General features: G+C 60.7%; 54 protein-coding genes and 1 other annotated feature (1 of these 55 only partly in view). Of the genes, 26 read left to right on the top strand and 28 right to left on the bottom strand.

Features of this window, described 5'->3' with window-relative positions; genetic code table 11:
* Positions 1–26: 26 nt before the first annotated feature.
* From V0R37_RS05895 to V0R37_RS05875, 5 genes are all read left to right on the top strand, one after another.
* Positions 27–620 carry a phosphoheptose isomerase gene (locus tag V0R37_RS05895; RefSeq protein ID WP_420373610.1) on the top strand — a complete coding sequence of 198 codons (594 nt, stop codon included), beginning with the start codon at positions 27–29 and terminating at the stop codon, positions 618–620.
* Positions 620–1,324, top strand: a complete 705-nt coding sequence (locus V0R37_RS05890) for a BON domain-containing protein (protein ID WP_420373609.1) — start codon at positions 620–622, stop codon at positions 1,322–1,324. The genes V0R37_RS05895 and V0R37_RS05890 overlap by 1 nt, the downstream gene beginning before the upstream one ends.
* Positions 1,321–1,815, top strand: a complete 495-nt coding sequence (locus V0R37_RS05885) for a peroxiredoxin family protein (protein ID WP_420373608.1) — start codon at positions 1,321–1,323, stop codon at positions 1,813–1,815. Before V0R37_RS05890 ends, V0R37_RS05885 begins: the two co-directional genes overlap by 4 nt.
* A 3-nt stretch (positions 1,816–1,818) precedes the next feature.
* Positions 1,819–2,718 carry an acetylglutamate kinase gene (argB, locus tag V0R37_RS05880; RefSeq protein WP_420373607.1) on the top strand — a complete coding sequence of 300 codons (900 nt, stop codon included), beginning with the start codon at positions 1,819–1,821 and terminating at the stop codon, positions 2,716–2,718.
* A 65-nt stretch (positions 2,719–2,783) separates the two neighbouring features.
* On the top strand, positions 2,784–3,491 hold the full coding sequence (locus tag V0R37_RS05875; protein WP_420373652.1) for a pyrimidine 5'-nucleotidase: 708 nt from the start codon (positions 2,784–2,786) through the stop codon (positions 3,489–3,491).
* Here V0R37_RS05875 and V0R37_RS05870 read toward each other — a convergent pair.
* From V0R37_RS05870 to gpmA, 4 genes are all read right to left on the bottom strand, one after another.
* Positions 3,421–4,200, bottom strand: coding sequence for a HesA/MoeB/ThiF family protein (locus V0R37_RS05870; RefSeq protein ID WP_420373606.1), 780 nt, complete (start codon positions 4,198–4,200; stop codon positions 3,421–3,423). The two genes, V0R37_RS05875 and V0R37_RS05870, sit on opposite strands and share 71 nt — an antisense overlap.
* Entirely contained in the window at positions 4,197–5,747 is a 1,551-nt protein-coding gene (locus tag V0R37_RS05865) for a S41 family peptidase (protein WP_420373605.1), read from the bottom strand. The genes V0R37_RS05870 and V0R37_RS05865 overlap by 4 nt, the downstream gene beginning before the upstream one ends.
* A 62-nt stretch (positions 5,748–5,809) precedes the next feature.
* Positions 5,810–7,261 carry a murein hydrolase activator EnvC family protein gene (locus V0R37_RS05860; protein WP_420373604.1) on the bottom strand — a complete coding sequence of 484 codons (1,452 nt, stop codon included), beginning with the start codon at positions 7,259–7,261 and terminating at the stop codon, positions 5,810–5,812.
* Positions 7,262–7,263: 2 nt separating this feature from the next.
* The gene (gpmA, locus tag V0R37_RS05855; protein WP_420373603.1) at positions 7,264–8,013 is read right to left on the bottom strand and encodes a 2,3-diphosphoglycerate-dependent phosphoglycerate mutase; all 750 of its coding nucleotides are present in this window, start codon (positions 8,011–8,013) and stop codon (positions 7,264–7,266) included.
* 89 nt (positions 8,014–8,102) lie between these two features.
* Between gpmA and V0R37_RS05850 the strand changes: the two genes are divergently transcribed.
* From V0R37_RS05850 to V0R37_RS05830, 5 genes are read left to right on the top strand one after another with little or no spacing between them, the layout of a single operon-like run.
* Complete coding sequence (locus tag V0R37_RS05850; RefSeq protein ID WP_420373602.1) at positions 8,103–8,513, top strand: rhodanese-like domain-containing protein; 411 nt, start codon at positions 8,103–8,105, stop codon at positions 8,511–8,513.
* 30 nt (positions 8,514–8,543) lie between these two features.
* On the top strand, positions 8,544–8,801 hold the full coding sequence (grxC, locus tag V0R37_RS05845) for a glutaredoxin 3 (protein WP_420373601.1): 258 nt from the start codon (positions 8,544–8,546) through the stop codon (positions 8,799–8,801).
* A 46-nt stretch (positions 8,802–8,847) separates the two neighbouring features.
* The gene (gene secB / locus V0R37_RS05840; protein ID WP_420373600.1) at positions 8,848–9,366 is read left to right on the top strand and encodes a protein-export chaperone SecB; all 519 of its coding nucleotides are present in this window, start codon (positions 8,848–8,850) and stop codon (positions 9,364–9,366) included.
* Positions 9,367–9,373: 7 nt separating this feature from the next.
* A complete protein-coding gene (locus V0R37_RS05835) occupies positions 9,374–10,441 on the top strand; it encodes an NAD(P)H-dependent glycerol-3-phosphate dehydrogenase (RefSeq protein ID WP_420373599.1) in 1,068 nt (355 codons plus the stop codon).
* A gap of 24 nt (positions 10,442–10,465) precedes the next feature.
* Positions 10,466–11,464 (top strand): Bug family tripartite tricarboxylate transporter substrate binding protein, encoded by a 999-nt coding sequence (locus tag V0R37_RS05830; RefSeq protein WP_420373598.1) that lies wholly within the window; start codon positions 10,466–10,468, stop codon positions 11,462–11,464.
* A gap of 87 nt (positions 11,465–11,551) precedes the next feature.
* Here V0R37_RS05830 and V0R37_RS05825 read toward each other — a convergent pair whose 3' ends face one another.
* Entirely contained in the window at positions 11,552–12,022 is a 471-nt protein-coding gene (locus V0R37_RS05825) for a tRNA (cytidine(34)-2'-O)-methyltransferase (RefSeq protein WP_420373597.1), read from the bottom strand.
* Between the two features lie 50 nt (positions 12,023–12,072).
* Entirely contained in the window at positions 12,073–12,852 is a 780-nt protein-coding gene (locus tag V0R37_RS05820; RefSeq protein WP_420373596.1) for a ComF family protein, read from the bottom strand.
* 94 nt (positions 12,853–12,946) lie between these two features.
* On the opposite strand from V0R37_RS05820, the gene V0R37_RS05815 reads away from it, so the two are divergent.
* Positions 12,947–13,900 carry a methyltransferase domain-containing protein gene (locus V0R37_RS05815; protein WP_420373595.1) on the top strand — a complete coding sequence of 318 codons (954 nt, stop codon included), beginning with the start codon at positions 12,947–12,949 and terminating at the stop codon, positions 13,898–13,900.
* A gap of 13 nt (positions 13,901–13,913) precedes the next feature.
* On the opposite strand, the gene V0R37_RS05810 is transcribed toward V0R37_RS05815, so the two are convergent.
* The 5 genes from V0R37_RS05810 to rsmB all read right to left on the bottom strand — a co-directional run bounded on the left by V0R37_RS05810 (position 13,914) and on the right by rsmB (position 20,207).
* Entirely contained in the window at positions 13,914–15,032 is a 1,119-nt protein-coding gene (locus V0R37_RS05810) for an NADH:flavin oxidoreductase/NADH oxidase (protein ID WP_420373594.1), read from the bottom strand.
* Positions 15,033–15,147: 115 nt separating this feature from the next.
* Entirely contained in the window at positions 15,148–15,837 is a 690-nt protein-coding gene (locus V0R37_RS05805; protein WP_420373593.1) for a response regulator, read from the bottom strand.
* A 10-nt stretch (positions 15,838–15,847) separates the two neighbouring features.
* The gene (locus V0R37_RS05800) at positions 15,848–18,187 is read right to left on the bottom strand and encodes a sensor histidine kinase (protein WP_420373651.1); all 2,340 of its coding nucleotides are present in this window, start codon (positions 18,185–18,187) and stop codon (positions 15,848–15,850) included.
* On the bottom strand, positions 18,187–18,762 hold the full coding sequence (locus V0R37_RS05795; protein ID WP_420373592.1) for a DUF4390 domain-containing protein: 576 nt from the start codon (positions 18,760–18,762) through the stop codon (positions 18,187–18,189). Before V0R37_RS05795 ends, V0R37_RS05800 begins: the two co-directional genes overlap by 1 nt.
* Before the next feature lie 53 nt (positions 18,763–18,815).
* A complete protein-coding gene (gene rsmB / locus V0R37_RS05790; RefSeq protein WP_420373591.1) occupies positions 18,816–20,207 on the bottom strand; it encodes a 16S rRNA (cytosine(967)-C(5))-methyltransferase RsmB in 1,392 nt (463 codons plus the stop codon).
* A gap of 70 nt (positions 20,208–20,277) precedes the next feature.
* Between rsmB and rimO the strand changes: the two genes are divergently transcribed.
* Positions 20,278–21,594, top strand: coding sequence for a 30S ribosomal protein S12 methylthiotransferase RimO (rimO, locus tag V0R37_RS05785; RefSeq protein WP_420373590.1), 1,317 nt, complete (start codon positions 20,278–20,280; stop codon positions 21,592–21,594).
* 27 nt (positions 21,595–21,621) lie between these two features.
* On the opposite strand, the gene V0R37_RS05780 is transcribed toward rimO, so the two are convergent.
* Positions 21,622–22,338, bottom strand: coding sequence for a GntR family transcriptional regulator (locus V0R37_RS05780; RefSeq protein WP_420373589.1), 717 nt, complete (start codon positions 22,336–22,338; stop codon positions 21,622–21,624).
* A 191-nt stretch (positions 22,339–22,529) separates the two neighbouring features.
* Between V0R37_RS05780 and eno the strand changes: the two genes are divergently transcribed.
* From eno to V0R37_RS05765, 3 genes are read left to right on the top strand one after another with little or no spacing between them, the layout of a single operon-like run.
* On the top strand, positions 22,530–23,822 hold the full coding sequence (eno, locus tag V0R37_RS05775) for a phosphopyruvate hydratase (protein ID WP_420373588.1): 1,293 nt from the start codon (positions 22,530–22,532) through the stop codon (positions 23,820–23,822).
* Positions 23,819–24,856, top strand: coding sequence for a phosphotransferase family protein (locus V0R37_RS05770; RefSeq protein ID WP_420373587.1), 1,038 nt, complete (start codon positions 23,819–23,821; stop codon positions 24,854–24,856). Before eno ends, V0R37_RS05770 begins: the two co-directional genes overlap by 4 nt.
* Before the next feature lie 28 nt (positions 24,857–24,884).
* Complete coding sequence (locus V0R37_RS05765; RefSeq protein WP_420373586.1) at positions 24,885–25,898, top strand: LacI family DNA-binding transcriptional regulator; 1,014 nt, start codon at positions 24,885–24,887, stop codon at positions 25,896–25,898.
* Positions 25,899–25,905: 7 nt separating this feature from the next.
* Here V0R37_RS05765 and V0R37_RS05760 read toward each other — a convergent pair whose 3' ends face one another.
* From V0R37_RS05760 to def, 9 genes are all read right to left on the bottom strand, one after another.
* The gene (locus V0R37_RS05760) at positions 25,906–27,492 is read right to left on the bottom strand and encodes a CoA-transferase (RefSeq protein WP_420373585.1); all 1,587 of its coding nucleotides are present in this window, start codon (positions 27,490–27,492) and stop codon (positions 25,906–25,908) included.
* Complete coding sequence (locus tag V0R37_RS05755; RefSeq protein WP_420373584.1) at positions 27,489–28,232, bottom strand: enoyl-CoA hydratase/isomerase family protein; 744 nt, start codon at positions 28,230–28,232, stop codon at positions 27,489–27,491. The genes V0R37_RS05760 and V0R37_RS05755 overlap by 4 nt, the downstream gene beginning before the upstream one ends.
* 4 nt (positions 28,233–28,236) lie before the next feature.
* Positions 28,237–29,604, bottom strand: coding sequence for an FAD-dependent oxidoreductase (locus V0R37_RS05750; protein ID WP_420373583.1), 1,368 nt, complete (start codon positions 29,602–29,604; stop codon positions 28,237–28,239).
* A gap of 7 nt (positions 29,605–29,611) precedes the next feature.
* Entirely contained in the window at positions 29,612–30,931 is a 1,320-nt protein-coding gene (locus tag V0R37_RS05745; RefSeq protein WP_420373582.1) for a TRAP transporter large permease, read from the bottom strand.
* Positions 30,932–30,965: 34 nt separating this feature from the next.
* On the bottom strand, positions 30,966–31,454 hold the full coding sequence (locus tag V0R37_RS05740) for a TRAP transporter small permease subunit (RefSeq protein WP_420373581.1): 489 nt from the start codon (positions 31,452–31,454) through the stop codon (positions 30,966–30,968).
* A gap of 5 nt (positions 31,455–31,459) precedes the next feature.
* Positions 31,460–32,497: a TRAP transporter substrate-binding protein gene (locus V0R37_RS05735; protein ID WP_420373580.1), complete on the bottom strand. Its 1,038-nt coding sequence runs from the start codon at positions 32,495–32,497 to the stop codon at positions 31,460–31,462.
* A gap of 203 nt (positions 32,498–32,700) precedes the next feature.
* Positions 32,701–33,327, bottom strand: coding sequence for a class I SAM-dependent methyltransferase (locus V0R37_RS05730; protein WP_420373579.1), 627 nt, complete (start codon positions 33,325–33,327; stop codon positions 32,701–32,703).
* 26 nt (positions 33,328–33,353) lie between these two features.
* Positions 33,354–34,307 (bottom strand): methionyl-tRNA formyltransferase, encoded by a 954-nt coding sequence (gene fmt, locus V0R37_RS05725; RefSeq protein WP_420373578.1) that lies wholly within the window; start codon positions 34,305–34,307, stop codon positions 33,354–33,356.
* Between the two features lie 78 nt (positions 34,308–34,385).
* Positions 34,386–34,898 (bottom strand): peptide deformylase, encoded by a 513-nt coding sequence (gene def / locus V0R37_RS05720; protein ID WP_420373577.1) that lies wholly within the window; start codon positions 34,896–34,898, stop codon positions 34,386–34,388.
* A gap of 125 nt (positions 34,899–35,023) precedes the next feature.
* Here def and dprA point away from each other — a divergent pair, with 125 nt between their 5' ends.
* The 4 genes from dprA (at position 35,024) to V0R37_RS05700 (ending at position 39,352) form a co-directional block, all read left to right on the top strand.
* Positions 35,024–36,166 (top strand): DNA-processing protein DprA, encoded by a 1,143-nt coding sequence (gene dprA / locus V0R37_RS05715; RefSeq protein ID WP_420373576.1) that lies wholly within the window; start codon positions 35,024–35,026, stop codon positions 36,164–36,166.
* A gap of 80 nt (positions 36,167–36,246) precedes the next feature.
* Entirely contained in the window at positions 36,247–37,155 is a 909-nt protein-coding gene (locus tag V0R37_RS05710) for a hydroxymethylglutaryl-CoA lyase (RefSeq protein ID WP_420373575.1), read from the top strand.
* Complete coding sequence (locus tag V0R37_RS05705) at positions 37,152–37,634, top strand: hypothetical protein (protein ID WP_420373650.1); 483 nt, start codon at positions 37,152–37,154, stop codon at positions 37,632–37,634. The genes V0R37_RS05710 and V0R37_RS05705 overlap by 4 nt, the downstream gene beginning before the upstream one ends.
* 123 nt (positions 37,635–37,757) lie before the next feature.
* Positions 37,758–37,811: a sequence feature (sul1 is cis-regulatory element that is thought to sense ions involved in sulfur or methionine metabolism; They are found in Alphaproteobacteria), on the top strand.
* Between the two features lie 89 nt (positions 37,812–37,900).
* Entirely contained in the window at positions 37,901–39,352 is a 1,452-nt protein-coding gene (locus tag V0R37_RS05700; protein WP_420373574.1) for a SulP family inorganic anion transporter, read from the top strand.
* Here V0R37_RS05700 and V0R37_RS05695 read toward each other — a convergent pair.
* On the bottom strand, positions 39,349–39,891 hold the full coding sequence (locus tag V0R37_RS05695; protein ID WP_420373573.1) for a DUF4256 domain-containing protein: 543 nt from the start codon (positions 39,889–39,891) through the stop codon (positions 39,349–39,351). The genes V0R37_RS05700 and V0R37_RS05695 overlap by 4 nt on opposite strands.
* A 68-nt stretch (positions 39,892–39,959) precedes the next feature.
* Positions 39,960–40,871, bottom strand: coding sequence for a LysR family transcriptional regulator (locus tag V0R37_RS05690; RefSeq protein WP_420373572.1), 912 nt, complete (start codon positions 40,869–40,871; stop codon positions 39,960–39,962).
* 113 nt (positions 40,872–40,984) lie between these two features.
* On the opposite strand from V0R37_RS05690, the gene V0R37_RS05685 reads away from it, so the two are divergent.
* From V0R37_RS05685 to V0R37_RS05675, 3 genes are all read left to right on the top strand, one after another.
* Complete coding sequence (locus V0R37_RS05685; protein WP_420373571.1) at positions 40,985–41,956, top strand: Bug family tripartite tricarboxylate transporter substrate binding protein; 972 nt, start codon at positions 40,985–40,987, stop codon at positions 41,954–41,956.
* A 26-nt stretch (positions 41,957–41,982) separates the two neighbouring features.
* Complete coding sequence (locus tag V0R37_RS05680; protein ID WP_420373570.1) at positions 41,983–43,140, top strand: M24 family metallopeptidase; 1,158 nt, start codon at positions 41,983–41,985, stop codon at positions 43,138–43,140.
* A gap of 443 nt (positions 43,141–43,583) precedes the next feature.
* On the top strand, positions 43,584–44,483 hold the full coding sequence (locus V0R37_RS05675) for a LysR family transcriptional regulator (RefSeq protein ID WP_420373569.1): 900 nt from the start codon (positions 43,584–43,586) through the stop codon (positions 44,481–44,483).
* Between the two features lie 90 nt (positions 44,484–44,573).
* On the opposite strand, the gene V0R37_RS05670 is transcribed toward V0R37_RS05675, so the two are convergent.
* A complete protein-coding gene (locus V0R37_RS05670; protein ID WP_420373568.1) occupies positions 44,574–45,737 on the bottom strand; it encodes an acyl-CoA dehydrogenase family protein in 1,164 nt (387 codons plus the stop codon).
* A 47-nt stretch (positions 45,738–45,784) separates the two neighbouring features.
* Positions 45,785–47,215 carry an NAD-dependent succinate-semialdehyde dehydrogenase gene (locus V0R37_RS05665; RefSeq protein ID WP_420373567.1) on the bottom strand — a complete coding sequence of 477 codons (1,431 nt, stop codon included), beginning with the start codon at positions 47,213–47,215 and terminating at the stop codon, positions 45,785–45,787.
* Positions 47,216–47,399: 184 nt separating this feature from the next.
* Here V0R37_RS05665 and V0R37_RS05660 point away from each other — a divergent pair, with 184 nt between their 5' ends.
* Positions 47,400–48,353, top strand: a complete 954-nt coding sequence (locus V0R37_RS05660) for an NAD(P)-dependent oxidoreductase (RefSeq protein WP_420373566.1) — start codon at positions 47,400–47,402, stop codon at positions 48,351–48,353.
* Between the two features lie 93 nt (positions 48,354–48,446).
* On the opposite strand, the gene V0R37_RS05655 is transcribed toward V0R37_RS05660, so the two are convergent.
* The 3 genes from V0R37_RS05655 to V0R37_RS05645 form a co-directional block, all read right to left on the bottom strand.
* The gene (locus V0R37_RS05655) at positions 48,447–50,150 is read right to left on the bottom strand and encodes an FAD-dependent oxidoreductase (RefSeq protein WP_420373565.1); all 1,704 of its coding nucleotides are present in this window, start codon (positions 50,148–50,150) and stop codon (positions 48,447–48,449) included.
* Between the two features lie 93 nt (positions 50,151–50,243).
* Positions 50,244–50,861 (bottom strand): TetR/AcrR family transcriptional regulator, encoded by a 618-nt coding sequence (locus V0R37_RS05650; protein WP_420373564.1) that lies wholly within the window; start codon positions 50,859–50,861, stop codon positions 50,244–50,246.
* Between the two features lie 78 nt (positions 50,862–50,939).
* Positions 50,940–52,310 (bottom strand): MmgE/PrpD family protein, encoded by a 1,371-nt coding sequence (locus tag V0R37_RS05645; RefSeq protein WP_420373649.1) that lies wholly within the window; start codon positions 52,308–52,310, stop codon positions 50,940–50,942.
* A gap of 313 nt (positions 52,311–52,623) precedes the next feature.
* On the opposite strand from V0R37_RS05645, the gene V0R37_RS05640 reads away from it, so the two are divergent.
* The 3 genes from V0R37_RS05640 to V0R37_RS05630 form a co-directional block, all read left to right on the top strand.
* Positions 52,624–53,613: a Bug family tripartite tricarboxylate transporter substrate binding protein gene (locus tag V0R37_RS05640; RefSeq protein ID WP_420373563.1), complete on the top strand. Its 990-nt coding sequence runs from the start codon at positions 52,624–52,626 to the stop codon at positions 53,611–53,613.
* A gap of 108 nt (positions 53,614–53,721) precedes the next feature.
* On the top strand, positions 53,722–54,183 hold the full coding sequence (locus V0R37_RS05635; RefSeq protein WP_420373562.1) for a DUF3237 domain-containing protein: 462 nt from the start codon (positions 53,722–53,724) through the stop codon (positions 54,181–54,183).
* Positions 54,184–54,274: 91 nt separating this feature from the next.
* Positions 54,275–55,823 carry the 5' portion of a flavin-containing monooxygenase gene (locus V0R37_RS05630; RefSeq protein ID WP_420373561.1) on the top strand. 236 nt of this gene lie beyond the right edge of the window, so 1,549 of the gene's 1,785 nt are visible here — the first part of the coding sequence; its start codon is at positions 54,275–54,277; the stop codon falls past the right edge of the window.

Genomic DNA, 55,823 nt, shown 5'->3' with positions numbered 1-55,823 from the left:
CATTCGAACATGAGATAATGCCGGGTATGGACATGACATCCCACATGACATCGCATTTCAACGATGCGATCGACGCTTTCAAGGCCAGTTCCCGCGAACTGGCCGAGCCTTTGTCGGCGGCGGTAGACCTGCTGTTCGGCGCCCTGGCCAATGACGGCAAGATCCTGGCCTGCGGCAATGGCGGTTCAGCAGCCGACGCACAGCATTTCATTGCCGAACTTGTGGGGCGATTCGAGCGCGACCGCCTTCCACTGGCCGGCGTCGCGCTCAATACCGACACATCCATCCTGACCGCTGTCGGCAACGACTACGGCTTCGACTCCATCTTCGAACGCCAGGTCAATGCGCTGGGCCGCCCCGGCGATATCCTGGTCGCCATATCCACCAGCGGGAACTCTCCCAACATCATACGGTCCATAGAAGCGGCACATGACCGCGAGATGTCCGTCATAGCGCTTACCGGCAAGGGCGGCGGAACCATCACCGACCTTTTGCACGAAACCGATATCCACCTGTGCGTTCCGCATGAACGAACCATGCGGATCCAGGAAGTCCACATCATGCTGCTGCACGCCTTGTGCGACGGCATCGACGCACTGCTACTGGGAGACACTCTGTAATGCCTACACGCAAAAACGCTCAACGACTCTTGCTGGCCAGCATCGCCTTTTCCAGCCTGGCCGCGCTTGCCGGTTGCGGCCTGCTGGTTGTCGGCGGCACCGCCGCGACGACCGCGGTGGTGGCTACCGACAGGCGCACCGCCGGCGAGCAAGTCGAAGACCAGGCCATCGAGATGAAAGTCGGCTCCGAAATGCGCAGGCTCTTCGAGGACAAGGCCCGCGTCAACGCCACCTCGTATGGCGGATGGGTATTGCTTACCGGCGACGTTCCCACGGCGCAAGACAAGCAGAAAGCCGAAGAGGCCGCCCGCGGTGTGGCCAAGGTCGTCAAGGTGGTCAACGAGCTGCGTGTGGGCGACATCACCCCCGTCAGCGTGCGCACCAACGACACCTGGCTCAGCTCCAAGGTCAAGACCACGCTGATCAACACCAAGGAAGTGCCCAGCCGCACCATCGTCATAACCACCGAGCGCGGCGTCGTCTACCTGATGGGCCGGGTCACCAACGAAGAAGGCGAGCGCGCCGCCAAGGCGACGGCCCAACTGAACGGTATAAATAAGGTAGTAAAATTGTTCCAGATCGTCACGCCGGAAAGCATAGCCCAGCCGTCCAAGCCCGCTCCGGTCGAAGACGCCTCGCCTTCCAGCGCAACCACATCGCCTGACGCGCCCTCCAGCGGCGTTCAGGCTCTGCCAGTGAAATGAAAAAAACACTTATCGGCATCGTTGTCGTGCTGGCCCTGGCCGGGGCCGGCATCTGGCAATTCTCGGGCTCGGCCAAAACAGCGCCCGACGTTACCTTTACCTCGCTGACCGGCCAGAAGATCACCATGCAGGATCTGCGCGGCAAGGTGGTGCTGGTCAAGTTCTGGGCAACTAGCTGCGTCACCTGCATTGCCCAAATGCCGGACACCATCAAGAATTACAACGAGCTGTCGCCCAAGGGCTTCGAAACCATCGCCGTGGCCATGCAGTACGATCCGGCCAACTACGTCAAGAACTACGCCGACACGCGCAAGCTTCCGTTCACGGTGGCCATCGACGCGCAGGGCGAGATCGCCAAGGCCTTCGGCGATGTACAGCTTACGCCCACCGCCTTCCTCATCGACAAGGAAGGCCACATCGTCAAGCGCTATCTTGGCAACTACGACAAAGCCTCCTTCCTAAGCACAGTCAACAAGGCACTGGCCAGCTGAACCATGACCACTACCCAAGACGCCTCCACCCATTCCTCGACCGTCAAAGCCGATGTCCTTTCCGAAGCCCTGCCCTACATACGGCGCTTCCATGGCAAGACGGTCGTCATCAAGTATGGCGGCAACGCCATGACCGAAGAAGAACTGCAGCGCAGCTTCGCCCATGACGTGGTCTTGCTGAAGCTGGTCGGCCTTAATCCCATCGTCGTGCATGGCGGCGGGCCGCAGATCAATGCCGCCCTCAAGCGCATAGGCAAGGAAGGCGCCTTCGTCCAGGGCATGCGTGTGACCGATGCCGAAACCATGGAAGTGGTGGAATGGGTGCTGGGCGGTCAAGTCCAGCAGGACATCGTCATGATGATCAACGAGGCCGGCGGCAAGGCGGTAGGCCTGACCGGCAAGGATGGCTGCCTGATCCAGGCCAAGAAAAAAATGATGGCCGACAAGGAAAAACCCGGGCAATGGCTGGACATCGGCTATGTGGGCGACATTACCCGCATCGAACCCGCGGTGGTCAAGGCCCTGCAGGACGATCAGTTCATTCCTGTGATCTCTTCCATCGGCTACGGCGAAGACGGCACCGCCTACAACATCAATGCCGACGTCGTCGCCGGCAAGATGGCCGAGGTGCTGGGCGCCGAGAAGCTGGTCATGATGACCAACACGCCGGGCGTGCTGGATAAGAACGGCGAGCTTTTGCGCAGCCTGTCGGCGCAGACCATCGACGAACTCTTCGAAGACGGGACGATCTCGGGCGGCATGCTGCCCAAGATATCGTCGGCGCTCGACGCCGCGCGCAACGGCGTCACCTCGGTGCATGTGGTCGACGGACGCGTACCCCATTGCCTGCTGCTGGAAATCCTTACCGACCGCGGCGTCGGCACCATGATCAGCTCGCATTAGGCGCGGGGGCCATGCGACCCTTGCGCCGCGCCCTTGCTCAGCACCGGGCGCGCCACCCCTTCGGCATGCCCGATGAAACCGAGCAAGTGTGGCTGTTCGACCTGGACAACACGCTGCACGACTGTTCCAAAGGCATATTCAAGGCCATAGACGGGGCCATGGCCAACGCCGTGGCCGCCACGCTGGCCCTGGATGCCGAGGCCGCCAACGCATTGCGCACCCAATACTGGAAGCGCTATGGCGCCACCGTCATCGGGATGGTGCGTCATCATGGCGTCGATGCGACCGCCTTTCTCAAGCTCAGCCATGATTTCCAGGTGGCGCCGCTGGTCCATTCCGAAACCGGCCTGGCGCACAAGCTGAAGATGCTCAAGGGACGCAAGATCCTGCTTACCAACGCGCCGCTGGACTACGCCCGTCAGGTCCTCAAGACGCTGGGCATACTGCACCACTTCGAATGCGTCTGGGCCATCGACCACATGAACCTGCAGGGCACCTTGCGGCCCAAGCCCTCGGTCGCCCTGATGCGGCAAATCCTGGCCCGCCTGGGCGTGCCGGCCGGGCGCGTCGTGCTGGTCGAAGACACCTTGCGCAACCTGAAGGGAGCTCGGCAAGTCGGCATGCGCACTGTTCATGTATTCCACCGGGGCACGCCGTTTTCATCCATGCACAGCGGTCGCAGCCTTTACGTGGACGTGAAGATCAAATCGATAGGCCGGCTTCTGGCCGGTAGCCACGGCCTGCGCAGACCAGGCAAGCCGGATCGCGTTTGAAACGTATGGTTTGCCATTGCATGGATAGCGCATCCAGGCAAAGCATGCGCCCCACCATGGGTTCGCCCATGCCCGCCAGCAGCTTGATCGCTTCGGCCGCCTGCATGCTGCCCACCATGCCCACCAAAGGCCCCAGCACGCCCGTGGTGGCGCAGCGCAATTCCTCGACATCGTCCGCTTCGGGAAACAGGCAGTGGTAGCAGGGCGCATCTTCGCGGCGCAGGTCGAAGACGCTGACTTGCCCGGCGAACCGTATCGCGGCGCCCGACACCAAAGGCTTGCCATGCTTTACGCAAGCGCGATTGATGGCATGCCGGGTTGCAAAATTATCGCAGCAATCCAGTATCAGGTCGGCCTGACGCACTTGCTGATCCAGCGCCTCGCCGGTCAGCCGCGCAACTAGCGCATCGACATGGATATCGGGATTCAATTGCAGCAGCGCCAGCTTGCCTGATTCGGCTTTAGCCTGGCCAATGCGGTCGTTCGTATGCAGGATTTGCCGTTGCAAATTGCTGAGCTCGACCTCGTCGTCGTCGGCCAGCACAAGATGGCCGACGCCCGCCGAAGCCAGGTAATAAGCGGCGGGAGACCCCAGGCCTCCGGCTCCCACGATCAGCACCCTTGCGGCCAGCAGCCGCTCCTGCCCTTCTATGCCGAACTCGTCCAGCAGAATATGCCGGGCGTACCGAAGCAACTGCAGGTCGTTCATTGCGCCGCGGGCACTACCCCGCTGGGGGTGATCCGATACCGCTCCGTCCTGGGTTCAGCGGGATTCACTGGAGTTTTTTTTTCCCCCTGGGGCGATTTCGCGGCGTCGGATTTTCCCTTGCCCGCAGGCTTGTCCGCCTTGGCGTCCGCAGGCTTTTCAGCTTTGGCCACCACGACGCTGGGATCGTTTTTCTTGACGCTGCGACCCTCGAGGAAATTGACGGCCTGCTGAAGCTGATAGTCGTCGGCGCCGCCGAACTCGAACATCTTGGGCTCCACCTTGTCGTCCTCGGCCTGAGCCTCGCTGCTGTCCTCTTCGGCCACATTGCCGTTGATCAAATGCCTTTGCAGGTCGACTTCGCGCGGCAGGCGGAAAAGATTGCCCTGGGCGGTATCGTCAACCGTGATATCCGGGTCGACCCCCGTTACCTGAATGGATCGTCCCGCCGGCGTGAAGTAGCGCGCCGTCGTCAGCTTGATGCCGGTGTCTTCGCTGAGCGGCAGAACGCTTTGCACCGAACCCTTGCCGAAGGTGCGATTGCCGATGATCTTGGCGCGCTTATGGTCCTGCAGCGCGCCGGCCACGATCTCGGACGCCGATGCCGACCCCACATTGACCAGCACCACCATGGGCACCGTCTTGGCCCAATCGGCCACGCTGGGGCTGGCCGGCGCGGCGGCGCCGCCGTCCAGGTAATTGCGCATATAGTCGACCGGCTTGGCGAAGTATTCGCGGTTGGACGATGGAATGCGGCCCTTGGTCGAAACGACCAGCACATCGGGCTTCAGGAACGCGGACGATACGCCTATCGCGCTGTCGAGCAGCCCGCCCGGATCGTTGCGCAGATCGAGCACCAGCGCCTTGGGCGCCGACTTGGCGCTTAGCGTGGTCAATTGCTTGGCCAGGTCTTCGACCGTGCGCTCCTGGAACTGGGCGATGCGCACATAGGCGATGTTGTTGTCCAGCATTTTGCTGCGTACGCTGCGCACTTTGATCAGGTCGCGCACGATATGGACGACCAGCGGCTTTTCCTTGCCCTGCCGCTTGATGGTCAGCACGATGGGCGTTTTGGGTTCGCCGCGCATCAGCTTGATGGCGTCGTTCAGCGTCATGCCCTTGGTCGGCTTGCCGTCAATGTGCGTAATGAGGTCGCCCGCCAGAATGCCGGCGCGCGCCGCGGGTGTGTCTTCGATCGGGGAGATGACCTTGGGCATGCCGTCTTCGCTGCCGATCTCGATGCCCAGGCCGCCGAAGCCGCCCTGGGTAATGGCCTCCATTTCCTTGAATGCCTCGGCGTCCAGATAGGTGGAGTGCGGATCCAGGTCGCTGAACATGCCCTTGATGGCATCGCCGATGAGCTTATGATCGGTAACCGGCTCTACGTAGCTGCTTTTGATGGCGGCAAATACATTGGCGAACTGTTGCAGCTCTTTAAGAGGAAGGGGGTCGCCCCGCTGGGCGGCCGCCGTTATGCCCAGGCTGATCAATACCCCCCCGAGCGCGCCTGCGACCACCAAACCGAAACTGCCAAACCTGCGAGTGCTCATGCACGTTCCCGAAGTAATTTCAAAAAGAGGCGCCCAGGGGCGTCAGGCAAATAGTAACGAAATTACCGCCTTAACCAAAGCAGAGGATTCACGGGGGTACCCTGATGCCTGATCTCAAAGTATAGACCCGGTTCAACCTGTCCGCCCGTTGCGCCCACCGTCGCTATCGTATCGCCGGTGCCGACGATGTCGCCGACCCGCTTTTGCAGGCTCTGGTTATAAGCATACACGCTCAGGTACTTCGCGCCATGATCGATAATCATAATGTTGCCGAAGCCGCTCAGCCAATTGGCGTATACGACCCGGCCCGGGGCGATGGCATGTACCGCCGCCCCTTCGGGCGAGCGCAGGACAATGCCGCGCCACAAGCCGCCTTCGGGCCGCTCGGCGCCGAACTTGCCCTGCACCTGGCCTTGCACGGGGTAAGGCGCCCCTTTGTGCAGGCCCTTGAACCCCTCGGCAGGCGCGAGACGCGGCGCGTCGGTTTTTCCCTCTGCAGTGCCCCGGACCACAGCCGCTTCATCGGGCCGGGACGGAACCGGTGGACGCGCCGCGGCTTCTTCGGCGGCCCGGGCCCGGGCCCTTGCCTGTTCCACCTGGATACGCGCTTTTTCCGCCTCCAGTTCATCCCGCTGCCGCTGGGCCCTTTGTTGCGCCTCGCGAGCGGCTTGTTCCGCCTTGCGGGCCTGGGCGCGTTCGCGCTCCAGGGCAAGTCGGGCCTGCTCGGCCTTGCGCGCGGCCTCGGCGCGGCGCTTCTCTTCGGCGATCCTGGCCTCTTCGGCCTGCCGCGCAATGGCTTTTTCCAGGCCTGAAATCAATCCGCCCAGGCGCTTGTCGTTGCGCGCCAGGCGTTCGGCCTGACCACGCTGCTCCTTCAGCTCGGCTTCAATGCGATCCAGAACTTCCTGACGCTGCTCTTTCTGCTTCTCCAGCTCTTGTTTCTGCTCGGTGGTTTCCCGAGCCAGTTGCGCCAGTTCCTTCTTGCCGGCCTCTGTCTTGGCCTGGAGGGCGGCAAGCGCATCGATGGACCGCCGCACCGCCCTGACCGCCTTCGCCTGCTCTTCGGTGATGTAACCCAGATAGCTCAGGTCGCGGCCGACGACCTGTGGATTGTCGCCCGACAGCAAGGCCGTCCAGGGCGACAGCCCGCTGGCATATTGGGCCCTAAGCTGATCGCCAAGTTCGGACTGGCGCAGGCCCAGTTCGCGTTTTTGCTCGGCCGTTTGCGCATCGATGCGCTCCAGCTCTTGCTCCGCCTGCTTCTGGCGCGCCGCCAGTTCAGCCAGGCGGCGGCTGGTGGAGGAAATGGCCGACTCTGACGCTTTCAGGTCGTTGGCGGCGTCGCGCCGCGACGATTCGCGGCTGTCGATTTCTTTTTGCAGGCTTTCTATCCGCCCGCGCAATTGGGCCCGTTCTTCCCGGGCCTGGGCCTGCTTCTGCGCCAGCGTGGGCTCGGCCCCGCAGGCCAGGCCAGCCCAGAAGGCCAGCGCCAGAAAACCAAGCCCAAGACGCATGCTTATTTCCTTGCCTTGCCCTGATTCGCAACGGCAGCCATCGCCGCTTCGATCTCGGCCGGATCGCCAAGATAATAATGGCGCAATGGGCGCAGATCGTCGTCCAGCTCGTAGACCAGGGGCTGCCCGGTGGGAATGTTCAAATGGACGATGTCATCGTCGGAGATGCCGTCCAGATGCTTGATGAGCGCCCGCAGGCTGTTGCCGTGCGCGGCAATCAGCACCCGCCGTCCGGCCCGCATGGCCGGCGCGATGGATTCATTCCAGAAAGGCAGCACGCGCGCCACCGTGTCTTTCAGGCATTCGGTGGCCGGCAGCTTGTCGGCGCCGATCTTGGCATAGCGGCGATCGAAGCGCGGATGCCGCGGGTCGTCCGCATCCAGCGGATTGGGCGCGATCGCGTAGGCGCGGCGCCAGATCAACACTTGTTCTTCGCCGTACTTCTCGGCGGTCTCTGCCTTGTTCAGGCCTTGCAGGGCACCGTAGTGGCGCTCGTTGAGCCGCCAGCTAAGGCCGGTGGGCGTATACATGGCATCCATGGCGTCCAACGCGATCCACAGCGTGCGTATGGCCCGCTTCAGCACGGAAGAATAGGCCAGGTCGAATTCGAACCCTTGTTGTTTCAACAGCTCTCCGGCCTGCCGGGCCTGCTCGCGGCCGGTATCGGTCAGATCCACGTCGGTCCACCCGGTGAAGCGGTTCTCCAGGTTCCACTGGCTCTCGCCGTGGCGCATCAAAACAAGTTTATGCATGATAACTATCGCCTAAAAGTTGAAAATCGCGGACCATTTTATAATCCCCTGCATGTGCCCTGCTTCCCAGGGTGTTTTCGGGATACATCGTGGACTTTTTTCTTGACCAGAACAACCTTATTTTTCTATTCGTCGCCATTGCTTCCGGCGTCATGCTGCTGCTGCCCAACCTCCTGAAAGGCGGCGCCAAGACAGTGGGTGTACAACAGGCTGTGCAACTGGCCAACCAGAGTCAGGGGATTTTCCTGGATATCCGCAGCCATGAATCGTTCAAGGCTGGAAGCATACCCCAGGCACGCAACGTGCCGGAAGCCGACATATCGTCCAAGCTGGGCTCGCTGCCCAAAGACAAGCCTATCATTGTCGTATGCGACCAGGGCCGCGACTCGGCCCGCATTGCGGGTTCGTTGCGCAAGCAGGGCTATGCGCAAGCCTTCAGCCTTGAGGGCGGGCTGCGCGGCTGGCTCCAGGGCGGACTGCCCCTGTCCAAAAAGAATTGATCCCCACGGCCTTACCGTCAAAGGAAACCCATGGCAACCGTAACAATGTACTGCACCGCCGTGTGCCCCTACTGCGTCCGCGCCGAGATGCTGCTCAAGCAGCGCGGTGTCACCCATATCGAGAAAATACGCATAGACCAGGACCCCGCCCAACGCGCCATCATGATGGAACGCACAGGCCGGCGCACCGTTCCCCAAATCTATATCGGCGACACCCATGTGGGCGGCTATGACGACCTGGCGGCGCTGGACCGCGCCGACGGCCTGATGCCGCTGCTTGCCGCATAGACTGGCCCGCTCCTTTACCCTTATCCATATTATTTTAGGAAACCAAATGTCCGAACAGAATCAAAACAATCAGGAAAGCCAGGGCAGCCAGGATCCCAGTTTCAGCCTGCAGCGCACCTACATCAAGGACTTGTCGCTGGAAATGCCCAACGCTCCCCAGATTTTCCTTGAGCAGGAAGGCCCCACGGTGGAAGTGTCCATCAATGTCGGCGGCCAGCGCCTGGCAGACACTGTCTACGAAGCCACCGTTACCGCCACGGTCACCACCCGCATCCAGGACAAAGTGCTTTATCTGGTTGAAGCCACCCAGGCGGGCATCTTCGAAGCCGCCAACATTCCGGCCGAACAGCTCGATCCGCTCATCGGCATCGTCTGCCCCACCATGCTGTATCCCTACCTGCGCGCCAGCGTCGCCGATGCCATCAATCGCACCTCGCTGCCCGCGCTGCATCTGACCGAGGTCAATTTCCAGAGCCTGTACGAGCAGCGACTGGCCCAGATGGCCGAAGAACAGGGCAAGGAAGACTCGGGCCTGATACTGCCTCCGGGCGCCACACGTCAATAAGCACGCCATGACCGCCCCCCCTACGCGCGTCCGCGTCGCGGTCCTGGGCGCCGGAAGCTGGGGAACGGCGCTGGCCGCCCTGGCCAGCGCCCAATCCGACACCCTGCTGTGGGCGCGCAATCCGCAACTGGCGCGCGCCATGGAGCGGGATCATGTCAATGCTCCCTATCTTCCCGACACCCCTCTGCCCCCGGCTTTGCAAATCACCGACAGCCTGCGGGACGCCCTGGACCATGTCGCCCCGGCGGACGGTACGCCGGGGCTCATCATCCTGGGCGTGCCCGTGGCCGGCCTGGCGGGCCTATGCTCCACCCTGGCCGGCCTGCTGGCCGGCAGATCCTGCAGCGCATTAAGCATAGTGTGGACGTGCAAGGGCTTTCTGCCCGACAGCGGCCAGCTCCCCCACGAGATAGCCCAAGCGGCGTTCAGTTCCCTGCCCGGCGTGGGCCTGGGTGTGCTGTCCGGGCCATCGTTCGCCCGCGAGGTCGCCCAGGGCCTGCCTGTGGCGCTGACCATTGCCACCACGCAAACCGGTACCGCCCAGGCGGTGGTATCGGCCTTGCATGGCGCCAACGCCCGCATATACAGCAGCAGCGACGTCATCGGTGTGGAAGTGGGCGGCGCATTGAAAAACGTCATGGCCATCGCCTGCGGCATTTCCGACGGCCTGGGCCTGGGCACCAATGCGCGGGCCGCCCTGATCACCCGGGGCCTGGCCGAGATGCAAAGGCTGGGGCTGGCCATGGGAGGCCTGGCGGAAACTTTTTCCGGCCTGACCGGCCTGGGCGATCTGGTGCTGACGGCAACAGGCGCCCTTTCGCGCAACCGCCAAGTGGGGCTGGCCATAGCCGAAGGAAAGACGCTGGATGCGATCCTCGCGGGCGGCATGACAGCCGAAGGCGTGCGCTGCGCCCGCGCCGCTCTGGCGCTAGGCCGAAAATATCAAATCGATCTGCCCATCACCGAAGCCGTCTGCCATGTCCTGTTCGACGGCCTGGCGCCGGAAGCTGCCGTATCCGGCCTGCTGACCCGCGACGCCAAACCCGAATCGCCCCGACCTCGGCTTGATCTTTAATCTTTTTCCATGCAAGGAATTGCCATGTCTCGAAATTTATTCCTGGGCCGCTGGCTGCACCGGTCGGCACTCGCCATCGCGGGCGCCGGCACATTGGCGCTGGCGCCGTTCGCGCAGGCCGCCTGGCCCGAGCGCCCCATCCAGATGGTGGTTCCTTTCCCGGCAGGCTCCTCGCCCGACGTGCTGGCCCGGGCCATTGCCGAACCGCTGGCCAAGGACCTGGGCCAGGCCGTCGTGGTGGAAAACAAGCCCGGCGCGGGCGGCAACATCGGCACGCGCCACGCCAGCAAGGCCAAGCCCGACGGATACACGATACTGCTGACCATCAATGGTCCCATGGTCACGGCGCCATCCCTGTACAAAAAAACACTGGGCTACGATCCGCTCAAGGACCTGGCACCGATCACCCTGGTCGGCACGAGCCCCAATGTGCTGGTCGTGCCGCAGGATTTTCCCGCGAAGAATGTGCAGGAGTTCGTAAGCCTGGCCAAGGCACGGCCCGGCGAGCTCAATTACGGCACGGTCGGCCCGGGCAGCTCCTCGCATCTGGGAATGGCCATGCTTGAACACCAGGCGGATATCCGCCTGCAGCAGATTCCCTACACCGGCTTTCCCCAGATCATTACATCCATCATCGCCGGCGATGTCCAGGCAGGCTTCATGGTGCCCGGCATTGCCATGACACAGGTAAAAGCCGGCAAGGCCCGCGCACTGGCCATTACCAGCCTGGAACCCAGCGACGTGCTGCCCGGCATACCCACCATGGCGTCACAAGGCTACCCCGGATTCGAGTCGATCTCGTGGGATGCGATATTCGTGCCGGCGGGCACGCCCGGCGATATCGTGGCCAAGCTCAATTCGGCCATAGGCAAGATTCTGGCGCGGGACGACGTCAGACAGAAAATGGCCGCGCTGTATTTCACGCCGGCGCCATCCACGCCCGAAGCATTGACTACCTTGGTGGTGAACGAGAAAAAACGCTGGGAAGAAGTGATAGACCGGCTGGGCCTGTCGCTGGATTAACTGTTCGCATGGCCCGCCATCCGGCGGGCCGGGACCGGCACGGCAAGCCCTCGCACCGCCGAAGCACCGCAGCGGCCCCGAATCCGCCTAGACGCTGCCCGCGTAGCCGGACTGGCGCCAAGCTTCGTAAATCGTGACCGCCACGGCGTTCGACAGATTAAGGCTGCGTTGTTGCGGCAGCATGGGCAAGCGCAGGCGCTGCTCCGGCGGGAATAGATCCATTTGCGCCTGGGACATGCCCGCGGTCTCTCGTCCGAAGACGAACACATCGCCGGGCAATAGCGGCACTTGGCCAATCAGCCTGGCGCCTTTGGTGGTCAATGCGTAGCGGCGGGTCTCGTCGCCGCCTATGCTGGCGAAGGCCGCGGCCAGGTCGTCGTGGACCTGCAATCTGGCCCACTCATGGTAGTCCAGCCCGGCCCGCTTCAGCTTCTTGTCGTCCAGCTCGAACCCCAGCGGCCGCACCAGATGCAGGCTTGCGCCGGAATTGGCGGCCAGGCGTATTACGTTGCCCGTGTTGGGTGGGATTTCGGGCGATACCAGGACGATGTGAAACATGAAAGCAGTAAAAAGAACGCGCTGGCGACACGCCAGGGCCTGCGGCGATTTTACAGGCAATGCTGTTCGGGGCGATAGGGCGTGCGGGCCAGCACCAGGCCGGTAACCGAAGCGGCTCCGGCCGCCTTGAAGGCCCGGGCGATGCTGTTCAGCGTGCTTCCCGTGGTCAATACATCGTCGACCACGGCAATGTGGAGGCCTTCGACCCTTCGAGGGCAATAATAAAGCAGCCGGGCGCTGGACGCGCGTTGAGCCCTGCCAAGATAAGTCTGCTTGACGCCCTCGCGAACGCGCAGCAGAAGCGCGGGCCGGCAGGAAAGCCGCAATTGCGTGGCCAGGCAGCGCGCGATCTCGGCGGCGGGATTGAACCCGCGCCGCAAGATGGCGGATCGGCTGGCGGGCACTGGAACCAGGATGGTTCCCCTGGGCAAGGCCGGCACTGCCGCAGCCGCGGCATCGGCCAGCATCGCGGCAAGCATGCCGGCGCTGGTGAAGCGCCGCGCCACCTTGAACTGATGAATAAGCAGATCGCCGGGCGGCGCATAATCAAAGGCGGCAAGCACGCGATCGAAGGCCGGTGCCAGCCTGCTGCAATCGGGGCATGCGCCCTGCGCATCCAGAACCAGGCAGCACACCGCGCAGCGCGCCATTCCGCCGGCCATGGAGGCGATAGCCGCGTGATGGCAATATACGCAAAGCCGTCCGCCCAGCGATCGCCCCCCGCATAGGCCGCAAGCGGTGGGAATGCGCCGGATGCAGCCACCGAGAACCCCGCGCCATGCATTGAGTACGAAATGCGCCGGTTCGCGCGGAGGATGCGGATAAGCCATAATGGTATTCTTCAAGCCCGGGCTTGGACCTGTGGTCGCCATGCGCCTATCTAAGCACGAAGCCTTCCCCGATACCAGCCAGCCGCACCTATAAATGTCACAGCCACCTACACTGCGCATCGATTCCACTCATGTCGGACTGCAGTTCGCCCGCCGTAGCCCCTTGGACGCCGCGCAGTTCCTGTACGGCGAGGTCGCGCAGCGCATGCTGCAACGATTGAGCTATATCCGGATAGCGCCTGTCGCCGTGCTGGATGCAGGCTGCGGCGCCGGACATGCGCTGGAGCCTTTACGCGCCCGCTACCCGCAATTGGACTATATCGGCCTGGATGCCTGCCAGCGCCTGCTGGACGTGGCGCGCGAGCGCTACGCCACCAAGCCGGGATTCTGGCAAAAACTGCGCAACAAACCCACCCGGCCTGTCCGCTTCCTGCTTGCGGACCTTGCCGACTCGGGGCTTCCGCCGGAAAGCCTTGATCTGGTGTGGTCCAACATGGCGCTGCACTGGCATCCCGAGCCGCACAATGTCCTGAGCGAATGGCGCCGCATACTGAAACCCGGCGCGCTGGTCATGTTTTCATCCCTGGGACCCGGTTCGCTGGCGGAGCTGCGCAGCGCCGTGCTGGATGCCGGCCTTCAGACCGCCACACCGCAATTCGTCGATATGCACGACTTTGGCGACCTGCTTATCCAGCGGGGCTTCGCCGACCCGGTCATGGACCAGGAAATCCTGACGCTCACTTATCGCACACCCGAAAAGCTGCTCGAGGACATGCACATACTGGGCGGCAATCCCAACCAGGATCGCAAGCGCGGCTTGTCGGGGCGCAAATGGCGGCAGCGGCTGCTGGATGCCCTGGAGGCTCAGCGCGATGACGACGGAACCATACACCTGAGCCTTGAAGTGGCCTACGGACATGCATGGCGGGCTGCGGCGCAGCGCGGCGCCTTCGGCGAAACCCGCATCTCGGTGGGCTCGATCGGCCGCGCGGCGAACACCGACGGCACGCGGCCCACGGTGCGGCCGCGCAAGACCGGCGAATCCTAGGCAGGGCGGCGCATCAGCGCATTCCGAAAGTCGTTTTTCCGAACACGGCATTCTTGCCTGCAGGCAGGGAACGCCAGTATTGCGGCGGCCCCTGGACTTGCCCATCCAGTTCCGCCGCCGCATGCCAGGCCCAGCGCGGGTTATACAGCACCGCCCGCCCCAAGGCGACGAGATCGGCCTGCCCGCCGGATACGATATCCTGCGCCTGTTGCGGCTCGGTAATCAAACCGACCGCCACTGTCGGTACGCCGACTGCGCGCTTGACCGCCTGGGCCAGGTGGACTTGATAACCCGGCCCTACCGGTATCTGCTGCCGGGGCGACACGCCCCCGCTGGATACGTCCAGCCAGTCCACTCCCTTGGCCTTCAGGCGGGTGCCGAACTCGATCGTCTGGTCCAGGGTCCAGCTGGACTCGTCATCGACCCAGTCGGTCGCCGAAACGCGCACGCCCACCGGTATGGAATCGGGCACAGCGGCGCGGACGGCATCGAAGACTTCCAAGGGATACCGCATGCGGTTCTCGATGCTGCCGCCATATAGATCGTCGCGCCGGTTGGCAATCGGCGACAGGAACTGATGCAAAAGATAGCCATGGGCCGCATGCAGCTCGATGGCGTCGAAACCCAGGCGGACGGCGCGCGTGGCAGCCTGAACGAAGTCGGCCTTGATCCTGGCCAACTCATCGACAGTCAATGCGCGCGGCGCCGGTTCCTGCGACTTTTGGGGAAGCGCCGATGGCGCCAGGGGCTGCCAGCCTCCCGCATCGGCGGCGATAAGCTGACCGCCATCCCAGGGAGCGGCGCTGGAGGCCTTGCGCCCGGCGTGCCCCAACTGGATGGCAAGCCTGATAGGCGACGCTGCGCGCAGCATCTGGACGACCCCCGCCAACGCCGCTTCGTTTTCGTCGCTCCATAAGCCAAGGCAAGCGGGAGTGATCCGTCCTTCCCGGCTGACCGCCGTGGCCTCCAGGCAAAGCATCCCCGCGCCGCCCAGCGCCAGGCTGCCCAGATGGGCCTTATGCCAGGCGGTGGCGTCACCGTTCGATGCGGAATACTGGCACATGGGCGACACGACAATGCGGTTGGGCAATGTCAGTCCACGCAAAACAAGGGGGTCGAACAGGTGAGCCATCTATGCTCCTTCTGGATTAAGGGGGATGATTGCGGCAGCATGCTGCGGCTGGACATCATAGCAAAGACAGGGGCGGCCTATGCCGCCCCCGGGACATCGTTTTTTTTCGGCCGGCTTACTGGCTGGCGTTCTTCTTGCGCGACGAATCGATACCCAGCTGCTTGAGCTTGCGATACAAGTGCGTGCGTTCCAAGCCGGTTTTTTCGGAGACACGCGTCATGCTGTGATTCTCGCGCCCCAGATGGTATTCGAAGTAGATGCGCTCGAACTCATCGCGAGCGTCGCGCAGCGGCTGGTCCAGGGAAATCCCCCCCAACAAGGAGTGATTCAGCTCGCCGGCGGGTTCCGCCGCGGCGGGAACCGCTGTCGTGGTCAGGGGCTGCGGCTGATCGGCCCGGCGCTCGGGCAGACGCGCCGCGGCAACCAGCGCCGGAGTGACCACCGGCCTGGCGAGGCCGGCCGCAATGGTCTTCAGCAGCTTCTGAAGGGTGATGGGCTTTTCAAGAAAATCGACAGCGCCTATGCGCGTGGCCTCGACCGCCGTATCGACGGTCGCATGGCCGCTCATCATGACGACGGGCATGTCGAGCAGACCTTGCGAGCTCCATTCCTTGAGCAGGCTTACACCGTCGGTATCGGGCATCCATATGTCCAGCAGGACGAGATCGGGTCGCGCCCGCAAGCGCGCGGCACGCGCCTGGGCGGCGTTCTCCGCCAATTCGACAGTGTGCCCTTCGTCGTAAAGAATTTCCGACAAAAGCTCACGGATACCAATTTCGTCGTCAACAACCAGGATTCTGGCCATAAAGCGTCACCTACCTTTTTTCCGCATTATCGTTCCCTTGCGTTGCTTCGTCCAGCACGGACTGCTTTCCCGCAAGGCGCGTCAAGAGGATGGAAATGCGGGCCCCCCCCTCGCGACGGTTTGAAATATCAATTCGGCCGCCGTGTTCTTCGATAATTTTTTTAACTATAGCAAGACCCAGGCCGGTTCCGCTTGCCTTGGTTGTCACATAGGGCTCGAACACGCGATTCAGGACCTGTGGAGCAAAGCCTTGCCCGTTGTCGGACACGGACAGCCTGACGGCGGGGTGCTCCTCGCCATCGTCAATGCGCGACCGGGTCAGCTTGGTCTGCACATGAATATTCGCATCGGCCAACGGCTGATCCTGGGTCGCGGCGTCCCGCGCATTTGCCAGCAGGTTATGTATGACCTGTCGCAATTGAGTCGGATCGCCTTCGATGATGGGCAATTCCGGATCGAACTCGACATCGATCCGCACGCTTCGGCCGTCGTCGCGCACCGCGCCTCCGACGGGATCCCAGCCATAGAGGGACAGCACATCGGCGATCAGGGCATTGATGTCGATCCGCTGCATCTGGGCCGGCGGTGTGCGGGCGTACTCGCGAAAATCGTCGACCATCTGTTTCAGCGAGGCCACCTGATTGACGATGGTATTGGTCGACCGCAGCAACATGGCGGCGTCGCCCTCGTTCAGGCGATCGGCCAGCTTCATGGCCAGGCGTTCGGCGGAAAGCTGTATAGGCGTCAGCGGATTCTTGATCTCGTGCGCCAGCCGGCGCGCAACCTCGCCCCAGGCCACGGTGCGATTGGCGGAAATGACCTCGCTGATATCGTCGAACACGACCAGGTAGCCGTTGCCGCGCCCATCGACGCTAAGGTGCGTACCGCGCGCCAGCAGCGTGATGACATGCTTTTTTTTCTCGTTGTCGCTGGCCGCTTCCAGTTCCAGTTCGAACTGCTGCTGCCAGTACAGACGCTCCGAACCCACCGCCGTGTGCGCCGCAAAGGCCTGGCGTATCAGTTGCGACAGCGAGAAAGCGCCGTCGGCGGTCTCCAGGGGACGGCCCTTGACCGACCTCAAATCGACCCGCAAGATGCTTTGCGCGCCCTGGTTGAACATGGTGACGCGGAACATCTCATCGAAAACCAGCACTCCCGAAGAGAGGTTGCTCAGGACGGATTCGAGGTAAACATTGGAGCGCTCGAGCTGCTGCCGATTGTTCTCCACCATGTGCCTGGCCTCGTCCAACTGGCGGGTCATGGCGTTGAACGACCGGGTCAACTGGCCTACCTCATCGCGCTCGGGCGGCTCGGGCAAGGGGCGGTAGTCGCCCACGCCCACCGCCTGCGTCCCCGCGGCCAGCGTAAGCAGCGGCCTGACCAGGCGGCGCGATACCGCCAGGGCCACGACGACCGCCGCGAACACGGCCAGGATAAGCGCCAAGGTCAGGGTAATGCCGTAAAGCTTGCGCAGGCCCAGGCGGGAAAGGGCCAATTCCTGATAATCGCGAAATCCCTGCTGCACCTGGTTGGCGTTGCGGGCGATCTGCTCGGGTACAGGCTCGATGACTTGCAGCCAGCGCGTGTCGGGCGACACGCCCAGCGCTGATGAAAGGCGATCCAGCGTATTGACGGGCACCACCACGCGCAAATGCAGGCCCGCGTTGGCCGGTTCGCCAGGGTCGCGATCCCGCGGCGCCTCGTCCGCCTCGGCGGCTGAATAGGCGCGCGACACCCTGAGCTGATTGATGACACTGACGGGAGGCATGTCGGGCAGCAATTGCCCATAGGCGGACGAGGAAAACGCCACCAGCCTGGCATTGCCGGTGAAGACCATGGCTTCGGTCACGCCGCTGGTCTCGCGCAGGCGCGTAATCACCAAGGCCATGTCGGCGTCGCTGGCGTTGGCCAGTTTGGCCGCCATCTCTTTGGCGCGCGCATTCAGGTCGCTCAGTTGCGAATCCAGCGCGGCGCGTCCCAGGTTCAGCCCCGCTTCCAGCGCGCTGTCCACCCGCACGTTGAACCAGGACTCGATGGAGCGCGACATGAACTGCACGGAAAGCACATAGATAAGCGCGCCCGGCAAGACACCGATCAAGGCGAAGTACAAGGCGAAGCGGGCCGTCAGGCGAGCCCCGAACTGCCGCCGGCGTATCTGGCGCATGAGGCGCGCCGCCAGGACCACCACCCACGAGATCAGGGCGACGGCGAGAATGCCATTGAGCACCAGCAGGGTGTCGTATTGCTGCGCGTAGCGCGAAGCATTGCCTGTGGACCAGACCAGCAAGGCCAGCAACGCCAGCGCGCTGCTGGCGGCGACGGCCAAAGCCGCCCGCAAGCCCCACCGCACTAATGCCGGGGCTCGTCGACGGAGATTGAAAAAGTGAAATTTTTCCATGGAGTAGCCAGGGACCAGGCACTGCTGTTGAAAGCGTCGACCTGAAACGGCCGGGCCAGGAGAGATGTATCCAGCCGTACGCGTATGCGGCCCTCGTACAGTTCGTCGTGTTCAAGATCTTGGACGTTGGCAACCGCCCATCCGCGTATATTGCGAACCAGCGATAAGGCGTCGTCCAGCGATGACTCGGGCAGGGAAAGGTCGCCTGTCCCCACCCGCCATTGCCGGGTCAAGGCGTTATACACGATTCGCCAAGTCTGCTGCTCGTTCACGACCGTCTTGTCGAACCACCACCATCGCTTGGACACGATTTCCAGATCGGCCGTGAAGTAAAGAGGCACGCCTTTCTGTGCGGCATTGCGCAGATCGCCCGTGACGGCAAGTTCAAGGTCGGCATCGATGTACAGCTTCCCGTCGCGGACCACGGGCTCCACCTTGACGACGCGCTCGCCCTGTTCGAGCATATCGGTCTGAGCATGCGCGGCCAGGGTGAAACACAGGAACAGGGAAAGCAGGACTCGAAGCATTAACGCTCACCAATACATAAAGCAAAGCGGGCCAAGGCGCCATTTTTGACGACTCAGGCCGTCTTGGCAAACAAAGCGTAAAAAAATCCATCGTGAGACAACAAAGGATCGTCAACCAGCGGCAGCAACTGCCCCGGCGCGGCAAGCCTGACCGCATCGCTGTGACGCTGCTGGAACTGCGCCGCCTGCCGCTCGCCTTCCTGCGGAAAGATGGAACAGGTAGCATAAAGCAAATGTCCTCCTGAACCGACCGTTTGCCACAACGCATCGACGATTTTCCGTTGCAGGGCCGCTGTTTTCGCCACATCGGCCTCGCGGCGCAGCCAGCGGATATCGGGATGGCGCCGAACCACGCCGGAGGCGGTGCAGGGCACGTCGGCCAGCACCGCATCGAAAGGCCTGCCGTCCCACCATGACTTCAGATCAGCCGCGTCGGCGCAGCGCAAGGACACCTTGGCTCCGTCCAGCCTGAGTCGCCGCAAATTCTGTCCCACGCGTTCAAGGCGTGCCGGATCGGAATCGAGCGCCACCAGGTCTACATCGGCCCGCTCCAGAATATGCGCTGTTTTTCCGCCGGGAGCGGCGCAGGCATCCAGGACACGCATGCCGTCCCGCAGCGGCAGCAGCGCGCCCGCTTGCTGCGCGGCCAGGTCCTGCACCGACCACCAACCTTCGTCAAAGCCGGGCACAGCCTGGACGGGGCGAGGAGCCGCCAGGACCAGAGCCTGCGCCCCGGCCCGAACCACCGCTATGCCGGCCGCTTCCAGCGCGCCCTGCACGGCTTCCACGGAGGAACGGCGGATATTGACCCGCAAGGCCATGGGGCCGGGCATGTCGGCGGACTGAAGCAAGGCTTCCCATTGATCCGGATAGGCGCGGCGCACCTGCGCCACCCACCAGTCGGGATGATTGAACACGGCTTCGTGATTTTCCAGCGCCTGCGCTAAAATAGCGCCTCTTTCACGTATAAAGCTGCGCAGGCTGCCGTTCAGCAAGGCTTTGTAAGCGCGCATTTTGCGTTGGCCATCCACGGCGGTCACGGCCTGATCCACCACAGTATGCGCCGCATACACAGGCAGGCGGCGCACCGCGCCGAAATCCGCCGGCGCATCGCCGGCATGCTCCAGCGCGGTATCCAGCAAGGCCAGCGACACCAGCAGTACCGCATCGAACAAGGGATTGGGCGGAGTGCGCCGCACCAGTATCTGTTTTATGGCGCGGGCCACGCCCAGCCTGCGCATGACATGGAAGGACACGGCCTGGGCCGACGCCCTCAGGGCAGCCGGCGTTTCGGCCAGGCTGTCCGACAAGGAACGCCCGGCCAATACCGCCCGCACATTCTGCGCGCTGGCCAAAATGGTGTCGGACAAGGGGATTTGCTTGAAGGAAGTATCGGGCACAAATGCAAAACCTGCGTGAGTTTGCTTTGATCCGGACTTTATCATCAATTCGGGGCCAGGGCCTGCCGTTAAAATTATGTTTCTTTATCGAGCCTTGGGCTCAACGAGGTAATTCATGAATTCCCCAAAAGTCGGCTTCGTCAGCCTGGGATGCCCCAAAGCGCTGGTTGACTCCGAGCGCATACTGACCCAGTTGCGCACCGAAGGCTACGCCATTACGCCGGACTATGACAATGCCGATGTGGTGGTGGTCAATACCTGCGGCTTCATCGACAGCGCCAAGGCGGAATCGCTGGACGCCATCGGCGAGGCCATCGCCGAGAACGGCAAAGTCATCGTTACCGGCTGCATGGGTGTCGAAGAGTCGCTGATCCGCGAAATCCATCCCGCCGTGCTGGCGGTAACCGGCCCCCAGCAGTATGAGCAAGTCGTCAGGGCTGTGCATGAAGCGGCCCCGCCCAACCTCAAGCACGATCCCTACACCGATCTGGTTCCCCCGCAGGGCGTCAAGCTTACGCCCCGCCACTACGCCTACCTGAAGATCTCCGAAGGCTGCAACCATCGCTGCAGCTTCTGTATCATCCCGTCCATGCGCGGCGACCTGGTCAGCCGGCCCATTGGCGATGTCATGGGCGAGGCCGAGCGCCTGGTCAAGGCGGGCGTCAAGGAACTGCTGGTGATCTCGCAAGACACCAGCGCCTACGGGGTCGATGTCAAGTTCCGCAGCGGCTTCTGGAACGGCCGGCCGATCAAGACCCATATGACGCAGCTAAGCGAGGCGCTCGCCGGATTCGGCGTCTGGACCCGCCTGCATTACGTCTACCCTTATCCGCACGTGGATGAAGTCATACCGCTGATGGCCGACGGCAAGATCCTGCCTTACCTGGACATCCCTTTTCAGCACGCCAGTCCGAAAATCCTGAAAGCCATGAAGCGCCCCGCCTTTGAGGACCGCACCATGGCGCGCATCAAGCGCTGGCGCGAAATCTGTCCGGACCTGACCCTGCGCTCCACTTTCATCGTCGGTTTTCCAGGTGAAACCGAGGAGGACTTCCAGTACCTGCTGGACTGGATGAGCGAAGCCCAGTTGGATCGCGTCGGATGCTTCCAGTATTCGCCCGTGGAGGGCGCGCGCGCCAACGAACTGGCCGACCATGTTCCCGACGAGGTCAAGCAAGATCGCTGGGAACGCTTCATGGCTCACCAGCAAGCCATTTCGACGGCACGCCTGGCACAGAAGATAGGCCGGGAAATCGACGTGCTGATCGATGAAATCGACGAAGACGGCGCCATCGGCCGCTCCAGCGCCGACGCGCCCGAAATCGACGGCAGCGTATTCGTCAGCAGCGAAAAAACGCTGAAGCCGGGCGATATGGTAAGGGTGCGGGTAACGGACTCGGACGAGTACGACCTGTATGGGGATGCGGTTTAGCAGCAGCTACGGGCGGCGCGCAAGCCTTTAGATGGCTTCCAGCAAAAGGTTGCGCGTAAAGGCCTCCGCAATATCGCTTACCCGGGTGCTGCATTTTTTTGTCAGCGCGGTATTTCCCGAGGCGATCGCGCGCGATAGATCGGCATGCGCGCTGCCTACTTCATCCAGGTTGTTGAAACGCCGGTGATGGATGAAGTAAAAGCGCTGCGAGAATGTATGCAAGGGCCTTAGCGCGCGCGCCGCATAGGGATTACGGGCAAACTGGGCCACCACCCGCTTGATTTCGAAGTGAAATTGCAGGTAGCCGAATACGTCTCCCTGATGCCCCGCCGTCTCGATGGCTTCCGCCATATCCCGCAAATACTGCCTCTCGCCTTCAAGCGCGCCCTTGGCCGCCCGTATCGACACGATTTCCTCGAGCGCGCGGCGGGTTTCCACCACGCACAGTTGATCCTGTATGGATGTGGTTGAAATCATGACGCCCGCCCGCTTGAGCACCGTCACCAGTTGATCCGAAGCCATGCGCTGCAAAGCCTCGCGCACCGGCGTACGCCCTATGCCCACAAGCTCGGCCAGTTCGCTTTCCTTCCAGATGGATCCCGGGGCCAGTTCAAGCGTGACAAACCGCCTCTCGAGCTCTCGATGCGCGATATCTACCAAAGATTCTTTTTTTGCTTCTTTATCTTTAGCCATTTGATAAAAATCGCGACTGTCGGCGCTGGACATGGTCATAAAGGGGGACATAAGGAATCTTAACATTTTACCGGCTGGCACAGATTGAACCACGCATAAGATATCTCTTGGTCGCGCCCATCCTTTTATCGGCGTCGGACACAAGCGGGCACCCATATTGCACACGTGTACATTTCATGCTGTAATCGGATGAGCATTATCTCGTTCAGCCACCGCGGCAACACATGAAGGATAGACGCACGATGCGCACAGCCATTAAAACGATAGAAGCCCGTCAGATACTGGACTCACGGGGCCGCCCCACCATCGAAGTGGATGTGATGCTGAGCGACGGCTCCCATGGCCGGGCGGCCGTCCCATCGGGCGCATCGACGGGCTCGCATGAAGCCCACGAACTCAGGGATGGCGACCCCCTGCGTTATTGGGGGCTGGGTGTGCTGAAGGCGGCGACTCATGTCAATACCGAGATTGCCAAGGGCGTTGCCGGCTTCGATGCGCTGGATCAACGCGGGCTGGACGATCGCTTACGCGAGCTCGATGGGACGGAGCAACTGAAGCGGCTGGGCGCCAACGGCATACTCGGCGTGTCGATTGCGGCCTGCCGCGCCGCAGCCTCGGCCCGCACGCTTTCATTGGCCGCGTATATCGCCGAACTGGCCGGAAATCCGCAACTGCAAATGCCCTTGCCCATGGTCAACATTCTAAGCGGGGGGCTTCACGCCGGCAGGGGCATGGATGTGCAGGACTTCCTGGCGATTCCCGCGCGCGCGAGTTCCATCGAAGAAGCCATCCACACCATCTCCCTGGTCCGCAGCGCCGCCGCTCAGGTATGCCAGGCGCGCGGCTTGCCCACTTTGCTGGCGGACGAAGGCGGCCTGAGCCCCGGGTGCCGCAGCGGCATCGACGCATTGCAGCTCATGTGCCAGTCCATCGAAGCGGCCGGACTCAAGCCGGGGGAAGACGTGCTGATAGCCATCGATGTCGCAGCCACGTCCCTGAAGGACGCGGACGGCAATTACCGTTTGGCGCGCGAAGGCAAGACTCTTTCATCCAGTGAAATGATTGCGATGATGCGCACATGGGTGGACGGCTATCCCGTCGTTTCGATCGAAGACGGCCTGGATGAGGAAGACTGGAAGGGATGGGCCGAGCTAACCGAACAGCTGGGTGCGCGCATCCAGCTCGTGGGAGACGACCTGTTCACGACCAACCAAACGAGGCTTCATAAAGGCATAGGCGACAAGGCCGCCAACGGTGTGCTGGTCAAAGTTAACCAGAACGGCACCCTGTCCGGCACGCTGGATGTCATCGCTCTTGCCAAGGCCAGCAGCTACTCGACCGTCATCTCGGCACGGTCAGGAGAAACCGAAGATGCTTTTATCGCGGACTTGGCCGTGGGCACGGCAGCCGGCCAGATCAAGATAGGCTCGCTGCGGACGTCCAGCACGGTGTGCAAGTACAACCAATTGCTGCGCATCGAGGCGGCCAGCGGCGCACCCTATGCCGGGGCGCGGGCTCTTCGGATTTCAAAATGACGCCATCGATGCAGCCGCAGCCCGACCCTCGCCTTCCAGAGTTCCTGCATGCGCACGGCCTGGCCTCACATAACGCCGAAATGCAATGGACGCCGTTGACCGGAGGCGTTTCATCCGATATCTGGCGCGTCGACATCGACGACAGGTCGCTGTGCGTTAAATGCGCTTTGCCAAAGCTGAAGGTTGCCCGCGACTGGCGCGCGCCGACGTCCCGGAACGCCTATGAATGGGCCTGGATCAATTTTGCCTTCGAGCACGCGCCCAAGGCCGTGCCCCAGCCGCTGGCGCATGACGCAAAGCTTGGGGCCTTCGCCATGGAGTTCCTGGACGACGCAAGCCATCCGGTATGGAAGGCCCGGCTTCTGGCCGGAATGGCGGATGCCGGAGTAGCGCGGCAGGTGGCCGGTCTTCTGGGCCTGCTGCACGCGGCGTCGGCCCGCAACGCGTCCCTTCCCGAAAAATTCAAGACCGATGACATTTTCTATTCGATACGCCTTGAGCCCTACCTGATCGCCACCGCGGATGCACACCCCGACCTGGCTTGCGAACTGCAACGCATCGCTGAAAGGACCTTGCACACGCACAAGGCGCTGGTGCACGGAGACGTCAGCCCAAAGAACATTCTTATTGGGCCTGCCTCACCCGTATTCCTTGATGCGGAATGCGCCTGGTTCGGCGATCCGGCATTCGATATCGCCTTCTGCCTGAATCATTTCCTGCTGAAGTGCCTGCCTCAACGCTCCCACGCCTCTGACTTCCTCCAGTGCTTCGACGCATTTACCCAGGCCTACTTCGCCCATGTAGACTGGGAAGATTCAGGCCAATTGGAGCAAAGGGCGGCACAACTGCTGCCCGCCCTGTTCCTGGCACGCATCGACGGAAAGTCGCCAGTGGAATACCTTACCCGGGAAGAAGACAAGGAACTGGTCCGCAAAACAGCGCGTCCGCTGATCATCAAGCCCGCAAGCCGGTTAAGCGAAGTCGCCGCGGCATGGGCCGGGACCCTGGCGCGCGCCGCCGGGCCCCACCTGTGAAATCACACCCAAGGCTTCATGCCGATACATGAAAAACATCACGATCAAGGATATTGCCGTCCATCTGGGCATTTCCCACCCTACCGTATCGCGGGCATTGCGCGACCATCCCGCCATTCGAAAGGAAACGCGGGAGCTGGTGAAGGAAACGGCACGCAAGCTGGGCTATATTCCGCATTCCGGCGCACGCATGCTGCGCCGGACGCACAGCGAGCTGATCGGCGTGATATTCCCGGATGTGCAAAATGACTTCTACAGCAAAACCATGGCAACGCTCGCACCGGCGTTCCTGCATCACGGATTCAAACTGGTCCTTGCAAGCTCCGAAGACCGGCCTTCGGTAGAGCTTGAGCACATAAGAAGCCTGCGCGAAGCCCGGGTGGCGGGCGTCATCATCGCTCCGACCGCCGGTCTGCGGAAAGAAGCCGTTGCGCTTCTAAGCGCGATTCCCGCCGTGCAACTGCTGCGCCGGCATCCCGCCCTGCCGGCGCCCGTCGTCTCGCTGGACGAACGCGCCGGCATCGCGGCGGCTGTGCATCATCTTGCCGGGAAATCGCATACGCGCATCGGCTTCATAGGAAGCTCCAACAGCCTGAGCACAGGCCGGGATCGCGCCCTTGGCTATAGGCAGGCGATCCGCGACGCCTCGCTGACAGCCGATCCGTCGCTGCTGTTTCAAGGCCCGCCCAAGTCCGATTTCGGGCGCGAGTCGATGCTGTCCCTGATGTCGCGCGACGCCCCCCCGACAGCGGTAATCCTGGCCAGCCCGGAACTGACACTGGGCGGGCTGCTGGCAATCCGGGAATGCGGAATAGGCGTGCCCGGGCAATTGGCATTGATCGCCTACCACGATCCCGATTGGTTCCAGCTGTGGGGGCCTGGGATCAGTTGCATAAGCCTGCCGGTTCACGATATGGCGTCGGCCGCCGTATCTTTGCTGCTAACGCAGATCCGGCAGGAAAGGGAGGCTGACGCGGCTACCCATGAATCCGCCTCCGATGCCTGCTTCATGCCGACCCTGATCGCGCGCGGCACCGCCTAGTCCATCGCTACAAAGCCGGCACCGGACACTCATCCCGGAATATCCAGGCATCCATCGTCTTGAGCGCGGGGCTGATTTTCGGAACGAAGCCCATCTGGTCCAGAATGTCGCTCTGAAGATCGACCCCGGGAGCGATTTCAATCAGCTCAAGGCCGTCTTTCCCGACCGCGAAAACCGCCCGCTCCGTAATGACCAAGGCTTCCTGGTTTCGCTTCGCCACACCGGTGCACACGGGATATGTAATGTGGCCGACCTGCGCGACGAACTTCTTGCTCTTGCCTTCCTTGTCAATGCGCAAGACGCCATCGTTTGATGAAACGCTTAGGCCGCCGGCCGTAAACGTGCCGGTAAAGATGAGCTTGGACGCGTTATGCGCGATATCGATGAACCCGCCGGCTCCGGGATTGGCAGCGCCGAACTTGCTTACGTTCACATGGCCGCCCGCATCGAATTCGGCAAACGCAAGCGCCGTGCATTCGCACAAGCCGCCGTCGATCGCATCGAATTGCGTTACACCGTCGACCAGCGCCTCGGGCCACATATTGGTCGAGAACTGCCAGCCCGTCATGACCACGCCCCCGTACGATCCATGCTCGGTCGTGAAACGGTATTCGTGCATATTGCCTTCATTCAGCGCACCGTCTTCAACCATGACCAGCGGCATGTCGGATGACGCCCCGAACCCCAGGATGGTCAATGTATGCTTGGGCACTTCCATATAGGCGCGCCGGCCAATGATCTTGTCGGCGCCAAATGGGATTTTCGGCAGCGAATCCAGCTGCAGATTGGCTGGCGAAAGATAACGCGCATCATGCGGCGTATCCGTCACCATGACCTGATCCGGCACGATAACGACCTTATCGACGAAATCGCCCGGTATGCGGACCATGCCGGCCGGGCGCGAATACCTGTCCACCTGCCGGGTGACCTGTGCCACAACCGTGCCGCCGCAAGCCTTGGTGGCCAGCGCAAGCGCCAGCGCGGACGACATCAACCCCTCATCCTCGAAAGACAGGTTGCCGAACTCGTCCGCCGAGCTGGCCCGGATGAAGCAATGATGTATCGGCCAGCTGCGATAGAACAAATACTCTTCGCCCTTGAACGAGAGCTTTTCAACCAGATCTTCCGTAGCCAGCGTGGTCAGCTTGCCGCCGTCCTGCTCGGGATCGATATAGCTGCCTATCCCTATCTTGGTCAGATAGCCCGGGCTTTTCCGTGCGACCTCGCGCAGCCACTGCATCGATGCGCCTATCGGCCAGCTATAAGCCTCGATGGCATCCTGCTTGATCAATTGCATCAGTTTGGGGCGCTCACCGGTGCGCGGATGCACGGGATTGATATAAGAACCAGAGACGATTCTTTTCATGAGGCCTTTCTTTGCCACATGGTCCATGCCGCCGATATCCATGGCATCGCCCGTGCCGCAAGGGAAATAAAAGGTCAAGTCCCTGGGCCCATCTCCTTGCTCGAACCGATCCCCCAAGCCCTTCAGCAACTCATCGGGCGTGATCCAGCCTATCACTCCCACGCTGGCGACGGTCTGGCCGTCCTGAATATCAGACACCGCTTCCTTCAAAGAGCATATCTTGCTCATGCCCGGACTCCAAATTTCTTTAATGTTGCAATAGCCGCGGGGTGCTTGCAGTTCTCTTCAAACATGCGATTGGCGATCACATCGCCGGTTTCACCGTCCTTGCCCGCGTGAGGCGCAAAATACGCCTTGACCGCCGCTACCGCCACATCCGGCAGGCCGGCCAGCCTTTGGGCCACTTCCAGCGCCGTTTTCAATGCCTGGCCGTCTTTCGCCAGATAATCCGCCAGCCCGATGCGATAGGCTTCGGCGCCGTCACAGACCTCGCCGCCCCAGGCAAGGCGGCGGGCGGCCACCGGTCCCAGCCTGGCCACCAGGGTTTCCAATCCCCACGGAGGAATCCACCCTATCTGGACTTCCGGCAAATGCCAGCGGCACGACGAGCCGCTGACAATGATGTCGCAAGACGCGGCGAAGACGAATCCACCGCCCAGGGCAAAACCTTCCACGGCCGCGATGACCGGTTTTCGCAATTGGCTGATGGAACGGCAGAACAGGCCCGTGTCGGCTTCGTGCACGCACATGCCGTCAAGATCCATGTTGGCCAACTCTTTCAGGTCGCTGCCCGCGCAGAAGCCCGGCGCGCTTCCGGTGATGATGGTGACGCGGATAGCCGGGTCGGATTCGATGTCCCTAAGGTGCCGCTTCAGCGATAGAACGGTTTCCTCGCTTAGCGCATTGCGCCGGTTGGGGCGGTCTATGGTCAGTATGGCGACCGCTCCCTCTGAACTGCGTTGTATCATGGTGTCAAGCTCCCAATTCGGCGCCGTCGCGATTCAGGACAAAGCGAATGTCTTCGCCCTTGATATCTCTGACGGCAAGGTTTTCATTAATCGCCAACGCGGCCGCATGCCCTATCGCATGCCCATAGCTGAAACACTGGGCCGTTACCCGCGCCGAGGCCATTGCCTCGTGCTCCGCCGAAAGACAGCGTCCGGCAAACAGCAATGATTCGCCCCTGGACGGGACAAAACATTCATATGGAATTTCGTAGTAATCCTCGAACAGCCAGGACAGGCGGGGCTTTTCTCCGCTGTGCAGTTCGATGGGCCAGGCTGAACGGGCTATCCCGTCGCGGCGTTTCGTGCCCGCCACCACATCGTTGTTGGTCAGCGTCTGAAGACCCACCGCCTGCCGGGTCTGGCGCGTGCCCACCTGTACTCCCGTATCGTTCAGATAAGCCCCCTCGCATCCCGTCAGATGATCGCGGAAGAAGCGCTCGTATTCGCGCACCTGCTTGCGGCCCTCGATCTCGGCTTCGCTGAAGTCCCTGGCGATCAGGGGGTTCAACTCACGGCCATCGCCGCCTATGACGCGGGTGCAATTGCATATCAGCTCGTTGGGCCGGGGCGTGGGAAACAGAAATACCTTGGCGCGCGGCAGCTTGTAATCGCCGTTGGCATTGAACGCCAGGATCTGCTGCGTGATCCGATCCGGCATGATGGAATCTTCCCCGTACTCCCGCAGGAAGCGTTCGACATCCACGCCGGAGAGACGGAAGATCATGGTTGGATTCTGCACATGTCCGTCAAGGCCGACCCGGGTCGCCAGGCCGGCCATCGCAACAAGATCGGCATCGCCGCTCGCGTCGATCGTGACTTTTGCCCGCACCTCTAGCTTGCCCTGCTTGGTATAGGCGATAACGCCCGCGATGTGCTCGCCGCCGCCCAGAAGGACGTCGGTCACCATGCTGTGGTACAGCACTTGAACCCCCTGGCTGGCCAGCAGGCCTTCGGCGCTCTCACGCCAGGCATGCGGTTCATGCACGCGGGTGAAGGTCTGGCCGTAGCGGACGGGACCCGTCAGGCCGTTGCGTTCGTCCATAGCGGCGATGAAACGGTCGACAAAGCCATGCACCAAACGCTCCGGCGCCTTGTCCCGCCCCTCATGCGCCAAGTAAAGTCCGCAAATGGTTCCGGACATGCCCGCCACGGCTCCGCCGCCGCAGAAACCGTAGCGTTCGAGAACAAGCACTTTCAGGCCCTGGCGGGCTGCCGTATGCGCGGCGGCCACGCCCGCCGCACCGCCACCCACCACCAGGACATCGGTGTCAAGACGCCACGCCGGGCGCTCGTCATGGGTGGAGACGTGCGTGGATATTCGATTCTGTTGCATTGTGGTGTTACCTCGCAATCATGGTTTGCGGAAGCCATAGCGCAATGGCGGGAAATGCCATCACCAGTCCGAGCGCTACAAACTGCAAACCCAGGAACGGCCATACCGACCGGAAGATATCGCCGATGGAAATGTTGTCCGGGGCGGCGCCCTTCAGATAGAAGGCGGCGGGACCGAAAGGCGGCGATATATAGCTGATCTGCATATTCATGCAAAACAGCACGCCCAGCCAGATCGGATCGAAGCCCAGCGCGACAGCCACAGGCACGAACACCGGAGCCGTCAGAAGCAAAATGCCTATCCAGTCCACGACGCAGCCCAACACGATCCAGATCAGGTTCATGGTGATCAGGACGCCCCATCTTCCGCCCGGCAGGCCCAGCAGCATTTCCTTCAGGTACTGAGTGCCGCCCGCCATGGTGTACATGCCCACCAGCACCGAGGCCCCGAAGAACAGCCAGTACAGCATGCATGTGACCTTGGTGGTGTCGACCACCGCCGCATACAGGCCCTGCCAGGTGAAGCGCCTGTTGACCAGGGCCGCTATCAGGGCACCCACCACGCCCACGCCGGCGGCCTCCGTCGGCGTCGCCCAGCCCAGGTACAACGAGCCCAGCACCGAGAAAGCCACCATGCCGGGAAGAATCAGATTCTTGGCATAGGCGAGCTTTTCAAGGAATGGAATGTCCAGGTCCTCGGGCGGCGCGCTGGGAGCGATTTCCGGTTTCAGGTAGCTGATGGTGACGATGTAGATGATGTACAGGCCGCCCAGCAGCAGGCCTGGAAAGACGCCGGCCATGTACAACTGGCCTATCGACGTGCCCGACGTCAGGGCATACATGATGAACACGACGCTGGGCGGGATCAGTGTCGAAAGTCCGCCGCCCGCGCATATGGATCCCAGCGCCAGCGATTTGCCGTAGCCCCGCTTCAACATCGCGGGCAGGGCCACCACGCCCATGGTCACGATCTCCGCGCCGATCACCCCGACCATGGCGGCCATTAGCGCGCAGGAAATGACCACCGCGACGGCCAGTCCGCCGCGAAGCTTGCCCGACCATATGTATGCCGCCTTGAAAATATCTTCCGCGATGCCGGCCTTCTCCAGGATGTTGGCCATCAGGATGAACAGCGGCACGGACAGCAGAATGTTGTTCCCCATCAGGGTGAACACACGGCTTACGACGATATTGAGCGTATTCAGGTCGAACAGCCAGACGGCCATTACCACCGCTACTGCGCCTGTTGCGAACGCAATGGGCAGCCCGACAATCAAGGCGCTGATGAGCGCTCCGAAAACGAGGAGCGTTAAGTATCCTAAGGACATGGTCTGCCTTATCTAAATTAGTGTGTGGATGCGCTTACGCTTTTGAGGATCTGAAGTTCTCGGCCAGGTTCGCCACGCCTTGCAGGAACAGCAGCAGGCCGGCGATGGGAATGGCGAACTTGACGGGCCAGATCGGCGGATTCCAGAGCGTTCCCGAAGTCTCGTTTTGCAGGAACGAGCTGACCGCCATGTTCCATCCATACCAGATCAGCGTGAAGCAGTAGGCGGTAAACAGAGCGAAGGCCAGCAAGTCGCACAGGCGGCGGCCGCGCCGGCCGAAGCGCTCATAGACCATGTCCACCGCCACGTGCCGGCGGTGCAGCATGGCGTAGCCGCCGCCCAGCACGTACACAAAACCCGCGATGTAGGTCATGGATTCATCCGCCCACAAGGCTGGCGAGTGAAACACGCTGCGCGCTATCACTTCACGCACTATGATGGCTACCACCAGCAGAATAAGCAGGCCGGCCACGCGGCCAACCCACTCGTTCACACGTCCAATGAAGTGTATGAATAAGTTCATCGTTATCAGGCCAGGAGTTTGATTTCACGCAGATAGGCTTGCTGGGATTCCACCGCCTGTTTGGCCAGCGGGCTTTTCTTCGCCCATTCGCTCCAGACTTCATGCGCCAGCTCACGGCCGCGCAAGCGATCCGCATCGCTCCAGGCGATCAGCTCCACGCCTTTCTTCTTTACCTCTTCAGCCACCACAAGATCGTTCTCGGCGATCTTCTTGACCTGATAGGCCGAGAACTCTTTCCAAGTCTGTTCAACGATGGCCTTGACGTCGTCCGGCAATGCTTTCCAGGCCGCTTTGTTGACGGTGAAATCCTGGATGGGCATGGAATGAAAGCCCGGATAGGTCGCGAATTTGGCGATCTCGAAGAAGCCGATCTTGTTGTTGACCGACAAGGTGGACCAGTCGACCGTATCCACGACGCCTTTTTCCAGCGCCGAATAGGCTTCCCCGCCTGGGATGACAACGATGGAAGCGCCCATCTTCGCAATGGTTTCCGCCGCCAGGCCTTGGGCGCCGCGATGCTTCAGTCCCTTGAAGTCGTCGGGACCGCGGACCGGCACCTTGCAGGTCAACGACTCCACGCCCCACCACGTGCATCCCACGGTGTAGGCATTGAACTTGTCGTAGGCGGCGCGGATCATGTCCATGCCGCCCTTTTCATTCAGCCAGGCATTCTGCTGCATGGGCTCGGTATAGCCGAACGCAAAATCGCCTATCACGGCAAGCGCCGGCTCTTTGCCGGCGAAATAGCCCGGATAGGTCGAATGCCCCTGAATTACGTTTTGGCCCACCGCATCCAGGGTTTCGAACGTGCCGACGATGGCGCCCGCCGAGAAAGGTGTGATTTCCAGGCGGCCGCCGGTGTTCTTCTTTACGTTGTCGCAGAAGGCCTGAAACATTCCATAGGTGTCCTCCCCGGCGCCCCACAGCGTTTGCACCTTCCACTTGGTGGTCTTCTGAGCCAGCGCCAAAGATGGCGCCCCAAAGACCGACGTGGCCGCGACGGCGGATGCTGCCTTCAGTACTGAGCGACGATTTATGTTCATGGTGTGTCTCCAATTCTTGGTTATGGTTTGCGTTCTGGCTTGATTATATCTGTGATATATTTAAGATATGCACTAGGGTTTACCCCAGAAAGACGGCAAACGCCCCGCTTCAGGCCGGAAGGCCAGAAACAGACGTAAGCGTGGTGAGGAAAAGGCCGGCAGACCCGAAGCGGGAACGGCAAGCAGGACCGCGGTAGAAAACGCTAGGCTTTGCGCCAGACGCTGGCCAGCCAGGGCTGCTGCTCGCGCGGCAGGCCCTGGGGCCGATAGTAATGCTCGATCTCGGTGAAGCCGGCTTCGGTCATCACCCGGCTCCATGAGGCCAGATCGTGGTAGACGCCATAACGGCCGCCGCTCCAGCCCTCCTGGTTTCCGCCACGCGGGTTGGAGCTGAACAAAACGCCCGATGGCTTCAGTGCGGCATGCAGTTGCCTGAGCACCCTGGGCAGTGCCGCGCCCGGCACATGGAACAGCGACGCATTGGCAAATACGCCATCGAAATGGCCGTCCGGCAAATCCAGGTCAAGGAAATCCTGCAGCCATACTTCGCAACCGGATTCGGCTTGGGCCATGGATACGAATGCCTCGGTACCATCAAGCCCTATCGGCTTGTGCCCCAGGTCCGCAAAGGTCCTGAGGTCGCGGCCCGGCCCGCAACCGAAATCCAGAATCCGATAGGGCGGCGCCCCCTGTATATGGCGCAACAGTGCCGCTATGTTCTGGCTGACATCATGATCCCGCGTCCCCGCCCGAAAGCCTTGCGCATTTTGCCGGTAATAATCCAAGGTCGCGGCGGATATACCCTTGAGATCGTCGGGCGGGTGATTCATAGTCGTATCCTTGATGTCCGCTGACACTAATGAGGATGCCAGCCCAGCAGGAAAGAGGCCGCCGACTGTCGCTTGCCGCCGGCTTTCTGCAGCTCCAGCAAGCGCAGGATCCCATCGGCGGCAAGGATGTCGATACCTTCGGGGCCGGTCCGCAGCACATCTCCGGGCTGGCGGCCCTCACTCACGGAAGCATCGCCGGGCAAACTCGCCGCATCCCACACCTTGACCGGCTCAGCTAAACCGGGCAAATGCAGCGTTGAGCCCGGAACCGGGTTGAAGGCGCGGACACGGCGGGCCAGCACATCGGCCGGCAGCGTAAAGTCCAGCGGCGCTTCGGACTTTTCCAGCTTGGCCGCATACGTCACCCCCTGGTCGGGCTGCGGGCGGGCCACCAGCGTTCCCTGCCGCAGTTCGTCGATTGCCTGGACGATCGCTTGCGCACCGACTTGAGCCAGCTCATCGTGCAGGCTGGCGGCGGTATGCCCGGATGTTATGGGTATGGCGCGCGTCAGCAGCATGGCGCCGGTGTCCAGTCCCTGATCCATCATCATGATGGTGACGCCGGTTTGCTCATCGCCCGCCTGGAGGGCGCGCTGGATGGGCGCCGCGCCGCGCCAGCGGGGCAGCAGGCTGGCGTGTATGTTGAAGCAGCCGTATGCGGGCAGGGACAAGACCCATTCAGGCAGTATCAGGCCATAGGCGGCCACCACCATCAGGTCGGGAGCGGCGTCCAGCAAAGCCTGCCGGGCGGCCGAAGCATCTTCGGGATACTTGCCTTCAAGGCGCAGGCTGCGCGGCTGGCAAACAGGAATTCCTGCCTCCTGCGCGGCCTGCTTCACGGGGCTGGGCGTAAGTTTCAGCCCCCTGCCCGCAGGACGGTCGGGCTGAGTCAGCACCAAAGGCACCTGATGGCCGGCGGCGATAAGGGCGTCGATAGCCAAACGGGCGAATTCGGGTGTGCCTGCAAAAACTATACGCATAAATAAAAAGCCGATTCAAGAAAGTGAATCGGCCATGATACCAAGTGGCGAAAAGCCAAGGCCCGTTGGCTACAAGACCTATGCCCGAAGCGCCTCGCGCTCTTGCTTGCGCAGGCGCGTCTTGATGCGGTTTTGCTTCAGGACGGATAGGTATTCGACAAAAACCTTGCCCAGCAAATGGTCCAGCTCATGCTGAACGCAGACCGCCAGCAGGCCATCGGCGTCGAATTCGTAGCTTTTTCCTTGCAGGTCCAGGGCGCGCACACGTATGCGCGCCGAACGCTGGACCTCGTCGTATACGCCGGGCACCGACAGGCAGCCCTCTTCGTAGACCTGGGTTTCTTCGCTTTTCCAGATGATCTCGGGATTGATCAGCACGTGCAGATCGTCGCCGTCTTCGGACACATCGATAACGACCACCCGTTCATGGACGTCGACCTGGGTCGCCGCCAGCCCGACACCCGGAGCGGCGTACATGGTTTCGGCCATGTCGCGCACCAACTGGCGAATGCGGTCGTCGACCGCCTGAACCGGCTGGGCAACCTTGTGCAAGCGCGGGTCGGGATATCGAAGAATAGGAAGTAAAGCCATAAAACGGGTCCGGGAATGCGTGTAAGCTTCTATGATAAATCAAACTACTATTTTTGACCCTTTTCAGCGCGCAAAGTTCGTCCTGCCAGGGCCGCAGCGCCCCTGTCCTGTGCCACACTAGCCCTATGCCCGTCATTTTGCCTTCTGAAGAACTCCGCGCCTGGCTGCGCCTGTCGCTCGAACCGGGCCTGGGTCCCGCCCAGGCCCGCAATCTGTTGGCCGCCATCGGGCTGCCTCAACAAATCTATGGCCTGTCCGCCGGCAGCCTGGGCAAGCTTCTGCCCATGGAACTGGCGCAACAGCTGGGGCGCCAGCCCGATGAAGAAGTGCAAGCGGTCATCGACCGGACGGTGGCCTGGCTGGAGCAGCCCCGCCACCATTTGCTGACGCTGGCCGATCCCGCCTACCCGCAAGCGCTGCTGGACATTCACGATCCCCCGCTGCTGCTGTATGTCAACGGCAATCCCGACTTCCTGGCCCGCCCGGCCATCTCCATCGTCGGCGCACGCAGCGCCAGCGCCGGCGGCATGGACAACGCCCGGGCGTTTGCCCGCCACCTCGCCCGGCAAGGCTGGTGCATAGCCAGCGGCCTTGCTCAAGGCATAGACACCGCCGCCCATGAAGGCGCCCTGTTGGCCGGCTCCGCCGCCGGCGGCACGGTGGCCGTGCTGGGCACCGGCATCGATATCGTGTATCCGGCCGCCAACCGCGATCTGGCGCACCGGATCGCAGCCGCCGGCGCGCTGGTATCCGAGTTCCCTCTGGGCACGCGCGCGCTGCCCTATCAATTCCCAAAGCGGAACCGGCTGGTGGCCGGCATGTCGCGCGGCGTGCTGGTGGTCGAGGCGGCAAAGCAAAGCGGTTCGCTGATTACCGCCCGGCTGGCGTCCGAAATGGGACGCGAAGTCTTCGCCATTCCGGGATCCATACATTCGCCCCTGTCGCGGGGCTGCCATGCCCTGATACGCCAGGGCGCGAAGCTGGTGGAATCGGCGGAAGACATCCACGATGAACTGGGGCGGCCCGCAGTCCCGCAAGAGGCCAATCCCGACAGCGGTGCCGCGGAACAAGCCACCCGCGCCGCAATGCCGGCGACCGACGCCGATGACCAACGTGTCCTGGACGCACTGGGCCATGATCCCGTCCACCTGGATACCCTGCAGCAACGCACCGGCCTGGACCTGCCTTCGCTGAACGGCCGCCTCCTGCAACTGGAGCTGTCGGATACCGTCGTTCGCCAGAGCGACGGACGCTACCAACGCCGTTAACGGTATATATTTACGATAATCCATCGACCGCGGCCAGCATGCCACCCGCCACAACCCGCCATCACACAAGGAATACTTCCATGTCTTTGCCCGCTAAAGTCAAGATCGTCGAGGTCTCTCCGCGCGACGGCCTGCAGAACGAAAAGGAATTCGTCGCAACCACAGGCAAGATCGAACTGATCGACCGCCTCTCGGCGGCAGGCTTCCAGAACATCGAAGCAGCCTCTTTCGTTTCGCCCAAGTGGGTGCCGCAAATGGCCGACGGCGCGGAAGTCATGGCGGGCATACAGCGCAGGCCGGGCACCATCTATTCGGCCCTCACGCCGAACCTGCGCGGCTTCGAAGCGGCACTGGCCGCCGGCGTGGACGAAGCCGTGATTTTCGGCGCGGCCAGCGAGGCCTTCTCCCAGCGCAACATCAATTGCTCGATCGCCGAATCCATCGCGCGGTTCGAGCCTGTGGCCCAGGCGGCCAAGGCCGCCGGCCTGCGCCTGCGCGGCAGCATCAGCTGTGCGCTGGGCTGCCCCTACCAAGGCGAAACTCCCATCGAATCGGTCGTGGATGTCGCCCAGCGCATGCTGGCCCTGGGCTGCGATGAAATCGACATCGCCGACACGATAGGCGTCGGCACAGCGGTACAAGTCGGCCGGGTCATGCGCGCCGTCACCGAAATCGTCGATCCATCGCGGGTATCAGGCCACTTCCACGATACTTACGGCCAGTCCCTGGCCAATATCCTGGCGGCCATGGAAGCCGGCATTTCCATATTCCATACGTCGGTGGCCGGCATAGGCGGCTGCCCCTACGCCAAGGGCGCAACCGGCAACGTGGCCACCGAGGATGTCCTGTACATGATGCGCGGGCTCGGTATAGAAACCGGCGTCGACCTGGACGCGGTCGTGGACATCGGCCAGTGGATTTCGCACCATATCGGGCACAAGTCCTCCAGCCGGGCGGGCAATGCCATGGCAGCGCGCAAGGCGGCCTGAAGAGCATGTTTGCACACCAAAAACCCAGCCCGGATGAACACGCGCAGTTGCTGCAAGAGATCGGCCCCCTGCCACTGAAAGGCGTGGCATGGCCCAAATGGATAAAAGTATTCGCCTGCGCGGTGCTGGTGTTCATCGGCATCCAGATCGCACGCACCGCCGCCAGCCCGGTCGGCCAGAACATCAGCCCGCTGGTGGCGGGAAGCATCATCGTGTGCTTCATAGGCCTGGTGGTATTGGCCCGCTATATGCTGGTTTCAGAAACCAGCATCACGGAATCGGGCATCCGCCAGTCCTGGCTTGGGCGGCGCGAGGTCGCCTGGGAAGATATCCAATTCGCGAAGTTCATTCCGCTGGTGGCGTCCAAGCGATTGGTCTGCTTCACGACGCGAGGGCGGCCAGTGGTGTTCCAGGCCGGAACCAAGGAATTGCAGATCGCCTTTGCCCGCATTGCCCTGGTCTATCGGCGGCGGAAGTAGTCGTTCCTTTGCGGATGCTTGGCGCTGCCGAGCCGGCCGCCCCTCTGTTCGATTTCACCGGTCCATGTACAATCCGGCATCGCGGCCCTGCAATGGATGCCGCGTCGCTGCGATAGCGATTTAAGTGGACCCGGCTACGCCGGGTGGCTCGGCCGGGCGCCTATCCCTCGGACAACTTCAAGCGAATAACGGCTCGCCCCAAGGCTGCCAACGGCCAACACCCTCGGGCGATCGCCTCGCTTGCTAATTTCAGCTTAGCCCAACCCATGTCTTTTCTTTCCACCTTCCGCCGCGAATGGACGGCCAGTCCCCGCGCCGATATTCTTGCGGGCATCGTTGTCGCCCTCGCCCTTATCCCGGAAGCCATCGGCTTTTCCATCATTGCGGGCGTTGACCCCCGCGTGGGCCTTTATGCCTCCTTTTCCATCGCGGTCATCATCGCGCTGGTCGGCGGCAGGCCCGGCATGATCTCGGCCGCAACCGCCGCCGTTGCGGTCGTGGTCGTACCCCTGGTCAAGGACCATGGGGTGGATTATCTTTTCGCCGCCACCATTCTTATGGGAATCCTTCAGGTGGCGGCCGGCTTTCTTCGCCTTGATCTGCTGATGCAATATGTCTCGCGGTCGGTCGTCACCGGTTTCGTGAATGCGCTGGCGATCCTGATCTTCCTGGCGCAATTGCCGCAGCTCATTAATGTGACCTGGGTGACGTACGCCATGGTTGCCGCCGGCTTGGCCATCATTTATCTGTTTCCTCGCCTGACAAAAGCTGTTCCTTCGCCCCTGATTGCGATCGTCGCGCTGACAATGGTGTCGATCTATGGCGGCTTGTCTGTCAACACCGTTGGAGACATGGGGAAGCTGCCTTCGTCGCTGCCTGCATTCCTGATTCCCAATGTTCCTTTCAGCCTGGAAACCCTGCGCATCATCCTTCCCTATTCGCTGACGATGGCCGCCGTGGGATTGCTAGAGTCCATGATGACGGCACAGATCGTTGACGATCTGACCGACACGCCCAGCGACAAGCGGCGGGAATGCAAAGGCCAGGGCATCGCCAATTTTGTGACGGGATTCTTTGGCGGAATGGGCGGCTGCGCCATGATCGGCCAATCCGTGATCAACGTGAAGTCGGGGGGATCCACGCGCCTGTCCACCTTCGTCGCCGGCGCTTTCCTCCTTTTCCTGATCGTGGCGCTCGGTCCTCTGGTCGCACAGATTCCAATGCCGGCGCTGGTCGCCGTCATGATCATGGTGTCGATCGGTACGTTCAGCTGGAGCTCAATTCGAAATTTACGCTCACACCCCTGGCAATCGTCCGTGGTGATGATTGCGACCGTTGCCGTTGTGGTCTGGACCCACGACCTGGCACAAGGCGTATTGACGGGTGTAATCCTTAGCGGCTTGTTCTTTGCGGGCAAGGTGAAGCGGCTGCTCACGGTCAAATCGGAACTGTCCCAAGATGGAAGGACACGCACGTATGCTTACTCGGGCCAGGTGTTTTTTGCTTCCACCGAGCGCTTTTCCGAAGCCATCGACTTCAAAGAGGCGGTGGACAAGGTTGTGCTCGACGTTTCAGCCGCACATTTCTGGGACATTTCCGCTGTGGGCGCCTTGGATAAGGTGGTACTCAAGCTAAGGCGGGAAGGCAGGTCGGTGGAGGTCGCCGGATTAAACGAAGCCAGCGCCACCATCATTGGACGATTTGCGGCTCATGCCTAGACACGGAGCAAGCCACGGAAGCCCCTTGCCGCGTAATAGGACTGCGCGCCGTTGTGATACACGAAGACCCTGCCATAACGGCGATCGCAGAAAAGGGCTCCCCCGAGCCCGCGAACATCGCGCGGGGTCTCTATCCAGCTTGATGTTTTCGTATCGAACACGTCAAGCGCCTGCAGATCGCGGTACTGCTCTTCCGTCAACAGGTCTATGCCCATCTCGCCAGCCATCTCCATGGCGCTGCTTTTGGGCTTGTTCTCCTTGCGCGAGTCCAGGGCCTCTTGGTCGTAGCAGACGCTTCGGCGGCTTGCCGGGCTTTCCGCAGAGCAATCGCAAATGACTACATGCCCGCTCTCGTCCTTGCCGATTACGTCCGGCTCGCCGCCGCTTGCCTCCATCGCATGCAGCGACTTCAGCGCGGCGGGATTGTTTTCCAGCCGGGCCTGAACATCGGCCCATGCGATACCTTTGTGGCGATGCATGTTCTTTTCATAGCGTGCCTTCAGCACTTGAAGCAATTCGTCGCGTTCTTTCGTCTTCATGATTGCCGTGTCGTGGTTAGGGTGGATCGTTGATTGAGCCGATCATTATCCGGGCTGGCCCCAGGCCGCTACCTGATTTCATGGGCATCGTTGATCAGCCTTCGCAGAAGATGGGCAACCTCGCGGGCGGCCCTGCTCAGCGGATGATGCGTCGTGGTACGAAGCACAACATAACGCGGCAGCGTCGGTGCGACGATGCGCCTGATGTACAGCTTGTTCACATAATTTTCCTGCCGCGCCAGGTGCTCGCTCCAGATGGCGTAGCATCTTGAGCGCCGGATCAAGGCAAGCTGCGCTTCGATGGAATCCGCTTCAAAAATAATGCGCAAACGGATTCCCTGCTTCAGCGCCTCTTCCTCCATGCGGACGCGGAGCCCGTTTGGCGACGCCGGAAGCACCAGCGGGATGTCGTTCAGATCGCGAAACGGAATGTCCTTATTGGGCGAGCCCAGCGGCTTCTGGCCAATCAGCGCCAGGTCGGACTGCGCCAGCACGTCTTCGTTCGCAATGCGCAGCGCCCGATACTGGGTGATCAGCGCAATGTCCACTTGCCCGCTGGTCAACCACTCTTCGTGCTGCGCGCTGAAGCTTTCCACCATTCTGAGTATTACGCCCGGATACTTTTGCTGCACCTCGTCGAACAGGTCAGCGGCAAAGGCACGCATATAGGCGGTCAGCAAGGCAATGGAAACGACGCCACTGGGACCGCCGCTACGTTCGCGGATATCCCTGACAAAGCTGTCGCACCCTTCGACCACCTTCCTGGCCTGCTCAATTGCCAGCGCGCCAACAGCCGTTGGCTGCACGCCGCGTCCCGTACGGTGGAATAAAGGCGCATTGAGCGACTCCTCCAGCGCCTTCAGGCTTCGGCTTACCGATGGCTGCGTCAAGGACAAGGCATCGGCGGCACGCGAAATATTGCCCAGTTCCGCCACCTTCAGGAATAAACGCAAGGTTTGGATATCAATGTTGTGCGTCATGCGTGCATCGTATATCTGTTAGAGGAATGGGCGTATAGGAGACAAGAGCGGCATGATTTATGGTAACCCTATTCAGTCCAAACCATTCCATAAAAATCGGAGGCAATCCTTTCATGAAACGTCGTCTATTTCTTGCGATATCCCTGGCATCGGCCTGCTTGGCGCCGTTAACCACGCAGGCAAGCACATTTCCCAACAAGCCCATCCGCATTATCGTACCGTATGCGCCCGGCGGCACGACCGACATGCTCGCTCGAGTTGTAGGGAAACATATGTCGGACAACCTGGGGCAAAGCGTGATCGTCGAAAACAAGCCTGGCGCCAATGGCATGCTGGGATCGTCGATGGTGGCAAAATCCGCGCCGGATGGCTATACCCTGGGCGTCGCCTCGCCCGGGAACCATGCCGCCAATGCCAGCCTGTACAAAGAAGTGCCCTATGACACGATCAAGGACTTCACCGCGGTATCGCAAGCCGTGAATTCGCCGATGATCCTGGTGGCGCATCCCAGCCTGGGGGTAAAAACCGTTGCAGAGCTGATCGCAAAGGCGAAAGCCGAGCCAGGCGGGATTGTCTACGCCTCAGGCGGCACAGGCTCATCCATGCATCTTGCCATGGAGCAGTTTGCAAAAATGGCGGGCATCAAGATGACCCACGTCCCTTACAAGGGATCGGGAAACTCGTATATCGATCTTCTGGCCGGGCGCGTATCGCTATTGATGGACATCAGTCCGCAAGCCCTGCCCCGGGTGCGCAGCGGTGAGCTGCTTGCGCTGGGCACGGCATCCGAAAAACGCTTGCCAGAGCTCCCGGATGTGCCAACGATCGATGAGGCGGGCGTCGCCGGCTATCGCGCCGGATCCTGGTACGGATTCGTCGGTCCCGCAGGAATTCCCAAGCAGACCCTGGACACGCTGAATTCGGCGATCGCCGCCGCGCTGCGCGATGCCGAGATCGAAAAGAAGCTTCAGGCCGCGGGCCTGCAGATCGTCGCCAGCAAGCCCGAGGAGTTCCAGTCCTTCATCGAGGCGGAGGTCAAGAAATCCGCCCAGATCATTAAAGATGCCGGCATTCAGCCGGAATAACTCACAGCCACACAGGATGTTTTTTCATGATTCAACAATTCACTCCCATCGATTTCAAAGCCCGCCGCCAAAAGATCGCCGCTTCCGTGAAGGCCGCGGGATTTGATGCCTATGTGGGAACGCGGCAAGGCGCCCTGCATTACTTGAGCGGCGCGTTCATGCCATGGCGAGGCGCGGTCATCGTCACGGCAAATGGCGACTGCAAATTTGTCTACTGGGCATGGGACGCCAGCCGTATCCGCGAAGAGGGAGTCGATGTCGACATTACGCCATTCACTTTTTCGGATTTCACCCGCGCCATCGCCGAAAAGCTGAACGAACTGGGATTGTCGAAGGGCCGCATCGGCATAGATCTTGCCCACCCGGGAGCCGCGCAGATTGCGCCCGGCATGATATGCGCAAGCGAATACCTGGAGCTGAAAGAGCTGCTTCCCAATGCCGATATTCAAAACGGCGTCGACATGCTTGACGACGTCATGCTTATCAAGGATGCGGCCGAAATTGAACGCCTGCGCTTTGCCGCGCATGTAGCGGATAAAGGCTTCAATGCGGGCCGCGACGCGGTGCGGGCCGGCGTCACTGAAAACTCCGTTGCCGGCGCGATAGAAAAAGCCAATCGCGACAACGGCAGCACCTGGGCCTGGGCATTGACCGGCGGAACGGAAGTCGGGTCCGGAAACCGCACAGGATATCTGCATGGCGTAACCCAGCAGGCCTCGGAAAAACTGATTCAAGACAATGAGTTCGTCATCCTGGATCTGCACCCCATGATCGACCTTTACCTTGCCGACTCTTCGATTCCGGTTTTTCTCGGCAAGCCGACGGCTCAGCAACAAGGCATGATCGACTGCTGGGAAGAAGTGGTGGCGACCATGATTGAAAACATGAAACCCGGCCATGCGGTGCCCGAAGTCGTGAAGAAAGGTCTTGCCGTGTTTGAGCGCCACGGCTTGACGGATTATTGCCTTCCCACCTTCGGCCATGGCCTGGGAACCTGCGCAAGAACCAGGCCGTTCATCAACCTGCGCAGCCAGGACGTCGTCCAGGCCGGCATGGTCGTTGCCCTGGGTACGCACCTTTATGTGCCCAATGTCGGTGGGATGCGGCTGGAATTCCCCTTGCTCGTAACGGAGAAAGGCGGCGAAGCCTTGATGGAAACCCCAGCGAAGGTCCATTTCGTATAACAGCCGGATTAGCCTGCCTACCTTACACGCCCTAAAGGCACCGTGCCCGGCGCTGGACAAAGCGAAGGTTGAATACGCCGCGCTTAGCGCAGCGCGGCAACATTGACTGAACGTGGGGCAGCGCGTCCAGTCCATTGCTGGAGCCGTCCGCGATGACGACGGGCGGCTCACCCAAGGTGGCGGCCGTCAATCCGGATCTCGCCCTCATCCGGCGCCATGAGGTCGGCGATGATACCCCGCAAGCTGGATTTTTCAGTGTCGTCTTCTTCGCGCAGCGCCATGCATGCCGGCATGTGTACGCACGATTGTCGCGTGTGGCTAGATTGCGTGCTAGGCATCGCAGCATGCAAGGTCGCAAGCCACATACCTGTGAAGGTAATGGCACCAGACTATAATCCATCCAAATAGCCGGCACCTCTTACATGTCCAAGAAAATCCCTCCCATGAATCCGCTGAGGGCGTTCTACGTTGTAGCGCGCACCAAGAGTCTGACCAAGGCAGCCAGAGAGCTTCATGTCGGCCAATCCGCAATCAGCAAACAACTGGACGTGCTGGAAAAGTATCTGGGCGTAAAACTGTTTCGGCGCGAACAACGAGGAATCACCCTGACTGAGATAGGGCAAGAACTCGGCGAGCGGATTATTCCAGCTTTCGACCAGATTTCAGACGCGACCCATAGCATTCTCGAACGCGGCAACGACAATACGATACGGGTACACACCTATACGACCTTTGCCGCAAAATGGTTGATTCCTCGACTGGAAAAGCTTCACAAGCAGTACCCGGAATTGTCCGTGTTGATTATCAATTCAGCCGGCAAAGTGGATTTCGAGCAAGACCGTATAGACGTCAGCATCCAGTTAGGCAGTGGCAAACAACCCGATACCGAAGTCGACCTTCTGTTCGACGACATCATTGAACCCGTGTGCAGCACGGCATTCCAGCAGGAACATGCACCGGAAAGCAAGTATCCGCAGGCGCTCTTGCGCACGCGATTGCTGGTTTCACATTACCGACCAAAAGGTGAATGGGCCATGTGGGCCAAAGCGCACGGCTATGCAGCGGAAATCGCCGATACACCGCACATGAATTTCAGCAGCTCGGTGCTGACATGGCAGGCGGCCGTCGACGGCCTCGGAATAGCCATAGGGCAGGTCGCACTGTTGACCGAGGATGTTCAAGAAGGAAAATTAATATTTCCGTTCGGGAAGCCATTGAAAACAGGACTTTCATTCTACTTGTTGCGCCCCAAAGTACGCCGCGAAGCCAGAAAGATACTGCTATTCCGAGCGTGGCTGCTGGAGCAGGCGGCGGCAACCAGGCCTCTTTTGCCCGATTGCTAGGCCGTCGGAATCGCCACATCGGCAAAAAGCAAATCGTCACATGGCCTGATGCCCTGCCCGCAAGAAGGTCGGGCCAGGCCACGCTTGCCCTTACTGGTCCTGAGCCTTGGGAGCGCGTTGAGAAAAGGACCGGCCGAAAACCCCCTCGGCAATTCTATTCTTCAAGACCTCGATGGAGCCCCCTGCGATCATCCAGCCACGAGTACGTCGAACGCAATATTCCACCAACGCTTCCTGGCTGAAGCCCATGCCGCCCATGACCTGCATGGCCTCGTTGGATACGTCCCATCCCGCCAGATTGCACGCCAGTTTTGCCATCGCGGTGCTTTGCCCCGAGGGCAGCCCATGTTCTCCTTCCAGGGCTGCCTTGTAGAGCAGCAATTGGGCCTGCTCCAGCTTCATCCACATTTCGGAGAACTTCCATTGGATGCCCTGGAAGTCGCACAGCTCGCGGCCAAACTGCTTACGAACCATGGCATGGTCCCTGGCCATGTTGAATGCATAGCGTCCCAGCGCCAGCGCCCTGGAAGCATTGCCCAGCCGTTCTACGTTGAAGCCTGAAATCTGCTTTTTGAAGCCGCCTGGCCCCAAGAGCAGGTTCTCTTTGGGCACACGGCAATTATCGAAATACAGTTGAGCCCAATGCTCGCCATTCATGAAGCTGGACGGCTCGCCCACTTCAAAACCAGGCGTACCCCGCTCTATCAGTATGGAGCCGATGCCGCCCACACCCGGCCCAAATCGGACATAGATGAGGAACAGTTCTGCTTCAGGGCTATGCGTGGAGAAAATCTTGCTGCCGTTGACGATGTAATGATCGCCGTCAAGGACGGCCGTTGTTTTCAGGTCGGTAACGGCAGACCCGGCGTCCGGTTCCGTCATGCCCAGGGAAATCAGCTTCTTACCCGCCAGCAGGTCAGGCAGAAATCTTTCCTTTTGCTCTTTGCTGGCATATTCCACAAACGTGCGGATGGGGCCAAAATTGCCCGCCTGCACGATGTCGGCGCTTTTTGGGCAGGCCAATGCGACCTGCTGTATCGCCAGCACGGCATGCATCAACGACCCGCCCTGGCCGCCGTCCTCCTCAGGAAAAACAATGCCCAGCAAGCCCTGCTCAGCCAGCAATTGCGCTGTTTCCCAGGGGTACTGGTTCGAGTGGGCCCGCGCCAACGCTCCCGGAGCCAATTTGGCTTGCGCAAATCGCGCAACACTGTCAGAAAATGACTGATACTCTTCCGAAAGATTGAAATCCATGATGGTCCAAAAAATTATTCTTCAATATGATTCTCTTGAGGCGGGCTTCACGCCAGCCCGCCCTGGCGAACACACTTGACTCGCAGAAATTCTCGCAAACCTTCCACGCCACCCTCGGACCCCAGGCCGCTATCTTTGTAGCCACCGAACGGCGTTTCGGGCAACGAGGCCTGCAATTCGTTGATGCACACGACCCCGCTCAGGATGTCATTGGCAAACCGATAAGCCAGCTTCATGTTGTTGGTAAACGCATATGCAGCAAGCCCAAATGGCAAAGCGTTGGCTTCGGCAATGGCTTCATCGGCGCTTTCGACCGGAATCATCAATGCGACCGGGCCGAAAGGCTCGATTCGGCAAACGTCGGCAGTCTTGTCGTGCAGCGCCAATACGGTGGGCTTATAAAAGAACCCCGGACCGTCAATGGCACTGCCGCCGGCAAGCAGCCTGGCACCCGACTCGACTGCATTGGCTACCAAGCCCTCAATGGCATTCAAACGCCGCTTGTTTTTCATGGGTCCCATCTGAGCCCGGGCATCAAACGGGTCCATGACGCGCACATTGTTTGCATGTGCCGCAAATCGTTCGCAAAACGCGTCAAAAATATCTTTATGGACAAGAAAGCGCGTAGGAGAAGTGCATACCTGGCCAGCATTGCGATACTTGGTGGCAACGCATGCCGCCGCCACATTGTCGACATCGACATCATTCCAGATCACGACCGGGGCATGCCCCCCCAGCTCCAGCGTGGCCTTCTTCATATGCAAGGCTGCCTTTGCACCCAACTGCCTACCTACCTCTGTACCCCCTGTAAACGTAATCATGGACACTAGCGGGGACGTGCACAGTTGATCGGCGATAAAAGACGGATCGCCAAATACCATGTTCACCGTGCCACGCGGCAAACCTGCGCGCTCGATGGCTTGGGCGATCAACAGCGCAACCCCTATGGTTTCTTCGGAGGGCTTGATGACAATCGTGCAACCCGCCGCAAGCGCAGCGCTGATCTTGCGCGAAGGCGTAATGGCAGGCGCATTCCATCCTGAAAAACCTCCCACGACACCATAGGGTTCCAGTTGGGCCAGTTGCTGTATGCCCGGTGTACGAGCCGGAATCTGACGGCCATAAAGACGTCTCGCCTCTTCGGCGGCCCACTCGAACATTTCGGCCGCCACGTCCACTTCTTTTTGAGCCTCGGACAAAGGCTTTCCAAGCTCGGTCGTGATCTGACGCGCCAATTGGTCCCGATCCTGGCGCATCTCGTGCGCCACTTTGCGCAGCAGTTCGGACCTTAATGTCGGGCCGGTTTTCCGCCACGCACTGAACGCACGATGGGCGGATTCAATGGCCTGGTCTATGTCGTCTTGCGAAGCGGCCAGGTAGCGCCCGACCTCCAGCCCTGTTGAAGGTGAGACGACAGTCAGCTCCATACTGCCGGTTCCGCTGCGAAACTGACCATCAATGTATTGCGAATAGTTCATTCTCTGGACTCCAACATTATTCGATCACAATGCAATAAACGCCTCAGTCTATCAATCAACTCCCCAGCACGGAACTCACTTTTTGTCTGCCAGATATTTAATTTTCGACTATCACGAACTCAGCCCCCGGCCCCCCGGCCCGGAATCGCGCAAACATGAATAAAAAGAATATGAAGCAGAAAAAATGTCCCGTCCGTCAGCATCAAACACCGATACACTTAGCCCATCTGAAGGAGCACAGCATATGAATATCGGCTTTATCGGCTTGGGAAGAATGGGATTGTCTCTGGCGCGTTCATTGGTCAGCAAAGGCGAGGTCGTCCATGTGTTCGACCTGAATGTGGATGCCGTCGAAAAGCTCGAAGCACAGGGCGCGCGGCGGGCGGAGAGCGTGGCCGATGTCTGCCAGAACGCCGATATTATCTTTACGATGCTGCCAGGCCCCAAACAAGTCAAAGAGGTGGCCCTAGGCACGGGCGGAATTATCGAAAACCTCCGCTCCAGCTCGATTTACATCGACATGAGCACGGTCGACGTCGATACTGTCGACGTTCTTTTTCAGGCTTTTACGGCAAAGAACTTCATCTTCGGCGACGCCCCGGTTGGAAGGCTGGCTGCCCATGCGGATAAAGGGGAGTCCTTGTTCATGTTGGGCATCGCCAGCGAGCACCTGGCGAAAGTTGAGCCGATTCTGTACAAAATGGGTACCACCGTCTATCACTGCGGCAAGGCGGGCGACGGCACAAGAACCAAGCTCATCAACAACATGATGGTCTTGTGTTACTGCCAGATAAATTCCGAAGCCCTGGTACTAGCCCAGTCACTGGGCCTGGACTTGAACAATACCTTCAACGTACTCACCAGCACAACCGCCAGCAATGGCCAGTTGAAGGAAAAATGGCCCAACAAGGTACTGAAGGGTGATCTATCGCCCGGGTTTGATCTGGCCCTTGGATACAAGGATATATCCCTGGCATCCAACGCGGGAGCTTCAAGCCAGGTTGCATTACCCGTTTGCGATGCCGCCAAGAACGTGTTCAGAATGGCTTTGGCTTCGGGCAAAGCCGGCCAGGACACCTCGTGCCTCACGGATTTCTGGGCCGAGGTCAACGATTGCCCCAAGCCCAGGCTCAAATAACAAGAGCCCTTCTACACAGCGCGACCGAATGTGTCGAGCGAGCAGAATCGCTCTCTCGCCCGACAAGAAACGGCATGCCATCGGAGACGGTGCTCAGCCTTCCTCTCGCCCCGCCAGATACCGGGCTGCGACAAATCCAAATGTCATTGCAGGCCCTATCAACGAGCCTCCGCCCGGATAGCTGCCTCGGAATACACTGGCCATATCGTTGCCCACCGCAAACAGTCCGGGTATGACGCTGCCGTCGGGCCGTAACGCCCGGGCATGCGCATCGGTGCGGATGCCCGAAAAATTGCCGATGTCTCCCGCATACATCCATACTGCGTAGTACGGGCCTTTTTCAAGCGGCGCCACATTGGGGTTATAGCTGTTCCCCGTGTCACCCAAATAATGTCCATACCTGTCCTTTCCCTTGCCGAATTCAGGGTCTTCGCCACGGCGGGCATGCGCGTTGTAGTTTGCCACGGTGCCTTCCAGGACCTGGGCATCAATGCCCATCTTGTCTGCGAGACCGCCAATGCTGTGGGCCCGCAGCAGATACCCCGATCGCAAGAGGCTGCCCAAAGGCAGAAAAGGCTTGGCGTATCCCAAACCGTACCTGCTGAACGCATCGGAGTCACAGATCAAGAACGCACCAGCGGGGCGCCCCGCATCGGGATGCTTGATCAGCTTCTCGACAAAATCATGGTAGGAAACACTTTCATCGGCAAAGCGCCGGCCAGTGCGCAACACGGCGATCATTCCAGGCTTTCCTTGGTTCACCGAGTGAATGATGCCGCCCCAAGAACCGTCCGGACGCGGCACTTTCGAGATCGGCATCCAGGCGCCCGCATTGCTTACCTGGGTGTCGATGTAGCCTCCGGCTTGCTCCGCCATGCGGGCGCCATCGCCCACATTGCCCGAAGCCGTCAAGGATACATGCTCATCAGCGAGCGCCGGGTGTGAATAGATTGCCGAGCGGCGTTCGGCGTTTTGGGCGAAGCCGCCGCTGGCCAACACGACTCCGCGACGCGCGCGGACTTCCACATGGCGGCCATTCCGATTGATGCTGGCGCCCACCACCCTGCCATTCTCTATCAGCAACTCCATCGCCGGCGAGAATGTCCAGACTGGAGTGCCCAGGTCCAGCAGCACCCGCGCCATCCGGGCAATCAGCGCATTGCCATTGACCAGGGCTTGCCCGCGTCCATAGCGCAGCTTGTCCCAGCCATATTTCGCCAACAGCGTGCAAACGCGAACGGTTGATTTCATTGATCGCCCGAACCGGTAAAAATGCCCAAGATCCGAACCCGAGCTGACGCCCATGCCAAACAGCGACAACTCGCGAGGCAGGGGGCGCAGGCGATGCAACTCCTTGCCAAGAACGGTCGCACTCACGGGAGCGGCATGCAACGACCGGCCAAGCCTGGCCCCGGGCATCGAAGGATGATAGTCAGGCATCGCTTGCGACATATACAAGGCAACACCCATATCTTCGACGAAGAACCGGACCATGGCAGGACCATTCTTCAAATAGGACTCGATAAATTCTTCGTTGTAATCGCTACCCAGATGCTCGCGAAGGTACCGTCGAGCGTCGTCGATATCATCCGACATGCCCCGATCGGCCATCAAATGGTTGCAGGGGATCCATAAGTACCCTCCGGACGTGGCGGTTGTGCCGCCGAAGACCGGCGCCTTCTCGGTCATCAGGACATCCAGACCCGCCTTTCTGGCGGTTATCGCGGCCGAAAACCCACCGGCACCCGAACCGATTACCAGAACATCACACTCATGAACATTCGTTGTTGCAGCCATCAACCCTGGGCTCCTTATGACGACCCTATTTACCATCAGGCGACCTCGCCCACATTACTTCAAAAGGGGACGTTGGGCCTTGACGTCGATAGACTATTTTTTAGCGAATCCCGACAGGACGATTCCTGCTGTACTGTCGATGAACTTCTGGTCGATAGGTCCGTGCCCGACCAGAAGCCTGTAGAACATGGGCCCGTAAAGCACGTCTATGGCGGACTCTATGTCCAGTCCTTCATCGAACTCGCCACTTTCCATCCCACGCCTCAGAACTTCCCGGACAGCCTCCCGCCGTTGCGATACATAGCCGTCGATAAACGCCTTCGCGGCGGCGGAATTGCTGATGCCCGCGGCAACAAGGTCGCGCACCACGCGCCCTGTCTTGCCACGATAGACGCGTGCCACCTTATGCATCTGTGCCTTGATATCGTTAGCCGCACATCCGGAGTTCGGGAAAGATATCTTGGGCAAGGCGCCAGTCATAAAGGCGGCCACTGCCAAAGACTCGCGGCTGGGCCACCAGCGATAAATCGTGGTCTTCGCGGAACCTGAACGCGCCGCCACGCCTTCAATCGTAAAGGACGATATCCCGCCCTCCACCATTAGGGCATAAGCAGCCTTCAGTATTGCAATCCGAGTGTCGTCGGCGCGAGGCCGTCCTCGTTTACGGACTTCTGGTTTTGCGTCGACATGGTTCAAATCAGCGGGGGGCATCGGCAGTCCCGGCTCTGGAAATTATATGGGTTGACATTTATCCTTCTCACGTACTCTGAAATAACGGCCCTGTTCAGCTCAGTCTGGTATTGCAAGTGTACTGATATTGCTGGCATCATGGCTTTCCGCCAGCTTCCAGCCCGCGTCCATTAGCGCTTCCGTACGCTCCTGGCTAAGCCGCTTTCTTGCGAGCATCTGGAATTTTTCCGACAAGGCAAGATCGGTCATGGGGTTGGCAAGGCTGCCCGTGGCATGCAGCGTCTCGCTGGACAGCACTGTGCCATCTCTCAAGTACACCTTCGCTTTAGCCTGGTCAGGCCCCAGCGCCGCATCCTCGATCACCCCGGTAACGGTCTGAATGCGTCTAATCAAGGGGTCTGCGACCGCAGTCGCGTTTCCTTCCTCCAGTCCGGCGCTACCGCGCACCAACGCAGCAGCCACCCAATGGAACAAACTGACCTGCGCCTCCGGCTCGGTAGAAGGCAATTTTCGCCAACAAAGGGCAAGCGCGCCCGGATGCACCACCAGCTCGACTCGTTCGATATCCGCCCCTGCCGGCAGACGCTTGAACAGATCTATGCACGCATCTATTGACGGATGGATGACAATGCCACACGGATATGGTTTGTATGCATTGCCAAGCATCTCGAAGCGCGAGCCAAGCCCCTCCAGCACAGACAGATGCTTTGCCTGCGGCGCAATCACGGGCAATAGACCATTGCGTCCTTCAATGACATGATCGCCAGACGTAAAGCCGGCCATTGCCAAATACGCCGATGCAAGTCCATTGCGGGTTGCAATACCCGGGACGAAGGCCACCGACATGTAGCCGTGACTAGCGCGCAGTCCGGATGCTTGCGTAGCGGCAAGACAAAGCGCAATTGCCAGTTGTTGATGCGAGGCCCCCAGCAACAACGACACTGCCGCCGCAGTGCCAATACTGCCCGAAACCCCGGTAATGTACCAGCCGGGGTTCGCCCCGGAAGATGGATCTGTGATGCAGACGCTAAGACGGCACTCGACCTCCATGCCAACGGTCAATGCACGAAGAAGATCCCGTCCAGCCACGCGACGGGTTGCCGCAACCGCCAGCACCGCTGCGGCCACGGGACCGGTCGGATGGGTAATCGTGCTTAGATGGGTATCATCAAACGTATCAGCGGCGGATGTCAGACAGTTGATCAGGCCCGCATCCCCGACGTTCAGGCGCTCCCGCCGTCCAAGAATGGGCACGGCGCCCGGGCCGGACATTTCAAGCAGGCCGCGTATGGCCGTATCGGCTGTGGCGCTGCGCGAACCTCCAACCGCACATCCAACCCAGTTGACAAACGACCGTATGGATTCGCGCTGAACCTTTGGAGGGAGATCATTCCATTCAGTGTCCATAGCGAATGCCGCCAACTCTGCGGCCAGAGTCCCGGAACCGCTAACGGCGTTAGCGCTCGTCATGATAAGCAATCCTTTACAAAGCCGGATTTTTCAGAACCGGCCAAGCCGACAACACCAAGAGCGGCCGACTTCAATCTGCTATGTTAGTTGAAATGTATTAAATACGATCCGTATCGTATCTGTCAATTTTTTTAATAAATACATAAATGTGCAGAATCAGCAATTACCACCAATTGACATGAATCAAGGATCTAAATATTATATGAACGATACGTTTCGTATCGTAATTAAGGAACAGACAGGCACAGATACGCGGACGAAAATGCGAGACAGCATCGCCCTCTGTCAGCACCTCACAAAAACGGAGACTAGTATGAACCCAACACTTCGCCGCTTCCTTCCAGCAGCCATCGCAGCCATGGTCTGTTCCTCGCTATGGCTCACCCAACCGTCTGCTGCCGCAACCTACCCTGACCGTCCAATCCGGGTCGTCATACCCTACGGGCCAGGCGGAAATACCGACATCACTGCGCGCATCATCGCAGAAGATATTTCGAAGTCATTGAACACGCCGGTGGTCGTCGAGAATCGCCCTGGATCCGGAGTCACGCTAGGCACGGAAATTGTGGCCAAGGCACCGGCGGATGGATACACCTTATTGATCACGACCCTGGCGCACTCCATCAACCAGACCCTGTATAAAAAACTCCCGTACGACTCGCAGAAAGATTTCCTACCCATTGCCCTGGTAGCGAAAGTACCGCTGGTCCTCACCGTGGACCCCCGGCTTCCCATCCAGAACCAGCAGGATCTGATCAACCTGCTCCACAAGAATCCCGATAAGCACAGCTTCGCGTCTTCAGGCATTGGCAGTCCGACACACGTGGCCGGGGAATCCTTCAAGATCGAGACCAAAACCAGCGCCGTGCACGCGCCATATAAAGGCGAGATGCCCGGCCTGAACGACGTCATCGGCGGGCACGTCACCTTCGCATTCGGTACTGCCGCCGCCACGACGCGACTGGCCCAGGCCGGCTCGCTGCGTGCTCTAAGCATCGCGTCAGCTCAGCGCTCCGCCTTGTTGCCCGACGTTCCCACCACGGACGAAGCCGGCCTGAAGGGGTTTCAAGCCTATACATGGACCGCATTGCTCGCCCCGGCAGGCACTCCCGGGGATATCGTCAAAGCCGTCAACCAGGCTGTAAACAAAGCGCTCACGAACCCCGAGATCAAAAAGCGCCTGACGCAGCTCGGCGCGGAGACCGACGACATGCTAACCCCGGAAGCCACACGGGCATTCATGGATGCTGAAACATCCAAGTGGGGGGCCATCGTGACTGCTTCGGGCGCAACCGTTGACTGACCAAGCAAGGTCCATGCAACAACAGTGGCCACCATCCGATGCCTTTCATTTTCAGCTCGTATAGGGGCCACACGGCAATTCCGCTGAAACCGCCCCAAGGAAAACCAAATGAACGAAATCCAGACCAGATTCATGTTTCGCCTAAGCCTTGAAGTTGGCGCCCATCATGTCGTTGGTCAATCCCCCATCAGCAGCCGGCGCATAGCCCCTGTTGCGGGGGGGACGTTTGAAGGTCCGGAACTCTCGGGCATCGTGCTTCCTGGCGGCACGGACTGGATCATCGTGGATCCCGCCGGCACCTGGTTTCGGATGGACGTCAGGCTACCCCTGCAGACGAACGATGGCGAGCTGCTGGTGATGGCCTATCAGGGGTGGCGCAGCGGCTCCCCTGACGCACTTGAAAGACTGGGCCGCGGCGAGGAGGTCGACCCCGCCGAGTATTACTACCGGGTCGCCTGCGGCTTCGAAACGGCGTCGCCGAAACATGCCCGGCTGAATACGATAGTCGCCATAGGAAATGGATGGAGACTGCCGTCGGGCCCGGGGTACGACATCCATGAGGTGCTCTGATCAGGCAAATCGAATACTTCAGGCCGTGCGCAGCATCGCACTATTTTTTCCGCCAGACATGGAACGACAGTAGATTTAAAGGAACACAAGAGTGAATTCATCTTTGGTTGAGAACGCAGCAGAAGTCACTGCCAAGGCGGTAGCCGAAACTTGGCTGGAGCGACTCAACAGCGCCATAAGCGACAAGAACCCCGAACGGCTCGGTTCGCTGTTCGACGCCGATTGCCATTGGCGAGACCTGCTGGCACTAACTTGGGACTTTGGCACGATCTCCGGCAATGCGCGCGTAGCGGACCAGCTTTCAACGTTTGCGGAACAAGCCCGCGCCGGCAATTTCGAGATCGACCCAACGCGAACCCAACCGTTTGAGGTGGAACGGGCCGGTGAAAAAGTGATCGAAGCCATCATTCGATTCGAAACGGCTACGGCCAAAGGCACCGGCCTGGTCCGCATACGGCGAAACAAGGTCGACCCCGCGCATCCGCAAGCCTGGTCCCTGCTGACCGCGCTGCGCGACCTGACGGGCCACGAAGAAGAAACAATCCGTCTGCGGAAGGAAGAGCCTCCCTTCGAGCGTGACTGGCACGGCCCCAACTGGCTGGACAAGCGGCGGGAGCAAAAGCTATACAAAGACTCCGATCCCGAGGTCCTGATCGTCGGAGGCGGCCACGCGGGGCTGAGCGCCGCGGCAACACTCAATGCCTTGGGCATCGACGCCTTGATTGTCGACCGCATGGCGCGCGTGGGGGATAACTGGCGGCTGCGCTATCACGCGCTAAAGCTGCACAACATGACCCCCAGCAACCATCTGCCCTACCTGCCGTTCCCGTCAAGCTGGCCCAACTATATTCCCAAGGACAAGATCGCCAACTGGCTGGAGTTCTATGCAGAGGCGATGGAAATCAACTTCTGGACCAGCACCTCGTTCGAGGGCGCCGGTCGCGACGAGAGCGCCGGAGTCTGGAACGCCAGGCTGCGCCTGAAAGACGGGTCGGAGCGGGTCGTCCGCCCGCGCCATATAGTGATGGCGACCAGCATCAGCGGCACGCCCAACATACCTGCCATACCGACCCTTGAGCGCTTTGAAGGCCCCGTGCTGCACTCAAGCCAGTTCTCGGATGGCGCGACATGGAAAGATAAAGAAGTGCTCATCTTCGGCACGGGCACCAGCGCGCACGACATCGCCCAGGATCTGCACGGCCATGGCGCCCGCGTGACGATGGTGCAGCGCAGCCCAACCGAAGTGGTGAACGTCGAGCCAAGCGCCCAGCTGTACGACGGACTCTTTTACGGCGAAGGCCCCGTTTTCGCCGATCGGGATCTGATCAGCTCATCCATCCCCCTCGACGTCCTGAAGGCGACGCACAAGCTCTTGACCGTCAAGGCGCGCGAATTCGACGCCCCGCTTCATGAAAAACTGACACAGGCGGGGTTCCGCCTGGATCTCGACGAAACCGGCTGGCCCCTGAAGTTCCGTAGCCGCGGGGGCGGCTACTACTTCAACGTCGGGGGCTCCGACCTCATAGCCAACCGCGAGATCGGCCTGATACAGTATGCCGACATCGCGTCGTTCGAAGCCCAGGGTGCGCGACTGCACGATGGGCGCCTGATCGACAGCAAGCTGATTGTCCTGGCAACGG

The organism is Pollutimonas rozaliensis (assembly GCF_048751585.1).
In the GTDB taxonomy this organism is placed as follows: Bacteria; Pseudomonadota; Gammaproteobacteria; order Burkholderiales; family Burkholderiaceae_B.
This window is presented reverse-complemented; position numbering and strand designations above follow the sequence as displayed.

What these genes read in the sequence shown, in the direction of transcription:
- V0R37_RS05895 (WP_420373610.1), top strand. Translation starts at nt 27, where the DNA reads ATGGACATGACATCCCACATGACATCGCATTTCAACGATGCGATCGAC.
- V0R37_RS05890 (WP_420373609.1), top strand. Translation starts at nt 620, where the DNA reads ATGCCTACACGCAAAAACGCTCAACGACTCTTGCTGGCCAGCATCGCC.
- V0R37_RS05885 (WP_420373608.1), top strand. Translation starts at nt 1,321, where the DNA reads ATGAAAAAAACACTTATCGGCATCGTTGTCGTGCTGGCCCTGGCCGGG.
- argB (WP_420373607.1), top strand. Translation starts at nt 1,819, where the DNA reads ATGACCACTACCCAAGACGCCTCCACCCATTCCTCGACCGTCAAAGCC.
- V0R37_RS05875 (WP_420373652.1), top strand. Translation starts at nt 2,784, where the DNA reads ATGCCCGATGAAACCGAGCAAGTGTGGCTGTTCGACCTGGACAACACG.
- V0R37_RS05870 (WP_420373606.1), bottom strand. Translation starts at nt 4,200, where the DNA reads ATGAACGACCTGCAGTTGCTTCGGTACGCCCGGCATATTCTGCTGGAC.
- V0R37_RS05865 (WP_420373605.1), bottom strand. Translation starts at nt 5,747, where the DNA reads ATGAGCACTCGCAGGTTTGGCAGTTTCGGTTTGGTGGTCGCAGGCGCG.
- V0R37_RS05860 (WP_420373604.1), bottom strand. Translation starts at nt 7,261, where the DNA reads ATGCGTCTTGGGCTTGGTTTTCTGGCGCTGGCCTTCTGGGCTGGCCTG.
- gpmA (WP_420373603.1), bottom strand. Translation starts at nt 8,013, where the DNA reads ATGCATAAACTTGTTTTGATGCGCCACGGCGAGAGCCAGTGGAACCTG.
- grxC (WP_420373601.1), top strand. Translation starts at nt 8,544, where the DNA reads ATGGCAACCGTAACAATGTACTGCACCGCCGTGTGCCCCTACTGCGTC.
- secB (WP_420373600.1), top strand. Translation starts at nt 8,848, where the DNA reads ATGTCCGAACAGAATCAAAACAATCAGGAAAGCCAGGGCAGCCAGGAT.
- V0R37_RS05835 (WP_420373599.1), top strand. Translation starts at nt 9,374, where the DNA reads ATGACCGCCCCCCCTACGCGCGTCCGCGTCGCGGTCCTGGGCGCCGGA.
- V0R37_RS05830 (WP_420373598.1), top strand. Translation starts at nt 10,466, where the DNA reads ATGTCTCGAAATTTATTCCTGGGCCGCTGGCTGCACCGGTCGGCACTC.
- V0R37_RS05825 (WP_420373597.1), bottom strand. Translation starts at nt 12,022, where the DNA reads ATGTTTCACATCGTCCTGGTATCGCCCGAAATCCCACCCAACACGGGC.
- V0R37_RS05820 (WP_420373596.1), bottom strand. Translation starts at nt 12,852, where the DNA reads ATGGCTTATCCGCATCCTCCGCGCGAACCGGCGCATTTCGTACTCAAT.
- V0R37_RS05815 (WP_420373595.1), top strand. Translation starts at nt 12,947, where the DNA reads ATGTCACAGCCACCTACACTGCGCATCGATTCCACTCATGTCGGACTG.
- V0R37_RS05810 (WP_420373594.1), bottom strand. Translation starts at nt 15,032, where the DNA reads ATGGCTCACCTGTTCGACCCCCTTGTTTTGCGTGGACTGACATTGCCC.
- V0R37_RS05805 (WP_420373593.1), bottom strand. Translation starts at nt 15,837, where the DNA reads ATGGCCAGAATCCTGGTTGTTGACGACGAAATTGGTATCCGTGAGCTT.
- V0R37_RS05795 (WP_420373592.1), bottom strand. Translation starts at nt 18,762, where the DNA reads ATGCTTCGAGTCCTGCTTTCCCTGTTCCTGTGTTTCACCCTGGCCGCG.
- rsmB (WP_420373591.1), bottom strand. Translation starts at nt 20,207, where the DNA reads ATGATAAAGTCCGGATCAAAGCAAACTCACGCAGGTTTTGCATTTGTG.
- rimO (WP_420373590.1), top strand. Translation starts at nt 20,278, where the DNA reads ATGAATTCCCCAAAAGTCGGCTTCGTCAGCCTGGGATGCCCCAAAGCG.
- V0R37_RS05780 (WP_420373589.1), bottom strand. Translation starts at nt 22,338, where the DNA reads ATGTCCCCCTTTATGACCATGTCCAGCGCCGACAGTCGCGATTTTTAT.
- eno (WP_420373588.1), top strand. Translation starts at nt 22,530, where the DNA reads ATGCGCACAGCCATTAAAACGATAGAAGCCCGTCAGATACTGGACTCA.
- V0R37_RS05770 (WP_420373587.1), top strand. Translation starts at nt 23,819, where the DNA reads ATGACGCCATCGATGCAGCCGCAGCCCGACCCTCGCCTTCCAGAGTTC.
- V0R37_RS05765 (WP_420373586.1), top strand. Translation starts at nt 24,885, where the DNA reads ATGAAAAACATCACGATCAAGGATATTGCCGTCCATCTGGGCATTTCC.
- V0R37_RS05760 (WP_420373585.1), bottom strand. Translation starts at nt 27,492, where the DNA reads ATGAGCAAGATATGCTCTTTGAAGGAAGCGGTGTCTGATATTCAGGAC.
- V0R37_RS05755 (WP_420373584.1), bottom strand. Translation starts at nt 28,232, where the DNA reads ATGATACAACGCAGTTCAGAGGGAGCGGTCGCCATACTGACCATAGAC.
- V0R37_RS05750 (WP_420373583.1), bottom strand. Translation starts at nt 29,604, where the DNA reads ATGCAACAGAATCGAATATCCACGCACGTCTCCACCCATGACGAGCGC.
- V0R37_RS05745 (WP_420373582.1), bottom strand. Translation starts at nt 30,931, where the DNA reads ATGTCCTTAGGATACTTAACGCTCCTCGTTTTCGGAGCGCTCATCAGC.
- V0R37_RS05740 (WP_420373581.1), bottom strand. Translation starts at nt 31,454, where the DNA reads ATGAACTTATTCATACACTTCATTGGACGTGTGAACGAGTGGGTTGGC.
- V0R37_RS05735 (WP_420373580.1), bottom strand. Translation starts at nt 32,497, where the DNA reads ATGAACATAAATCGTCGCTCAGTACTGAAGGCAGCATCCGCCGTCGCG.
- V0R37_RS05730 (WP_420373579.1), bottom strand. Translation starts at nt 33,327, where the DNA reads ATGAATCACCCGCCCGACGATCTCAAGGGTATATCCGCCGCGACCTTG.
- fmt (WP_420373578.1), bottom strand. Translation starts at nt 34,307, where the DNA reads ATGCGTATAGTTTTTGCAGGCACACCCGAATTCGCCCGTTTGGCTATC.
- def (WP_420373577.1), bottom strand. Translation starts at nt 34,898, where the DNA reads ATGGCTTTACTTCCTATTCTTCGATATCCCGACCCGCGCTTGCACAAG.
- dprA (WP_420373576.1), top strand. Translation starts at nt 35,024, where the DNA reads ATGCCCGTCATTTTGCCTTCTGAAGAACTCCGCGCCTGGCTGCGCCTG.
- V0R37_RS05710 (WP_420373575.1), top strand. Translation starts at nt 36,247, where the DNA reads ATGTCTTTGCCCGCTAAAGTCAAGATCGTCGAGGTCTCTCCGCGCGAC.
- V0R37_RS05700 (WP_420373574.1), top strand. Translation starts at nt 37,901, where the DNA reads ATGTCTTTTCTTTCCACCTTCCGCCGCGAATGGACGGCCAGTCCCCGC.
- V0R37_RS05695 (WP_420373573.1), bottom strand. Translation starts at nt 39,891, where the DNA reads ATGAAGACGAAAGAACGCGACGAATTGCTTCAAGTGCTGAAGGCACGC.
- V0R37_RS05690 (WP_420373572.1), bottom strand. Translation starts at nt 40,871, where the DNA reads ATGACGCACAACATTGATATCCAAACCTTGCGTTTATTCCTGAAGGTG.
- V0R37_RS05685 (WP_420373571.1), top strand. Translation starts at nt 40,985, where the DNA reads ATGAAACGTCGTCTATTTCTTGCGATATCCCTGGCATCGGCCTGCTTG.
- V0R37_RS05680 (WP_420373570.1), top strand. Translation starts at nt 41,983, where the DNA reads ATGATTCAACAATTCACTCCCATCGATTTCAAAGCCCGCCGCCAAAAG.
- V0R37_RS05675 (WP_420373569.1), top strand. Translation starts at nt 43,584, where the DNA reads ATGAATCCGCTGAGGGCGTTCTACGTTGTAGCGCGCACCAAGAGTCTG.
- V0R37_RS05670 (WP_420373568.1), bottom strand. Translation starts at nt 45,737, where the DNA reads ATGGATTTCAATCTTTCGGAAGAGTATCAGTCATTTTCTGACAGTGTT.
- V0R37_RS05665 (WP_420373567.1), bottom strand. Translation starts at nt 47,215, where the DNA reads ATGAACTATTCGCAATACATTGATGGTCAGTTTCGCAGCGGAACCGGC.
- V0R37_RS05660 (WP_420373566.1), top strand. Translation starts at nt 47,400, where the DNA reads ATGTCCCGTCCGTCAGCATCAAACACCGATACACTTAGCCCATCTGAA.
- V0R37_RS05655 (WP_420373565.1), bottom strand. Translation starts at nt 50,150, where the DNA reads ATGGCTGCAACAACGAATGTTCATGAGTGTGATGTTCTGGTAATCGGT.
- V0R37_RS05650 (WP_420373564.1), bottom strand. Translation starts at nt 50,861, where the DNA reads ATGCCCCCCGCTGATTTGAACCATGTCGACGCAAAACCAGAAGTCCGT.
- V0R37_RS05645 (WP_420373649.1), bottom strand. Translation starts at nt 52,310, where the DNA reads ATGACGAGCGCTAACGCCGTTAGCGGTTCCGGGACTCTGGCCGCAGAG.
- V0R37_RS05640 (WP_420373563.1), top strand. Translation starts at nt 52,624, where the DNA reads ATGAACCCAACACTTCGCCGCTTCCTTCCAGCAGCCATCGCAGCCATG.
- V0R37_RS05635 (WP_420373562.1), top strand. Translation starts at nt 53,722, where the DNA reads ATGAACGAAATCCAGACCAGATTCATGTTTCGCCTAAGCCTTGAAGTT.